Here is a 48,656-nt window from a genome sequence, read left to right as displayed (position 1 = left end):
CTTTTTAAGTGATTCTGCTTTTGCTAAAACCTCGACCATTTCAGTAAAAACTTGCCGAGGTACGCCAACCAAGCGTTTGAATTCAGAATCTGAAAAATGGTTTAATTTCTGATATCTCATGACATTTATATGGGGATAGTTTTTACTTTCGCAAGAGGTCTAATATACAAATGGCTCAATCGGATCGACTCTTGCAAAATCTCTGGAGTGACTTTGCCACATTTATAAAAACTATGTTTTAACAAGGCAAAAACAATTTCTATTAAATAAGTGATTTCCACCTTGTTTTGAAAAATCACAGGTTGACTCTTATTTTCAAAAATATAATGTAGATCCTCAGATATTTGCTCGATCACCATTTCTTGTAAGTTAAAGCCATCAACATGCATAGGACCACCTAAAATCAGAATACTGGCAGCTTTATTCAAATTATAAAATTCAGACACTCTGGTGATTAAATCAATCGTAATCTGTTTTGTCGTCCACGTTTTATAGTCTTCATTTTTAAATAACACATAGGCTTGTAAGGCTTCTAAATATCGTTTCACCATAATACTGAACAAATGATTTACTGTTGGAAAATACTGATAAATATTAATTTTTGGTAATTTTGCAGCCATAGCAATTTCGGGAATGGTACATTTATGAAGTCCATCTTTTTCTAATATTTGAACAGTAGTTTGAATCACATGTTCCAACCTATCTTTGCTTCTTTTTTGTACAGGCAACTTGATTTCATCGAACAGCATTTAAAACTTTCCTTTAGCTTTCTGATTAAAAATAAATCAATTATAGTCATAAAACCAACTATAATTGGTTTTAATAAAAATAAATATTCAAGGAACAGAATATGAATCGTGTATGTATTATCGGTGCAGGGCCATCAGGCATCACCGCAGCAAAAAACTGTCAACAAAATGGGATCTCATACGATGTTTTCGAAAAAAATGACAAAGTTGGTGGAAACTGGGTGTTTAATTCAGCGACGGGCCACTCTTCGGTCTATGAAAACGCGCACATCATCAGCTCGCGTACCATGTCTGAATATGAAGATTATCCAATGCCTAGCGACTATCCAGACTACCCTCGTCATGATCATTTACAAGCGTATTTTGAAAACTACTCCAAGCACTTTGGCGTCTATGATCAGATCAAATTTCATCATACTGTAGATTACGTCAAAAAAAACAGTGATGGAAAATGGAATGTAGAATTCACCGATAATCAGGGCGAAAACCACATGCAAACCTATGATTATCTGATGGTTTCCAATGGGCATCATTGGATGCCTAAGTATCCAAGTTATAAGGGTGAATTTACGGGTAAATGGATGCATTCCCATGATTTTAAGGGTGTGAATGATGAATGGCGTGGCAAGAAAATTTTGGTTATTGGCGCTGGAAACTCAGGCTGCGATGTTGCGGTTGAATCAGCGCGTGTTTCTAAAGACATTTATATCTCGATGCGAAGCCCGCAATGGTTTGTCCCCAAATTCATGCTCGGCTACCCGGCTGACATATTGGTCAAAGCACTTGAAAAATTATCCCCGAAAACCAGACAAAGACTACTCACTAAAATGGTGAAAGCATTTACAGGAAATTATGCTGACTTTGGTTTGCCTGTAAATGACAAACCGATGTTGACACAACATCCAACGGCAAACTCAGATTTTATTGACTATATTCGTCATGGAAAAATTAAACCCAAACCCGCGATTCAAAAGCTGGAGGGTAAAACTGTGCATTTTTTTGATGGTAGTTCAGCAGAATTTGACATTATTTGTTGCTGTACCGGATTTTGGACGGTATTCCCATTCTTCGACAAAGATTTCATCGATTTCCAACATGCTGAAAAACTCCCTCTTTATCGCAAAATGATGCATGCAGAACATGACAATCTTTATTTCATTGGCTTATTTCAACCGCTGGGCTGTATATGGCCAGCTTCGGATCATCAAGCCAATCTCGCTTGCCAAGAAATTTTAGGAAAATATAAACGCCCTAAAAACATGCAGCAAGCAATTGAAAATGAAATTAACAATCCACATTATAATTTTGAAGGTGGACAGCGTCATGCTGCTGAAGTGGACTATAACGATTTCAGAGCCGAGCTTGTTTCAGACTTAAAAACTGCTGGTGTATATATCCCTGAACGTAAAGCAGCTGTATCCATTAAGCAACTGTTAAAGTCTTTAGTCACAGCTTAATGACTCTTCTAGAATTGAATTAATATTTGTTAATGTTGAGCATCGGTGAATGAGCATAAACCTTTACTCAAACTTATATTTAGTGTATTCATTTAAAACACTGAACTCATCATGAGTACATTTTCAAACTAAATTTTTAATTTTAAAAAATCTCGATTTATTACAAAAAATGAAGTCAGCATGACCTCGAAATATAAAACATCAAGGAGAAATAAATGCACGGCAGAATGATGTTCCAGCCCCTTTTAGTGAGCAGTCTATTAGAACATGCTGCAACTTATCATCCCGACACTGCGGTCATTTCTAAAAATACAGATGGTTCAATGTTTGAAACCAACTGGCGAAATATTTCTGATAATGCAAAACGTGGCGCCAAAGCTTTATCTGCCTTGAAATTATCTCACGGCGATTGCGTTGCAACATTGGCATGGAATAACCATCGTCATATTGAATCGTGGTATGCTATTTCAGGGAGTGGTTTGATTTGTCACACCATCAACCCTCGGCTCTTTCCTGAACAGCTCATTTTCATTATTAATGATGCCAAAGACAAAGCGATCATTTTTGATAAGACTTTTTTACCCTTAATCACAGGCATTAAAGCGCATATTCCGTTGGTACAATCTTTTATCTGTTTAGATGCCTATGATGAAGCGGTTAAAACAGCGTTGCCTGAAGTTATTTTCTATGATGATCTTATCAGCGAACATAGCTCTGAGTATGATTGGCCTGAATTTGATGAAACCACAGCGAGCTCACTTTGCTATACATCAGGTACGACAGGCAACCCTAAAGGCGCACTCTACACTCATCGCTCAACGATTCTACATACACTGGCTGCAAGCTTGCCTGATTCACTAAATTTATCAGCACAAGACGTGATTTTACCTGTGGTTCCTATGTTCCATGTACATGCATGGGGAACACCTTATGCTGCTGCAATGATTGGTTGCACCATGATTTTACCTGGACCAGGTTTAGATGGTGATAGCTTGGTTAAACTCATAGATGATTACCAAGTCTCCGTGGCACTGGGTGTACCAACTATTTGGCAAGCGCTGTTAGCTTCTGCGAAGAAACTGAATAGTCCGCTCACGACATTAAAACGTAATGTGATAGGTGGTTCTGCTTGCCCGCCGACAATGCTCAAAACATTTAAAGATGTTTATGGCTGTGAAACCATTCATGCTTGGGGCATGACCGAAATGAGTCCACTTGGCACAGCCAACCAATTAAAAGCAAAACACAAAAATTTAAGCGAAGATGAGCGCTCTAAACTCCGACTGTCTCAAGGTCGACCACCTTATGGTGTAAGTATTCGTTTGGTTGATGAAGAAAATGGAACCAATACCCTACCGCATGATGGGGAAACCATAGGAAATCTGCAAGTGAAAGGTCACTGGGTGATTGAACGTTACTTTGGTCAATCAGAATCAAGTTTAACTTCAGATGGTTGGTTTGATACGGGTGATATTGCCAGTATGGATGAAGATGGCTATCTGCACATCAGTGATCGTGCAAAAGATTTAATCAAATCTGGGGGCGAATGGATTTCATCGGTTGAACTTGAAAACATTGCAATGGGTCACCCTGATATTGCCATGGCTGCCGCGATTGCAGCGGATCATCCTAAGTGGGATGAGCGCCCAGTGCTGATTGCTGTCAAAGCCCCTGATAGTCGGATTACTGAAGATCAATTGATTGAATACTACAGCGATAAAATCGCCAAATGGCAAACGCCTGATAAGGTGATTTTTGTGGATGCGATTCCACTCAGTGGTACTGGAAAAATGTTAAAGCGTAAACTACGTGAAGACTTTGGTTCTGTGCTTATGGAAGATAAATTTTAATCAAGGCTAAAATCCCTAACTGTTTTGTGTTAGGGATTTCTTATTCGTCCAATGTCTATTATTTATTTTCATTGGAAGCGTATTAGGTTTTTTGCTGATATATTTTTGGTCTGTTAATTTCCAAAAAATCTTCAGGTCTTTCTAAATTGTTAAAATCAAATTTACGATATAAACCATGAGCATCAGAGGTTGCTAAAAGAATTCTTCTTAAATGTTCAGCTCCACTTTGATCTAATAATGCTTTTACAATGATTTTAGAAATACTCAAAAATTATAAAAAAACCGACTCATATGAGTCGGTTTTATTTATTTCTTTATTTTACTCAGCTGAAATATCTTCAAATAGAACCGAAGATAAATAGCGCTCTCCCGCATCAGGTAAAATCACCACAATTGTTTTACCTGCATTTTCAGGACGTTCTGCTAATTTTTTAGCAGCAGCAAGAGCAGCTCCGCTTGAAATCCCGACAAATATACCTTCTTGTGTTGCTGACAACCGTGCAACATCAATCGCTTCTTGGTTTTCAATTGCAATGACTTCATCCACCAAGTCTAAATCAAGATTGCCTGGAATAAAGTTTGCACCAATGCCTTGAATCTTGTGGGGTCCAGGTGTCAAAGTTTCACCACGTTTGGTTTGACCAATAATCGGTGAGTCTGCTGGTTCTACAGCTACAGAATGGATCGGCTGATTTTTTACTTTTTCGAAATAACGCGAAATCCCTGAAATTGTACCCCCCGTACCAACTCCCGCAACCAAGATATCGACTTGACCGCCTGTTGCAGCAAAGATCTCTGGACCCGTTGTTTCTTCATGGATTTTAGGGTTAGCAGGGTTCTCAAATTGCTGTGGCAAGTAATAAAGTTCAGGGTTTTCTGTCGCCAAACGCACTGCTTCTTCAACAGCACCTTTCATGCCTTTCGCGGGTTCAGTTAACACTAGATTTGCACCTAAGGCTTTAAGCACTTTACGGCGTTCAATACTCATACTTGCAGGCATGGTTAAGGTAATGTCATAGCCTTTCGCCGCAGCAACAAAAGCCAACGCAATGCCTGTATTACCACTTGTTGGTTCTACAATGTGCATACCTTTTTTAAGTTTTCCACTTCTTTCAGCATCAGCGATCAACGCTGCGCCGATACGGTCTTTTACAGAAAATGCAGGATTACGACTTTCAATTTTAGCAAGAACGGTTGCACCGCCCGTAATGAGACGATTAATACGAACCAAAGGTGTATTACCAATCGCTTCTGCATTATTTGAATACACTGCGATACCTAGATTTTCTGTACTTGGAAATTGCGGATCTGTAGACATGATCTTCCCTTTTATATTCATAAACATATGGATTGATCATAATCTTTTTTCATTTTAGATATATAAACATTTGTAAAAAAACAATATAAAATTATGCGAATTGCATATATAAAATAAAGAAATAGAGATACTTATCTAAAAATGTTCCGATGTTTATATGCTAAGTTTATTGCATTCCTAATCGTCTGGCACTCCCAACCGACTTGAGGTCTTAAGCTTCTTTTTGATAAGCAATAACACCATAGAAATTTGAAATCTGTGTAAAACATTCTGTCGTATGGAAACCACAGTTCCTCAAAAGTTGTTGCATGTCTTGGATACTGATCAATTCAAAATCATCCTCCAAACGCTCAACCATGATTTGGCTTTGTTTTTCACTGAGTCCCAAACTTTCAGTGAGATATTTTAAGTGTTGAATGTGTCCCTGATCTTTAAATTTCATCAGATCAAAACTCATTAAAAAGCCATTTGGTTTTAAGGACTGTTGAATCTCTTTAAAGTACTGCTTCTTTTGAGATGGATTTAAGAAATGCGAGACTAAAATGGCTAAAGCGACATCAAATTGCTGCGCATGATTTTCTAAAACACTTGAATCGCCAATTCTAAATTCAATTTTTTCTAACTCATTTGACTGTAAACGTGTTTTGGCTTTGTTGATCATTTCTTCAGATGGATCGAAGGCGACAAAACTCGCTTCTGGAAAGGTCTCCAATAAATATTCAAGTTCATAGCCTGTACCGCATCCTGCGATCAAAATTTTAGCACTTATAGAAAGCTGAGTTTTTAATATTGACCTAATTTGCAGATGAACCAATTCATAACCCGGAATCAAGCATCGGATATGATCGTCATAGGCTTCCACCACTTTCGGATGATTAAAGTTTTTGGCCATCTATCCCTCTTAAACAACCTGAATTTAAACTATTGATGACATAAATTTTGATGGATATATGCCATTGAGAGAAAAATAAAAGAATCTTTTAAATGAACACAGTACAGACACATACCAAATGCATTGAAATTTGATATGTGTCTCCATGCTTCTATGCTCAATAGATTTATGTCATTTCGTCTTGAAGATTTAACTCTTCTCGCATGAACTCTTGTAGCTTAAATTTTTGCGCTTTACCAGAAGCTGTCATTGGAAACTCGGTAAAGAATCTCACATAGCGCGGCACTTTATTATGCGAAATATGCTCTTTGCAGTAATTGCGAATGCATTCATCGGTGACAGTATGACCTTCTTGTAAAATGATACAGGCGCATAACTCTTCGCCGTAGCGACGATCAGGTAAACCAATCACCTGTACATCCATCACATCTGGGTGCTTATACAAGAAATCTTCAATTTCTTTGGGGAACAAGTTTTCACCCCCTCGAATGACCACATCTTTAATTCGACCTTTGATCTTTATAAAGCCATGTTCATCCATTTCAGCGATATCACCCGTGTGCATCCATTTAGCCACATCGACCACTTCACGCGTTTTTTCCTCTTCTTCCCAGTAACCGAGCATCACTGAATATCCACGGACACACAGTTCGCCCAGTTTTCCACGCGGAACAACTTTACCTTGTTCATCGACAATTTTAATTTCAATATGTGGATGCACGCGACCCACAGTACTGACACGTTGTTCTAACGAATCCGATGTCGAACTCTGTGCACTCACAGGAGAGGTTTCGGTCATACCATAGCAAATCGTAATATCTCGCATGTGCATACGATCTATGACTCTTTGCATAATTTCACGAGGACACGGACTCCCCGCCATGATCCCAGTTCTAAGACTGCTTAGATCAAATTGATCAAACTGCTCATGTTCAAGCATTCCAATGAACATGGTCGGTACGCCGTAAGCAGCGGTACATTTTTCTTGTTCAATGGCTTTTAAACTCTCCAGTGGATTGAACACTGCAGCGGGATAAACCATAGTCGAACCATGCGTAATACAGGCCAAATTCCCCATGACCATACCGAAACAATGGAATAGTGGTACAGAAATACAGACGCGATCTTGCGGTGTTAAATGAATCGCCTCACCCACAAAGTATCCATTGTTTAGAATATTGTTGTGCGTCAACATCGTACCTTTCGGATTACCTGTTGTGCCTGAGGTGAATTGAATATTGATGGTTTCATCAAATTGCAAATCAGCAGCAATGGCTTCAAGTTGCGCTAATTGTTCGTTTGTTGGTTCAGGCATGAGATCTGAAAAACGATGAAAACCGACTTGTTCTTGATCATCAATTTTAATCACTGATTTTAAATGCGGTAAATTTTCAGCATTTAAAACTTTATCATTGGCATTATTAATTTCAGGCGCAATTTTGGTCAGAATTTCTTGATAATCTGTGGTCTTAAAATTGGATGCAATAATCAGTGCCTTACAGGAGACTTTATTCAGCACAAACTCAAGTTCACTGCTTTTATAGGATGGATTTAGATTGACTAAAATGATCCCTGCTTTGAATGCAGCAAATTGAGAAATCGTCCATTCCACACAGTTAGGCGACCAAATCCCTAAGCGATCCCCTTTATTTAAACCCAGTTTTATCAAGCTACATGCAAATGCATTGACCTTGTCTTGCAACTGTTTATAACTGAGTCGTACATTTTGATGCACGCTGATTACCGCATCCTGATCGGCATATTGTAGACATGCTTGATCAAATTTATCGCCTATGGTCATCCCCAGTAAGGGTTGCTGACTGGTGCCATAGGCATAACTGAGTCGTACCTGAGTCATTGAATCTTACTCCTTGATTCATTTTTAATTCTTTCGTTCTATGTTCAATCAATTGATCTATATATACTTCACTTGTTTACAATTATTTTTAAAGCACTTCCTTTTGTGCAAAACAACTAAGCTAGACTTCCCCCTTCATTTGAACTGCGTTTACACAAAAATCAACGATTTGCTTCACAAAATAACCTTTGTAATGTTCATCGAAAATAACATTGCGAGATGGATTTAAAGGTTCAATCACAACAAAGGTCATTGCACCAACGACACATAATGCTGCTGTATTTAAATCTTCAAACACAAAGTCACCATTCGCTTTCCCTTCAGCAAGAATCTCTTTGATTGATTCCTTGATCATTTGCTTACTACGAAAACGTTCATGTTCTAACACTGCATCAATCGGTTCAAACATCAGTGAATACGATAACTGAGGACTATTCAAAGCACGCTTCACGAAGGTTTGAACCGCTTTTTGCAACTTCTCTGTACTACCGAGTTGACTTTTTGCAATGGTGTTTAAAATATCAATCTCACGCATAATTGCATTCGACAATACTTCAATCAAAATCTGATTTTTATTTTCAAAATAGCGATAAACCAAACCACTTGAAACCCCTGATTTCTCAGCAATAGCCTGAACTTGCGCTTCTTTGAAACCACCAATTGCAATCAGATCACGCGCAGACTGCAATATGGATTGCCTGTTCTGCATCATTCTTTCTTGCATTAAAGATGATCTTTTATAGCTCATAATCGTGTACCTAATCAACTAAAATGAATTATAAATCATTTTGTGAATTTTAATTCACTTTTTTATAAAATATAGGTATTGTATGTTTAAAGCAAAGTGAAATTGCTTTTAATGAAATAAGAAATAAAATTTTTAGGATGAAAATATGAATTTACATAGCATCGACTTTGGACTGGATGAAACTTTAATTGCACTGCGTGATTCAGTCGCTGCCTTTTGTGCTAAAGAAATTGCACCAATTGCCGCTCAAGTAGATAAAGACAATCTATTCCCTGCTCATTTATGGAAAAAGTTGGGTGATATGGGACTCATGGGGCTCACCGTCAGTGAAGAATACGGCGGCATCAATATGGGCTATCTTGCGCACATCATTGTGATGCAAGAAATCTCGCGTGCTTCGGCTTCTATTGGCCTATCGTATGGCGCACATTCAAATTTATGTATTAACCAAATCAACCGTAATGGTTCAGAAGCACAAAAACAGAAATACTTACCTAAACTGATTTCTGGTGAATACGTCGGTGCACTCGCCATGTCTGAACCGAATGCAGGCTCTGATGTCGTCAGCATGAAACTTAAAGCAGAAGATCAAGGTGATCATTTTATTTTAAATGGTTCGAAAATGTGGATCACCAATGGTGGTGATGCTGATGTACTGGTCGTTTATGCCAAAACAGATCTAAATGCGGGTGCAAAAGGCATGACTGCATTCTTGATTGAGAAAGATATGGAAGGTTTTAGCCATGGTAGCCACTTAGACAAACTGGGTATGCGGGGTTCGAACACTTATCCTTTGTTCTTTGACAATGTCAAAGTGCCAAAAGAAAACGTGATGGGTGGTGTTGGCAATGGTACTAAAGTCCTCATGAGTGGTTTGGACTACGAACGTGCCGTACTCAGTGGTGGCCCGCTCGGTATTATGGATGCTTGCTTAGATGCAGTGATTCCTTACATTCACGAACGTAAACAGTTTGGTCAATGCTTAGGTGAGTTTCAACTCATGCAAGGCAAAATTGCAGATATGTATTCAACTTGGCTTGCAAGTAAAGCGCTGGTTTACGCTGTTGGTGCAGCTTGTGACAAAGCCGATCATGACCGTGGTTTACGTAAAGATGCAGCCAGTGCCATCCTCTACTCTGCTGAAAAAGCCACTTGGATGGCAGGTGAAGCGATTCAAACCTTGGGTGGGAATGGTTATATCAATGACTATGACACCGGTCGTTTATGGCGTGATGCAAAACTCTACGAGATTGGTGCAGGTACGTCTGAGATTCGCCGTATGTTGATCGGTCGTGAATTGTTTAATGAAACCAAATAATGATGAATGAAGTATTAGTAGAAGATAGCGTGAAATAAAAATATACAGGGACGTGATTCATGAACGAAATTCAAAGCAAAATCAATGTTCGATCAGAAGATTTCAAAATCAACCAAGCTGCAATGCTTGCGTTAGTAGATGATTTAAAACAAAAGGCACAAACCATTGCTTTAGGCGGCGGTGAAAAGGCCCGTCAAAAGCACTTAGATCGAGGCAAGTTGTTGCCACGTGAACGTATTGACCAACTCATCGATGCAGGGACTGCATTTTTGGAGATTGGTCAATTGGCGGCTTATCAGGTTTATGCGGACGATGTGCCTGCTGCTGGCGTTGTTGCAGGTATCGGTCAAGTGCAGGGTGTGACCTGTATGATTGTTGCCAACGATGCCACTGTGAAAGGTGGAACTTATTATCCACTTACAGTGAAAAAGCATTTACGGGCGCAAGAAATCGCTGAACAAAATCATTTACCGTGTATTTATCTGGTTGATTCAGGTGGTGCGTTCTTGCCCATGCAAGATGAAGTTTTCCCTGACCGTGATCATTTTGGACGCATTTTCTATAACCAAGCACGTATGTCAAGCCAAGGCATTGCACAAATTGCGGTGGTCATGGGGTCTTGTACCGCAGGTGGTGCCTATGTTCCTGCGATGTCAGATGAAACCATTATTGTGCGTAACCAAGGGACGATTTTCTTAGGTGGTCCACCACTGGTGAAAGCTGCAACGGGTGAAGTGGTCAGTTCTGAAGATTTGGGTGGCGGTGATGTCCATACCCGCCTGTCTGGGGTTGCAGATCATTTGGCTGAAAATGATGAACATGCGATTGCAATCGCTCGTAATATTGTAAAGAACCTCAACATCAAAGCGAATCCGCCACTACAAGCCATTGAAGAACCGCTTTATGACCCTAAAGAGTTGTATGGCGTGATTCCAAGTGATGCACGTAAACCTTTTGATATTCGTGAAGTCATTGCCCGGATTGTGGATGGCTCGCGTTTAGATGAATTTAAAGCCCGTTTCGGCACCACCTTAATTACCGGTTTTGCCACGCTCTACGGCATGCCTGTTGGGATTATTGCCAATAACGGTATTCTATTTTCGGAATCTGCACAAAAAGGCGCGCACTTTATTGAACTGTGTACCCAACGCAATATTCCGCTGATTTTTATCCAAAATATCACCGGTTTCATGGTCGGTCGTCAGTATGAAAATGAAGGTATCGCCAAAAATGGTGCCAAGCTGGTGATGGCGGTTGCGACTGCCAATGTCCCTAAATTGACCTTGGTGGTCGGTGGTTCATTTGGTGCAGGTAACTATGGCATGTGTGGCCGTGCCTACTCTCCTCGATTCCTGTGGACTTGGCCGAATTCCAGAATTTCTGTGATGGGTGGTGAGCAAGCGGCAAGCGTATTGTCGACGTTAAAACGTGATCAAATTGAAGCGCGTGGTGAAGCATGGTCTGCGGAACAAGAAGATCAATTTAAACAGCCGTTTCGAGATCAATTTGAAAAACAAGGTCATCCGTATTATGCCTCTTCTCGCCTGTGGGATGACGGTGTGATTGATCCAGCCGAGTCTCGTCATGTTTTGGGCTTAAGTTTAGCGGCTGCAATGAATGCGCCAATTCAACCCACCAAGTTTGGCGTGTTCCGCATGTAAACACCCAACATGAACATCAAGAATTGGAGAAAAAGATGCGCTATCAATATTTAGAACTCGAACAAAAAGATCAAGTGGTTACCGTCTGGCTCAATCGTGCTGAACTACACAATGCTTTTAATACGCAGGTGATTGAAGAGCTTAATAATTGTTTTACCACACTCAATGCACGAGATGATGTTCGTGTGGTGATTTTGGCGGGACGTGGTAAAAGTTTCTCTGCGGGTGCAGACCTGAATTGGATGAAACAAGCAGGTCAAGCCTCTAAAGCAGACAATGAAGCCGATGCCTTAAAACTGGCCAAAATGTTGCAAAGTTTAGCCACTTTAAAGCAACCCACGATTGCCCGTGTGCACGGCATCGCTTTTGGTGGTGGCATGGGATTGGCTTCAGCCTGCGATATTTGTGTGGCAAGTGTTGATGCTCAATTTGCAACTTCAGAAGTTCGTTTGGGTTTAGCCCCATCAACCATTAGCCCTTATGTGATTCGTGCGATTGGTGCACGTCAAGCTTCACGTTATTTCCTCACTGCTGAACGGATTAATGCCGAACAAGCTCAAAACATTGGCTTGGTGCATGAGATCAGCTCAAATGAAGATTTAGATCTAAAAGTGAATGAAATTGTCCAAGCTTTATTACTCGGTGGTCCTGAAGCACAAGCATCCTCCAAACAACTCATTCAATTGGTTGATCAACAAGAATTAACTGAAGCATTATTGCTAGAAACAGCACAACACATTGCACATGTCCGTCAAGGTGCTGAAGCAAAGAATGGATTGACTGCATTTTTAAATAAGCAAAGTCCAGATTGGATCAAGACTGCGGTATATGCGGTATAACAGCATCAAAAAAGAATAAGGATATTGATTATGTTTAATAAAATTTTAATTGCGAACCGAGGTGAAATTGCTTGTCGTGTCATTCGCAGTGCAAAAAAACTCGGCATTGCAACCGTTGCCGTGTATTCAGATGCAGATGCCCATTCACAACATGTCAAACTGGCTGATGAAGCGATTTATATCGGTGAATCTCCTGCTGCACAAAGTTATTTACAAGCAGATCGTATTATTCAAGCGGCACTCGATACTGGCGCGGAAGCGATTCACCCAGGTTATGGCTTTTTATCTGAAAATGACAAATTCGCTGAAGCTTGCGAAAAAAATAACATTACTTTTATCGGGCCTCCAGTCGCAGCGATTTTAGCGATGGGTCTAAAAGCCACCTCTAAAACACTCATGGAAAAAGCGGGTGTCCCGTTAACACCGGGTTATCACGGCAACAACCAAGATGCTGACTTTTTAAAACAGCAAGCTGATAGCATTGGCTACCCTGTGTTGATTAAAGCCTCTGCCGGTGGCGGTGGTAAAGGAATGCGTTTAGTAGACTGTAGTGAAGATTTCTTAAGTGCATTGGCGTCCTGTAAATCTGAGGCAAAATCAAGCTTTGGTAATGATGATGTGCTGATTGAACGTTATGTGGTGAATCCACGTCATATTGAAGTGCAAGTCTTTGGTGATCAACATGGCAATTATGTACATTTATTTGAGCGTGATTGTTCAGTTCAGCGCCGTCATCAAAAGGTTTTAGAAGAAGCACCTGCGCCAAAAATGCAGGAAGCAAAACTTGAAGCCATGCGTGAAGCTGCGATCAATGCTGCACGTGCTGTCGATTATGTCGGTGCAGGAACAGTTGAATTCATCGTTGAGCAAGATGGTACAGCTTACTTCATGGAAATGAATACGCGTCTTCAAGTTGAACATCCTGTGACTGAAATGATCACAGGACAAGACTTGGTGGAATGGCAACTTCGTGTCGCTTTTGGTGAGCCATTACCGAAGCAACAACATGAGCTCCAAATTCATGGTCATGCGCTTGAAGCACGTGTCTATGCAGAAGAACCCGAAAAAGGTTTTATGCCTGCGATAGGACAAATCAACTATCTACACTACCCAACTCAAAATGATTTTGTACGTGTTGATAGCGGTATTGTTGAGGGTGACGAAATCACCACGTTCTATGACCCGATGATCGCAAAATTGATCGTTTGGGGTGAAAACCGTGAAGCGGCTTTGGTACAAATGCACAATGCGCTCAGTCAATTCCATGTCGAAGGTTTAGGCAACAACATTGCCTTCTTAGATCGTTTGGTTGGCAGTGAATCATTTACTCATGCCAATTTGGATACCAATCTGATTCAGCGTGAAGAAGATTATTTATTTAAGACAGTACAACACACCTCAAATGAACTCATTGCATCAGCGGCATTGACTGAATTATTACTCCGTTCTAGCCAAAACAAAGTAGCCAATAATCCAGTATGGCAAGCAGATCCGCTTTGGCGTAGCAATGTAAAAAGTAGCTACCCAATCAAGTTTAAATTGGCAGATCAACAGCTCATTGTTCGATTAACTTCAAATCATGGAACTTTGGGTCAGCCTCGTTTTACTGCTGAGATAAATGGTGAACAGATTGAGTTGAGTGGTGAAATACTCAATAAAAATTTAGTTGTGGTTGAGTTGCAAGGCAAGAAGCATAAATTGGCATTTAGTCAGTCTCAAGATGCTTTAACCATTTTCCAAAATGGTAAAACTTATGCATTTCATTACATTAAAAATAATTTCAGCGCTGAAGATTCAGCAGGTTCTGAAGGTAATCTGAAAGCGCCAATGCCAGGAGCGATTACCCAAGTCTTTGTGACCGCCAATCAAAGCGTAAAAAAAGATGACGTTTTACTTACTCTTGAAGCCATGAAAATGGAATATGCCATTCGTGCGCCGTTTGATGGTGTGGTGGTTGCTTCCTACTTCCAAAAAGGTGATCAAGTCAAAGCGGGTGATGAATTGGTCGAATTCCAAGCGCTTGAGGAGGTTGCATGAACTTAGATCCTCATACTTCCAATGTTGTCAAAATCGTTGAAGTTGGTCCACGAGATGGACTGCAAAATGAAAAGACGCCATTGACGTTGGATGACCGTAAAAATCTGATTTTAGATTTAATGAAAACAGGACTCAAAAATATTGAAGTCGGCTCTTGTGTCTCTGCTAAATGGGTTCCTCAAATGGCAGACAGCGATGTGCTGTATCGCCAACTCCCACACGATCCTGAAATTCAATTCAGCCTGCTTACGCCAAATTTAAAAGGTTTTGAATCTGCACTTGCTGTGGGTTGTACTGAAGTTGCAGTCTTTACGGCAGCGTCAGAAAGCTTTACCCGAAAGAATATCAACTGCAGCATTGATGAAAGTTTTGACAAATTTGCGGATGTTTTGACTTTAGCCAAAGCCAATAACATCAAAGTGCGTGGCTATGTCTCTTGCATCGTAGATTGCCCTTATGAAGGTGCAATCGAGCCTGAAAAAGTCGCTTATGTGGCGAAACGATTATTGGATATGGGTTGTTATGAAGTGTCTTTGGGTGAAACCATTGGTACAGCTATGCCTGATCGAGTTGAAAAAGTTTGGAATGCATGTCTTGAACAGATAAACGCACAATTTTTAGCGGGTCATTTCCATAATACCTACGGCATGGCCATTGCCAATATTTACCAATCTTTGACCCAAGGCATTCGAACCTTTGATTCATCCATTGCAGGTCTGGGCGGTTGCCCCTATGCCAAAGGTGCTTCAGGCAATGTCTCCACTGAGGATTTATTCTATCTACTTTCAAAAATGGGCTTTGAAACTGGCATTGATGTAGATGCACTGATGCAGGCTTCTCAAAATGTAAGCCACGTATTAAAGCGTCAAAATCCGTCTAACTATGCCAATGCCTATTGGCAAACACGATGCGCTTAAAATTTTAAAAATCTAAATCAACACCGAATGCTGAAAAGGTATTTGGCTAAAACTCAAAATGTACTCAATGATTGAGAATGAGGTGTTTAATGACCAATAAAGTATATGAATCTGCTGAGGCAGCACTCAAAGGCATTGTTCATGACGGACACACTTTAGCCGTTGGAGGCTTTGGTTTGTGCGGGATTCCTGAAGCCTTAATCTCAGCCTTAAAAGACACGGGTGCAAAGGATCTTACCTGTATTTCTAATAATGCTGGGGTTGATGGTTTCGGACTAGGTCTTTTGCTTGAAACCAAACAAATAAAAAAAATGATCGCCTCTTATGTCGGTGAAAATAAAGAATTTGAACGCCAGTTTTTAAATGGTGAGCTTGAAGTCGAACTGACCCCACAAGGCACATTGGCAGAGAAACTTCGTGCAGGTGGTGCGGGCATCCCTGCTTTCTTTACTCAAACAGGTGTCGGAACACTTGTTGCTGAAGGTAAAGAAGTCCGTGAATTTAACGGCAAAGAATATATTTTAGAAGAATCTCTGACTGCCGACGTCGCGTTAGTCAAAGCCTACAAAGCCGATAAAGCAGGAAATTTAATTTTCCGTAAAACCGCTCAAAACTTCAATCCAGTCTGCGCGATGGCAGGCAAAATCAGTATTGCTGAAGTGGAAGAAATTGTTGAAATCGGTGAATTAGATCCAGATGCCATTCATTTACCTGGCATCTACATCAATCGCATTGTGTTGAATGCTCAACCTGAAAAAAGTATCGAACAAATGACTTTAAAGGCGGAGGCTTAAACCATGGCTTGGACACGCAATGAAATGGCGCAGCGCGCAGCTTTAGAGCTTGAAGATGGGTTTTATGTCAATCTAGGGATTGGTCTGCCTACTCTTGTCGCGAACTATATTCCTGAACATATCAATGTTTGGCTTCAATCTGAAAATGGCTTATTGGGCATTGGTGAATTTCCAACGGCTGACACAGTGGATGCAGATTTAATTAATGCAGGCAAGCAAACGGTGACCGCACGAAAAGGAGCTTCATTTTTCTCAAGTGCAGACTCATTTGCCATGATCCGTGGGGGTCATGTCAATATTGCAATTTTAGGGGCAATGGAAGTATCGAAAACAGGTGATCTTGCCAACTGGATGATTCCGGGTAAAAAAGTCAAAGGTATGGGCGGTGCAATGGACTTGGTGGCAGGTGTGCAAAAAGTCGTGGTATTGATGGAACACTGTGCGAAAGATGGCACGCCTAAAATTGTAGACAAATGTGCTCTACCACTGACAGGTAAAGGCGTGGTTCATCGCGTCATTACCGATTTAGGCGTACTTGATATTACAGCTCAAGGTGTCAAATTGGTTGAACTCGCTAAAGATGTCACTTTTGATGAAATTCAAAAAGTGACTGGTGTGCATTTAATCCAAGCTTAATGTGTTGACAGATCAATATGACATAGCTCGTCGTATTTTTAGCCTGAAATTTTGATTTGAATTCTTTCCATACAACATTTCGGGCTCACTTTAATCAAAAAATTAATTTACGAAAGCCATTTTAAAAATCTATTTAAAAAAATGAAGTAAGGAAAAAGTTCATTAAGGAAAAGCCAACACTAAAATAAGGACGGAATTATGGATAATTCTCAAAATATACTGCAACGATTTGCACTGAGTGTCAGTAACTGGGCTGAAAAATGGTTTCCAGACTCTTATATCTTTGCGCTACTTGGCGTAGTCATCGTTGCAGTTGCCGCCATTGGGATTGGTGCTCCTGTTCAAGATGTTGCGAACTCCTTTGGCAACGGTTTCTGGAGCTTAATCCCATTCACCATGCAAATGTGTATGTTGATTATCGTGGGTTATGTGGTCTCTGTTTCAAAACCTGTCGAAATGCTTATTCAAAAGATGGCGCAAATTCCGAACTCTGGACGAAATGCTATTGTCTTGGTTGCGACGGTCAGTTTACTGATTTCGCTGATTAACTGGGCGATGAGTACGGTATTGACTGCACTGCTTGTGATTGCGTTGGCTAAACGCAAAGAACTGAATATGGATTATCGTGCTGCCGCAGCGGCTGCGATTATTGGGATGGGGGCGACTTGGGCGCTTGGTATTAGCTCGTCAGCAGCACAACTTCAAGCCAATAAAGCAAGCCTTCCTGAGCCAATCTATAATCTCTCGGGTGTGATTCCATTTACGGAAACCATTTTCCTCCCTCAATCCATGATCATGACCGCTGTTTTGATTATTGCCTCTATTGCGATCTGTTACTGGTCTGCGCCTAAAGGCAATAGCATCAAAACCATGGATCAATTTGATATTGAATTGGATGAAGATAAACCCATTGCTGATCAGACTGAAACCAAGAAAAGACCTGGAGAATGGTTAGAAAATTCCCCCATTTTAAGCATATTGATTGTAGTCTTGGGTTTGCTCTGGATGTTCAATGAATTTGGCAAAAGTAATCCCATTATTGTGATTTCCAGTTTGAACACTTACAACTTCATTTTCCTCATGTTGGGTATTGCGCTGCATGGTACCCCACGCAATTTCTTAAATGCTGTATCGAAAGCCGTTCCTGCAGTTTCAGGTGTTTTGATTCAATTTCCACTGTACGGCAGTATTGCATTTATCATGACCAATGCCATGAACAGTGCTGATCTTTCACTTTCACATTATATTGCTGAGTTCTTTGTATCAATCGCTTCAAAAGAAACGTTTGCGATTGTGATGGGCATTTATTCTGCCATTTTAGGTTTCTTTATTCCATCAGGTGGTGGTAAATGGATTATTGAAGCGCCTTATGTCATGCAAGCAGCCCATGATTTAAAAGTCCATCTGGGTTGGTCTGTACAGATTTATAATGCAGCAGAAGCTCTTCCCAATTTAATTAACCCATTCTTCATGTTACCCATGTTGGGGATACTTAAACTCAAAGCAAAAGATGTAATTGGATTTACAGTAACCCAATTGGTTTTCCATATTCCATTGGTATTGTTCTTATTGTGGATCCTTGGACGTACATTAACGTATACGCCTCCCGTGTTTTAAAGCTTTGTTCTAAAACTTAAATGATTCAATTAAATAAATAACCCAATAACTATAAAGTTGGAAATACAAAAAACCGCCAAATTTGGCGGTTTTTTTATTTTTTTAAGGATACTAAATTGTGTTTAATTAACACACTCTAGACTCTAAACGGAACATTTCGTGAACGCCAGTATAAAAACTACGGCCATCTAAGTTCAAATCAATTTCGATACCAGATTGAAGTAATACTTTTTTACCCACTTCAACCCACTCAAACCCTTCACGGGTACTTTGCATTTTTTTTGATGGAACCAACGATACTAAAATTTCACTACCATTTACAGATTTTGCAATTACATTTTCAAATTTATTCAACATTTACACCAATAATATACGACAATACAAATTCCAAAATTAGAATTTATAACAAACAATGAATTAAAGATTTAAGATCAATATTTAGAGAGGATATTTAAATTTATCTTTTTGTTTAACGATTTAGCTTAACAACACTGCAACTATAATTTTCATTAGAATGACCATCCACTTGGAAGCCACTTTCACATCAATTTACGCTTTAGACAAACTATACTGATCAATTACTTTACTTAAATACATCCAATCATTTTACAGAATTGCTGTTTTAATGATTGGTAGCGGGAGCTGGATTTGAACCAACGACCTTCGGGTTATGAGCCCGACGAGCTACCAGACTGCTCCATCCCGCATCAATAAGTACATTTATACAGAAAAACGATTAGTTCGTCAACCATTATATTGACCTAATTCTATTTATAGGCCTAAATCTTCCCTATATTAAGTGCTTATCAGACTACTAAACATCTTAAGAAATTTAAATAGATTATTTTTTAATCGCTATTATGTATTAAAAGCTTTAACTGACATCATTGTAATCAAGTCTGTTTCAGCTCAATACTACTTAGAAATTAGAATGACTTCACTTCCTCTGTTGAATCGTCAATAATAATCACATCACTCATCTTGTAGGGTATTGGATTTGCGAACAACTTATTCACTCGGTTTAGCATTAATGCTAAGTGCCAGTTCCCTGACATTCGCAAATTCTGAATTCCTTGCTGCAGACCAAGCCTTTAAATTTTCAGCCGAATCGACTGCGACAGATCAAGTTCAACTTAAATGGAACATTCAACCGCATTACTATTTGTATCATGATCAATTCAAAATTAGCGCGTCAGGGCAAAGCGTGGAGTTTCAACTTCCTAAAGGTGAAAAAAAAGATGATCCAACCTTTGGAATTACTGAAGTTCATTACAATCAAGTTTCGACTCAAATAAAGGTCAAGCCCAATACTCAATATAAAATTACGTGGCAAGGTTGCTCACAAGATGGATTGTGCTACCCCTTACAATCTCAAAGCATCAATACAGACCAAGATGGTTTGATTCCACAACTCAGCATAAACAAAGATGCATTTAGTCAAAACAGTTTTAACCAGAACAATAAAGCTGACAGTTTAATTGAACAAGCAAACTCCAACCTACAAGTTGATGCGATTAAAAATACTCGCATTAGCAATCCAAACGATATTTTAAAACAAAGTAATGTCACTCAAGATATTCAGCAAGCAGATCAAAATCCTCAATCTGAAAATGAATTAAGCAGCACAACGTCATTACAATGGAATGATGATCAATCTTTTTTTAGTTTACTTTCAGCAGATTCAATCTGGCTCAATCTCTTTATCTTTTTTGGCTTAGGGATATTGCTGGCTTTCTTGCCTTGCTCTTTACCCCTTATTCCCATTATTTCCTCTCTGATTATTCAAAGACAATCTGGGTTCCGAGCAGCGACTATTGCATCTAGTTTCATCATCAGTATGGCAGCTGTTTATGGACTGATGGGTATCTTTGTAGCTGAAATAGGCTATAGTTTTCAACGCTGGTTTCAAAGTCCTGGGGTCATTTCTTTTTTTGCGGGCTTATTTGTTTTATTTGCATTGAGCTTATTTGGATTATTTCAGTTAAGTTTACCTCAATCATGGGTAAATCGTCTAAATCACTTTCAAGATCAACAAAAAACAGGAACGTTGATTGGTACGATGGCAATGGGAGCACTTTCAGCACTGATTGTTGGTCCATGTATGAGTGCGCCACTGGCAGGCGCACTCCTTTTTGTTTCGCAAAGTAATGATGCATCGATGGGTGGTGTATATCTATTTATCCTTGGTTTAGGAATTGGTTTCCCTCTCTTTATTGCTTGCGTTTTTGGTTCTAAACTCTTGCCTAAACCGGGTGAATGGATGAATCATTTAAAAATTCTCTTTGGATTTTTAATGCTGGGACTTGCGGCTTACTTTATACGCCCGATGCTTAACGCCAACATCTACTACTATGCTGTAGCACTGATTTCACTGTTCGCCTTTATCTATATCATTCATATCATTTTAAAAACTCACAAACTTGCACCACGGTTATTTATTGCCCTTATAGGTCTGCTCGCTTTATATTTTTCTTATACCAATATCATGCAAGGTTTAGAGCTCGCTAAAATCGAACGTGTAGAATCAACTTTACATCCTTGGAAGAAAGTGACCACACAACTCGAATTGGATCATGCGCTTGCAGATGCTCAAAGTTTAAATAAAATTGCCGTTGTGGATGTCTATGCAGATTGGTGTGTTGCTTGCCAACCGATTGAAAACGAGGTCTTCCCTCGTGTTGACGTACAAAAGGCTTTAAAAGGCTACTATTTGATTAAACTAGATTTATCAGTGCAAAACAAATCACAAGATCTCATTTTAAAACAACACGAAATCTTAGGTCCTCCCACACTTTTATTTTTTGATCTACAAGGTCAAGAAATTCGAAACTCACGTTTAACGGGTACATTCAAAGCAGAGAAATTGATAGAAAATTTACGAATGTCATCTATCTTAAGTTCTAATTAAATTCAAATTAGTCTGACACGAAATTATGGCACTTAACGTGCCATTTTGATTTAACCCTTCAATTTGATCAAAAAAATCGAATTAATCTGTGTAAATTCTAATAAGACGTTCTCTACAAACCAATCTATAACCCAAGTTGGGTATTGCATTAAGTTCAAGATTGAGTTTGTGCTGTTTAGCAGATTGTATTTCCGCCATAAATAATGCTCTTTGACCTTCATTAGAATGAGCAAATATGAAACAGCGATCACTGTATTCAACAGCATGCATCAACAAATCTAAACTTCGATAATACTGCTCACGAATTTTCAGCTCAGGAACCATATGAGCGCCTGTTTGAACACGATAATGTATACGACCAATATTGATCTCTGGATCGACTGTTGCAACATTATATAAATATGTTTGAAATCCTTTTTGCTGGGCTTATTTTAAAAAATCAACTTGGATTTCATGAGACATCACCGTTTTAAAGCTAAAACTAATCTTCATCGCTAGAAATTCAAATCGAACTAAATCGATAATGCTTGCTGCGAGATATGAATCAATATCAGATGCTTCAAATTGCATGATTTTCTGTTGAACAATTGGGGTTTCCGACAATAATGCTGAACTGATATTCTCAGACCGAATGTACTGATTCAAAAGCTTGATGAAATGCATGAATTCCCAGTTGAGGAATGAGTACTTCCTCAGCAACTGTTGTATGCATCGTTGTAAATACTGACATAATCTACCCCAAAACTCATGGTTCGTTTTAAACACATGATGAGCTCTTATGGAGACTTATTTCATATTATCATATCAGCGATATTGGTCTAATAATGCAGCAATGACTTATAAAACAATGACAGTATCTATATAAGTCATACATTTAGTTAAATACGCTTTGAACCAAGATAAAAAAAGCCACTTAGAAAAGTGGCTTTTTACATTTGTCTAAATATTTCTCAATACATCTTTTTTTAAAATGCATTCATCAAAGAAACACCTAAACCGACATAAGTTGCACGGTGGTTATAGTCAATCAGACTTTCACCATAACCGTCAAAAAGTTGAAAGTGTCCGCGTAATTTACCACTGATAGGAAAAGCCCAATCGAATTGCGCTGCACCGCGTGCCTCATCACCACCTTTCAGTGAGTGACGTAACATTAAAGTGAAATCATGGTCGTTCCAACGATAGAAAGTTGTTAAATCACCACGTCCGATATAGTTTTTAATATCAGGATTATTGTCATCTTTAAAATCTTCTTCAATTCGATACCAAGGACGAATCATCATGGCGAAGTTGTCTTTTTCAAAACCAACATTCAACATCACCCGATTCCAACTTCTTGAAAGCGGGTCAGAACGACCATTGGATTGGTGATTCAAAGTCAGACCGAGTAATCGACCATTTAAACCTAGCAAGTTGTAGTTGGTATGAAAAATCAAACTGGCTTCTGGCTCATAGTTAGTTTCACGAAATGGACGTGATTCTTCAGAGTTGTATACCTGCCAACGCGATGACTGCGTATAGCCAAGCCAAATGTCACCATTATTACCAATTAAGTTCTCTACTGCTTTGGTTTTGAGTGAAATCTGGAATTTAGCTTCCATCGATTTTAAATTTTGGTCATCCTCAACTGTATTTTGAGAGTTTGGACTTTTAGGAAATTCATTTTTATCTGTCGTCCAAAAAGCCGGGAGTAAATAAACAGGCTGATGCGCACGAATATTCCATGTACCCAGCTTACTATCGGCTGAAAGTTCCCAGCGTTTATCAAACAGAGATGATTTTGGATCAACGTGATCCCCTTCAACGCTGAATAAATTTTCAACTTTATCTTCAATTTTAGCTTTTAAAGTTTCAGGCTCTGGTTTGTCTTCAAGTTCGGTAGCTGCACGTTGTTCAGAAACCAGTACAGGGCTTTGTTGAGGTGCTTTAAAAAGTGCATCATAACAAGCTAAACGGTCGGCATTTGACTCGAGTGCCGTACATGCCTGTGAGCTAGCAGGATTAATTTGTGCAGATGAATCTTGCGCATGAGCGAAAGAAATGCCTCCAAACCCAAGCATCATAGAGATGCTCAGATTCAAAGGACTAAGTTCAAGTGTTTTAAACAACATAGAAAACTCCCCAAAAGGTTTTTATATTATGATTGAAATAAACCATTAAACGTCCATGTATAGTTTATTGATTTAGTGAATTAATTGACTTGTTTTATTTCAAACCCTAATTGCTCAAGCGTTTCTTTCTTGGTAATTGGAGCAACAACCGCTTTAACAGGTTTTTGTTCAACCAAGTAAGTTTGAGCAACACGTTTAAGATCATCCAGCGTCACGTTGAGCAGACGTTCACGCAACATTTTTCTAAAAGCAGGTGTACGTCCATGCAATAATGCATAACACGCCGTAATCGCTTCACCCGCAGGAGAACCAGGTTTGTCCATTCCTGAAACTAAACCGAGAATGGCTTCTTCAAGTTGATGCGGTTGTTGTTCAGTGTTTAATAACCAATCGATACTTGCTTCGAAATCTTTAAATGTTTCAGCAAGACGTGGATCGCGGTAGCTATAAAAACGGAACGCACATGCATTACCGTCATATGATGCGCCACCACCATACGCTCCACCTTTTTCACGAATTGCGCTATGTAAGAAGCCATTACGTAAATAGCCAGCCAAAGCCATCAATGGTGCAGCATCAGGATGTGACACATCCACCGCTTGATATGCAGATGCGCAGAATTGTACATTGGCTTGAATCAGCCAAGCTTCATCATTTTGGCTACGTTCAAAGTTTGGTTTTGCTAATTCAATCGGCGTACGGTCAATGGCCAATTTATCCCAAACATTTTGAATTTCCTCAATCAGACGATCTGAATGATGTTCTTCGCAGACCAATAAGAATTGTTTAGGTGCTAAAAGCAAAGCTTGATGAATGGCTTTTAATTGATTGATCAAATCATTGTAAGCATTTTCATCTTTTTCAATTTGAGCAACTAAATCAGTTAACCAATTCAGTGCGCCTAGACCTGTAATATTGTAGTCACGTTCAGCCAAAGCACTCATATTTCGAGATGCAATTTGCATCGCATAGCTATGACCTGAACCAGAAAGACGTGAAGCCCAACGTGTTTTACGTTGTTGTAACAATTCAATAATTCGATCTTTTTCGTCAAAACGTAATTGTTCAAATGCCAATTTTAACAATTGAATGGTATCCAGTTTATCTGTCAAAGATTTCGTTGTCAGCGTTAACCAACCGCTAATTTTACCTTTATCGTCCACTTTACTACGTAAAGATGCACCCATACCTAAACCACCACTCACAGCGGTTTGTAATTGTTGTAATTCTAAGTAACCGTATTCGCCTGCACCCACTTCACCCATCAAAATAGACAGTAAGTTGAAATATGGTGAATAGAGCACATCTTCAGGAATTTTAATCAGTACTTGTTGGTAGTAAATACCATTGGTTCCTGCATGATATAAATTCAATGGTGTATCGAGGTTATTGCTGATAATTTCACGTAACTGACCTTGTACAATCGCTAATTCCGCAGGAATATCTTCTAAACCCACTTTAGGTAACAGGTCTAAATTGTCAGGTGTAGCTTGACGTTCATTTAAGGCATCTGTTTGACGAATGATTTCAGCTTTATCTTCTTCAGTCAGTTGAGCGCCAATCGCAGCTAAACGCGCTTTTTCAGCTTCCGCTTCTTTTGCAGATTTAGTTGCATCTGGAATCAGGGTCATTTGCACGCGATGCGGATTATCAATCAAATGGGTTTTGATTAAGTTTGAGATCCACATTGGATCTTTGAGCTCTTCTTTGACTTGTTCAATGGTCGCATCAACATCCCAAACTTCAATCGGGTCATTATGGTGAATTGCACTACCTAGACCATTTAAGATCAGGCTTAAACCATAAGGTGTACCATCACCACCGATCTCACGTTGATGTAATTCTATTTGATGAAGAATCGCATCGATCATTGCAGGATCAACAGGTTTTGAAGCAACCTCTTCAAGAATGTTCATCACACCGTTTTTAAAGGTTTCAGCATGTTCAGCGTTTGAACCTTGAATTCCACAGTAGAACGTCATTTCAAAGTTAGAATCATCTAAGCCCATGATTGGACCAGTAGATTGTGCATACCCACAGGTTTCTAAATAATGACGAAGTGGCGATGCGGAATCTTCGAGCAAAATCCCTTCAGCCAAACGTAAACCTAGGCGAAGTTTTGTATCACTAGACTCTGGTAATAACCATGACAAGATATGATACGTCTTGTCTTTTAAATCTTCAGCATCTACTGCATACGTTTCAGTGACAGCAATCGGTGCTTCTAAACGCTGCTCATGAATCGAATGAATGGTTTGACCTTTTTCAAACTTAGACAGCGCTAAAGTTTCGAATTGCTCTTGGAGTTCATAAGCAGACTGATTACCAAAAGTCATGAAAATCGCATTACTTGGATGGTAATGTGACTTATAGAAATCAACTAATTCCTGATACGTTAGATCTGGGATATCTTTTGGGTCACCACCTGAGTTGTAGTGATAGGTGGTTTTTGGGAACAAATGATGTGCTAATTGATGGTACAACTGATCTGAAGGTGAACTCATCGCACCTTTCATTTCATTGAAAACAACCCCTTTATAAACAGGCTCACCATTTTCAAGCTCAATACGAATCCCTTCTTGAGCAAAATCAAGTGGATTCAAATTGGCAGCAAAAGCCGCATCTAAATAAACAGACAGTAAATTTTGAAAATCTTTTTTATTCTGAGTTGCAAATGGATACGCCGTCCAATCTGCAGCAGTAAATGCATTCATGAATGTATTTAATGAACGACGGATCATCAAGAAAAATGGATCACGCACAGGGAATTTTTCAGAACCACAGAGTGCTGTGTGTTCTAAAATATGCGCCTCACCTTTTGAATCCATCGGTTGTGTACGGAAGGCAACCAAAAATACGTTTTCATCATGTTCTGATGCTAAGTGAAAATGAACAGCATTGGTAACTTTATGGCGATATTCGGTAACCAAAATATCAAGTGCGGCTACATGGTGTTGACGTACCAACTGAAACGCAGGGTGAATTGTTTGAGAAATGGTTTCAGTGACATCTACTGTCATGTGAGCTCCTAAATGTAAGTTTTGTGACATAAAAGTATTATACCGACTCTGAGGTACAATTCATCTGTTTATCGTGTGCTTATACAAATTTAATCATACTATTTTAGTTGGTTAATTCTAAGGTGATTGTTTTTGATATTTTTAAACAAGAATTTATTTGCTTAGGCTATTTTGATCAGTAAGATTAAGATCGTGGAGACATGCTCCCCTCAGCTTTTCAACAAGTGAGTAATAAAGCCAATAGCAAACTGAATAATATGGTTGTCCCACCGATATAGCCGAGCCTAAGTGACCGATCCAACAAATCAGCGAAAGTCTTCTTATCTATAGTTGTGTCGACAATAATCTTGAACCAATACAGGCAAGGTTTATAAGACTTGCTGGAAATTTGAAAATAAAGCAAAATGAAAAAAATCAGCGAAGTGAATGTATTCAACCAGTTTTCTTGGTCATAGACATGGATAAAGCATCACCCACTGTTCCACTTAAAGTGGTTGCACATATTTTTGTGATCCAAAAGATCAAAGTGAATTATGAGACTTTGACAACGCTAAATGGCAGATCTACTGATGGGTGAATGATTGCTCCAATATTTTCATTGAACAGACTCCAAATGGTCTGTTCTTAAATTATTCAATCAAACTTAAATCATGATTAAAGCTCAAAGGTATTGAGCTTTAATATTCGTGCCAGAAACTAAATCAAATATTTAAAATAATTATAATTTGAATGATTCTGTACATAGACATAATTCATTTTTTGATAAAAATTCGATGCCGACTTGGTGTCTGTTTGAAGACAAAGTGCTGAGAAGTTTTGAATTGCTTTTTTCTCTAAATATTGCAGAAGCATCTTTCCGACGCCATGTTGTCTATATTTAGGGAGGACATAGAAACGACGTACACGACCTATTTTACTTTGGTTTTCATCTTCACTACGCTGTTGATTTAAACCACCACAGGCAATCAGTTTTTCGCCATCGTATGCCACTAAAAAAAATTCACCTGTCTGATCGAAGCGATTAACACCATTGTCAAACTCTTCAATTAAACGATGTACAAAACTAAACCCTTCTTTGTCTGATTGTTTTGCCAATTCAGAAATTGCTTTTGGTAATGTCTCTACTTCTTTAATTTCAATCTTCATAAATCTTATCGCAAAATCCTTTCCGTTATTTATATACCAATATGCGTCATAAAACTTGAATTTTATTCACTAAACTATAGTTAATCTGAGTATTGGTGTAAACTTTCTCTTTTTAATTTTATGTGATTGATAACATGGCTACTGTTGATCTTTTTGCAATTGGTAACGCACTCATTGACCAAGAATTTAAAGTATCAGACGACTTTTTAATTCAACAAAATTTGCAAAAAGGCACCATGCAACTCACAGATGGCGAAAAACAAGCTCAACTCTTTGAAAATCTGCAAAAAACTCAAGTCTACAAAGGTCAAGCTGCTGGTGGTTCTGCTGCCAATACTACTGTTGCCTTTAGTGCTCTAGGCGGAAAAGCATTCTACGGTTGCCGTGTGGGTAATGACGACTTAGGTCAAATTTATTTAACAGGCTTAAACGACGCAGGCATCCAAACTTCTGATAAATCAATCAGTGAAGGTGTAACTGGTACATGTATGGTACTGGTCAGTGATGACTCAGAACGCACTATGCATACTTACTTGGGAATTACAGCTGAATTATCGGATCAACAAATTGATTTTGAACCTTTAAAAACAGCAAAATGGTTATATATCGAAGGCTATCTATCTACCAGTAATACTGCACGAGCTGCGGTTAAACAAGCTCGTCAAATTGCAAGAGAGAATGGTGTAAAAATTGCACTCACGTTGTCAGATCCAGCCATGGTGCAATATGCACGTGTAGGCTTAGATGATTTGATTGCTGATGGCGTCGATCTATTGTTCTGTAATGAGCAAGAAGCTTTGATGTACACGCAGACTGAAACAATCGATGCGGCACTCGCTCAATTAAAAACATTAAGTCAGTCCGTTGTCATTACACTAGGCTCAAACGGTGCATTGGTTTCATCTTCGAATCAAAGCATTCAAGTGGCTGGACGTCAAGTGACTGCTGTCGATACCAATGGTGCGGGTGATGCATTTTCAGGTGCTTTCTTATATGCATTAAATGCAGGTAAAGATTTACAAGTAGCGACTGAATTGGCTATCTTAATTTCGAGTCAAGTGGTCTCTCAATTTGGCCCACGCCTTGATGTTAACGATTACGCAAAATTATTAAATGAGTTCCAAACGGAAATCGCATAATGAATAAAATCTGCATGATGGAAGAAATTCCAGAACGAGAAGCTCGGTCTTTTGAAACTGAAGATGGCGATACCATTTTTATCACGCAGCGTGATGGATCTTTTTACGCTTATCAGAACGTCTGTCCTCACCTTCAAGTTGAGCTTGAGTTTTTGGAAAATCAATTCCTTGACCAAGATCAAGAATTAATTCAATGCTCGACACATGGTGCATTATTTGACGTGGAGACAGGCTTGTGTATTTCTGGCCCATGCCAAGGCGATAGTCTTGAAAAGGTGAATATTAAAGTTCACTCTGATGGTGGAATTTACTTAGAAGATTAACTCGGGACTTCAGCCATGTTTGAACTGATTTTTGCATATGACTTGATGCCCTTTCATTTAAGTGTTGTTATGCTTATTCTGCTCAGCATGGCTGAAACGTTAGGCTATTATATTGGCTTAAGACCGAGTACTTTCCTTAAAAAGGTTGCGCCTCAATGGCTGTCTAACTCACCGATTGTTCAAGTCAAATTCTCTAAAGTACTGATATTCGTATTTTTACTGATCAATTTTAGTTTTGCCGGATACATGCTACAACTGACCAGCTTTGCATATCAAAATATGCTCATGCCTTGGTTTTACGCTATTATTCCTGCCTTAATCATCGCAATTTTCTTCACTGTTTTTATGATCCATTGCTTGGATCAAGTCATACGCCCCAAATTCCAACAAACCAAAACGATTCTGCTCGGTCGTTTAGCCACGGTATCTGGTGGGAATGCTCGTCCAGGGTTTTCTGCACAAGCACGTGTGCGTGATGAATTCGGACAGCTTCATTATGTGCAAGTGGAGCCGGAATTTGGTGAAATTGAAATTCAATCTCAAGTCCTCCTCATTCGATATAAAAAATCGCATTACATTGTAAAAAAGATCGCACCTTCAAATCAGTTATTCAATGTAGATCAACTCTAAGCTCTTTTTCTCATTTTTTTCAGCATCGCTTATTCATCAACTTGCTTCTGGCTGTATTGGAAAAACACATGTAATTTAAATCGTTCCGTCAGACCATTTGATTTGAATGACATGCTTGTCATATCTCACACAGCTCTTTAAAGAAAACCCGATATTAAACTTAATTAACCCGAATCGCGGATAAGGATTTTTCTTTAAAATCATAAGCTAAATTTAATTTTATGATTAGTTTTTAGTGTTATCAGACCAAAGCATAGACTTTTTTATGCTCAAAATGATGGATAAGTCTCAAGATGAATGATCTCATTTTCTTAAGCAGGATTCGGGTTAATTAAATTGCTGAAATCACAAAAAATAGCTCATGGAAAAATAGCAAATAAATTCGATGATTATCTTCAAAAGAATGCCTCTCTTATCAAATTTACTTATAATAAATATATAATAATTCATTTTTATTTAATTCTAGCAATTCCATATGTTAAGTTAAACTAATCAAAAATCACTTAAAAACATAATCCTACTAGAATAGTTGGTATTGTTTAAAATTAATCCCGAGTATTTATGTCATATTTATCACATTAATTCAAACCATTTTACTCAGGTATTATTAAACAATTTAATAGAATATTTTTTGTTTTATTTTTAGTTTAAGTATTTGTTTTAATTATAATTTTAAATTTAATGTCATTTATAATTTTTAAGCTATTTATTTTATGTTTACTTTTGTTTAATAATACAAAGGTAGCAATAAAACATGGTTTTATTTATGAGCTTAAATACCAAAAATTCAAACAAAAATCTCGTTAGAGAAATCGCACTAATTTTAATTATTAAGGTGATTATTTTAATGACGATTAAAAATATTTGGTTTGATGCCCCTACCATTCCCAAAGATTTTGATAATCAAATTGCTGAGCGTATTGCTGGCAGTCCTTCCCCAATCAAGGAGACACGTTGATGATTTCTGAAAGCGTGGTCGATCTTTCGCGGTTCCAATTTGCAATGACCGCGATGTATCACTTTATATTTGTACCACTAACTCTAGGGCTTGCTTTTCTTCTTGCCATTATGGAAACCACTTACGTGGTGACAGGCAAGGAAATCTACCGTGACATGACCAAATTTTGGGGTAAATTGTTCGGTATTAACTTCGCTTTAGGTGTGACCACGGGTTTAACCATGGAATTTCAGTTCGGGACGAACTGGGCGTACTACTCACACTATGTTGGTGATATTTTTGGAGCACCACTAGCAATCGAAGGATTGATGGCATTTTTCCTAGAATCGACTTTCATTGGTCTATTCTTCTTTGGCTGGGATCGCCTGTCTAAGTTTCAGCATTTGGCTGTGACTTGGTTAGTTGCGATTGGCTCCAATATGTCCGCTTTATGGATTTTAGTTGCCAATGGCTGGATGCAAAACCCTGTCGGTGCTGCATTCAACTATGAAACCATGCGTATGGAATTGGTTGATTTCGGTGCATTGATTTTCAACCCAGTGGCACAGGTAAAATTCGTACACACTGTTTCCGCAGGGTATGTCACTGGTGCAATCTTTGTTTTAGCAATCTCGAGTTACTACTTACTTAAAAAACAAGATTTGCCTTTTGCGCGTCGTTCATTTGCCATTGCTGCAATCTTTGGTTTGGCATCAACACTGTCTGTAATTTTACTGGGCGATGAGTCTGGTTATGAACTCGGTGATGTTCAAAAAACTAAACTTGCTGCAATCGAAGCTGAATGGGATACACATCCTGCTCCAGCAGCCTTTACTTTATTTGGTATTCCAAATGAAGAAACGCAAACCACGGACTATGCTGTCAAAATTCCGTATGTCATGGGTCTGATTGCAACACGTTCAACAACTGAGCAAGTAACAGGTATCAAAGACCTGATTACTAATCACGAACAACGTATCCGTAATGGTATGGTTTCTTATGCACAGTTAGAACAATTACGTGCTGGCGACAAATCACCTGAACTTTTGGCTGCATTTGAAGCATCTCAAAAAGATTTAGGTTATGGTTTGCTGTTGAAAAAATACACACCAAATGTTGTCGATGCGACAGATGAGCAAATCAAGTCTGCTGCTGCTGATACGATTCCACACGTGCCAAGCTTATTCTGGGCATTTCGTGCAATGGTCGGTTCTGGCTTCTTAATGTTAGTGTTATTTGCACTTGCGACTTTTGCTGTATTCAAGCGCAATGCAGAAAGCAAACCTTGGTTACTCAAGTTTGCAGTTGTTGCTTTGCCATTACCTTGGATTGCTGCGCAAACAGGTTGGTATGTTGCAGAAGTGGGTCGTCAGCCTTGGACCATTGGTGAAGTTCTACCTACATATTTATCTGCTTCTAGCATTAGCTCTGCAGATGTATGGGGTTCTATCATCGCACTCGCATCTTTCTACACGGTACTACTTATCATTGAAATGTACCTAATGATCAAATTCTCTCGCCTAGGCCCAAGTTCACTTCACACTGGTAAATACCATTTTGAAAAACTTGAAGCTGCTAAAAAAGCGAATGAGGAGTCTCAAGCATGATCGAATATGAATTATTAAAAATCATTTGGTGGGTTCTGGTCGGTGTATTGCTGATTGGTTTTGCCCTTACCGATGGCTTTGACATGGGCTCAATGGCAATCATGCCATTCGTTGGAAAAACAGACGACGAACGTCGCGCAGCAATCAATACGATTGCTCCGCATTGGGATGGCAACCAAGTGTGGTTTATTACCGCAGGTGGTGCATTATTTGCTGCATGGCCAATGGTATATGCAACAGCATTCTCTGGTATGTACTGGGCGCTGTTACTGGTACTGTTCGCCTTGTTCTTACGACCTGTTGGTTTCGACTACCGATCTAAACTTGAAAATACTCAATGGCGTACGTCTTGGGATTGGGGTCTAGCGATCGGTGGTGCAGTACCTGCGTTGGTATTTGGTGTGGCATTCGGCAACATGTTCTTAGGTGTACCGTTTACATTAGATGAGACAGTACGCTCAACCTACACAGGTAGCTTCTTTGCCTTACTTAATCCATTTGCTTTAGTATGTGGATTAGTGAGCTTATCCATGCTTTGCGCTCATGGTGGTGCTTGGATAATGCTTCGTACGGATGGTGACTTACGTGCACGTTCTGCACAAGCCACCAAAATCATGGGTATTGTGTTCTTGATCTGCTTCTTAGGTGCAGGTGCATGGTTATACTTGGGTAACATTCAAGGTTATACATTAGTGCAACCATTTGATACCAATGGTGTAGCAAACCCACTTGCGAAAGAAGTTTTGACCAATGCTAACCCAGGTTGGATGAATAATTATTCTGATTATCCAATCACCATGATTGCGCCAATTATGGCAACGCTTGGTGGTTTAATCATCGTGCTTGGTGCTTCTAAATCGAAAGCTGGCATTACTTTTACGGGTTCATCATTAGCGGTGACTGGTGCAATCTTAACCGCAGGTTTTGCCTTGTTCCCATTCTTAATGCCATCGAGCTTAAATCCAACAGTAAGCTTGACCATGTGGGATGCCGTTTCAAGTAAAAACACCTTAACTGTAATGACCGTTGCAGCGTGTATTTTCGTTCCCTTAATCTTGTGTTACACCACTTGGTGCTACTACAAAATGTGGGGTGTTATTACCAATAAACACGTACAAGAAAATACACATAGCTTGTATTAAGCCATTAGGAGAAATTTTATGTGGTATTTCGCTTGGATTCTCGGTGTTCTTATGGCATGTTTTGCTGGTGTGATCGCTGCCATCTATATGGAACAACATCAAGATTTAGATGAGGAATAAGAGATGTCAGAAGTAGCTGTGTCAGAAGACTTTAAAAAGCCGAATAAAATTGCGATGATAATTTCATTCCTATTGGCATTGCCACTTACTGCTGTCTTACTTTTACACCCAGCCATGATGCTCGATGCTGAAGGCAACTACAGTCATCGCGCCATGATGTATATTATGATTGGTATATCAGGTGGATTTATTCATGGTGTAGGCTTTATTCCACGGTTTTGGTTATGGAAATGGTTGTTTAGCCCATTTGTAGCATGGCCGTTGATGATTCTTGGTTATTACACTTGGTTTATGAAATAGCTAAGTTTGTCTAATATTGATTAAACTCAAGCCCTCTTCAAAGAGGGCTTTTTATATCTGATATTTGGATTTTAAAAGCGAGCAAAATTAATTAGATTGTAAAAATAGAAACCAATTTACTTAGGCTATTTTGCTCAATTGTACAAGTTTTAGCTCTATCAACGGCGTCCCTACATTCAAATTTATCGGATATTCTTCAACTATCCCCGTTTTCACATAGCCATGACGGATATAAAAATCGATTAACTCTGAACGAGCATCCAGGACCCACATCACCATTTGTCTTAAATCCGGTTTTATCTTCATGGCATAAGTTTCAGCCGCATTTAAAACCTGTGCTCCAAAACCTAAATTTTGCCATTGTGGCGCAATACAAAACGTCCCTATTTCCACATCTTGTTGATGTGATTCAATCGCAATACAACCAATAATTTCATCTTTCATTTGATAGGGAATTTCCGCGACCAAAAGTAAGGAACGGCATGGCGTTTGATTCTGCTGATGAATCAGCGCTTGTAACTGCGCATGATCAATTCGATCACCATCTACAATTTCTGATTCATTCGTCCAGCTATTTTGATGCGGATTCCGATACGCTGAATTAATCATGTGGACTAATTCAGCAATATCGTGCTGTCCTGCCAATCTTAACTTAGGCTTTAACATCTTATTTTTGATTCTGATATGTATAAACTTCAATATAGCTGAATCAAACATCCAAGAATACTTTTGAGTACCCTATTTTAAGTTCTAAGTTCTATGTTCTATGCTTTAGTTTAAATTGCTGAGTCCTGATTTTATTGCTCGGCTAACCATGCCATGAATTTCTGTCTCTCAGCTTTAGATGCTTTCTGCCACAATTGGATCATGTTTTGATCTACAGATAACGTATCAGTTTGTTGGATCGGAGATGTTTGGTCGCTTGTTGAAGGCTTAGCATTTTGATTTTGACGAGTTTGTGTAGATGAATAATTCTTAGGCGTAGATTGAACTTGGGTTGCATCTACAGAATCATTAAATAAACCACCCAGTATAGAATTCTTAGGTTGGTTTGACATGCTCGACTCTTGAACTACTTGCTGATTATTCTGATCGAATAATGCAATCTTGGGTTGTTCAGCATATTTTTTCGCATCATCATGATCTTTTGGCGCATTAATCAATTTGAGTACATAATGTTGATTGTCTTGAATTTGTGGAATGTCCAAACGGAGAATATCTGATTTCACAATATCATGACGGTTCAAATTATCTTCAAAATACGCTTGGTAGCGAACACTCAAACTTAATGCACCTGGATTCACTTTATATTGTTTTGTTTTTTTCAATAAACTCGATTTAACGGCTTGATCATTAATCCCAACAACCATGATTTCGTCTGGTACAGTAATTGTACTTGCTGCATATAAGCTTTGGCTAAATAAAGCAGCTAAAGCTAAACCACCGACGCTCACGAAGCTTGTTACTCGATTTTTTGCTGAGTTCATATCTGTTCTTTTAAACAATTCAATTTGTTAGCACTATGCTACAAATAGATGACACTTTCATGACCATTTAAAAGTTTCAAGCGGTACGAGTTTTAACAATAATTCAAACGAAAGCCCATAAAAAAGGATGCATTTGCATCCTTTTTCTTACAACGAATTAAAACACTATGATTAATTGAATGTTTTAAAACGAACAGCATCATCCATATAGGTTTTCTCACCAGCTTGAGCTTCAATTGAACCTAGAACAAGTTGAGCACGAAGTTTCCAGTTCGCAGGAATATCAAATGTTGAAGCAACTTCTTCATCTACAATCGGATTGTAATGCTGTAAGGATGCACCAATATTTTGTTCTGACAATGCAGTCCATACCGCAAACTGTGCAATTGCTGTTGAATGCTCTGACCAAACTGGGAAATTGTCTGCATATAACGCAAATTGTTCCTGAAGTCCTTTAACTACATCTTGATCTTCATAGAACAGAACTGTTGCATAACCTGCTTTGAAACTAGCAATTTTACTGCTTGTTCCTTCAAAAGCATCTGCTGGGACCATTTTACGTAAAGTTTCTAATACGATATCCCAAAATTTGTCATGTGATTGACCAAATAGTGTCACTACACGAGAAGTTTGTGAGTTAAATGAAGATGGACTTTGTTTTACAGCCTCACGAATCACTGATTCAATTTTGGAATTATCTAAAGTTACATTTTTACCAATCGCATAAATGGTACGACGTTTTTTGATTTGATCTAAAAATGACATGGGGGTGTTTCCTTATTTTTTGATAATTGGTCAATTTGATAAACACATCATATTGAGATTTAAATACAACGTCAGCCCATTCTTTATAACAATGTGTTCTAAATTTAGAACATCAATCAAAAACCGAAGCTTACGCTTCGGTTCTTAATGACTATTAATCTAATCATTTAAATAATCTAATCATTTAAAATAGACTTTTCAAATAAGAGTCATGAATTCAATACTAAAAGATCTCTTTCTTACGAAATCTTTTTAAAGCGTATGAAAAACCTTAAACATAGTGTCATCTTCTTCTTGTTCTTTCTCTTTAGGGCTCTCATGAGTCGATCCAAATATTAACTGAGCTTTAAATTCCCAAGACTCTGGTAGGTTCAGCATCTTAGACGTTTGATCATTAATGGCTGGATTATAGTGATGTAAGGATGCGCCCAATCCCACACTTGAGAGTGCCGTCCACACTGCGAATTGTGCCATACCCGATGTTTGCTCTGACCACAACACAAAATCATGTGCTTGAAGTGGTTTTTTCTTTTGCAATGTACTGATCACATCTTGATCTTCAAAAAACAATACTGTGCCAAATGCATCTGTACAGCTTTCAATTTTGAGAATGGCACTTTCAGCAATGTGTACAGGTAAAATCTGTTTTTGAACATCTTTCACCATATGCCAAAATTTGAAATGGGCATCATCCGTTAAAATAACCACGCGAGCACTTTGAGAGTTTAAAGCTGAAGGACAGCAACGGACTGCTTCTTTAATGAGGTTATTTAAGTAAGTCCGGCTAAAAATCACTTTTTTGCCTAAACGATTAAAAGTACGGCGTTGTTTCATGAAGTGAATTAAGTCTTTATCATGCATCGCACTCTCATTTTTTTTGTGACGTGATTCCCCCATGATATCTGTCGTGAGCACTTTACCTATACGTGTCAATATTGCCATTTCACTTCCCCAAAACATAAAAATAAGACACTCATAATTGATCTCATTTTAATCTGAATCCCTTTATTTATCAGGTTTTAAGACTTTGATTTGATTGTTATTAAAACGATTAAAGCACTGAAAATAAAAAAACCTTACATTTCGTAAGGTTTTTATGACTTTTGACTCAAAACTTATTTCACAGCAGAATTTATATTTTGGCAAAATTGTCGAAGTAAAGGTTATTTATCCGTCTCAAATAATGCTGCGACAAACGATTTTGCAGAGAATGGACGTAGGTCATCGATCTTTTCACCGACACCAATAAATCGAATTGGCACATGTGTACGACTTGCAATATTGAATAGGACACCGCCTTTAGCTGTACCATCTAATTTAGTGATGGTTAAGCCTGTCAGACCCACTGCTTCATCAAACATTTCAACTTGGTTAATCGCATTTTGACCTGTACCTGCATCAACGACTAGCATCACTTCATGCGGTGCAGTTGCATCAATCTTTTGCATTACACGTTTAACTTTGGTCAGTTCCTGCATCAAATGACCTTTGTTATGCAAGCGACCTGCGGTATCGGCAATCAGCACATCAATTCCTTTGGCGCGTGCACTTTCAAATGCATCAAAAATCACTGAAGCACTGTCCGCGCCATGACCTTGAGCCACAACAGCGATGTTATTTCGCTCACCCCAAATTTGAAGTTGTTCAGTCGCCGCTGCACGGAAAGTATCCCCCGCTGCAAGCATGACTTTCTTCCCTTCACCTTGTAAGCGTTTCGCAAGTTTACCAATCGTTGTCGTTTTACCTACACCATTCACCCCCACCACTAAAATCACGTATGGACTTTTTGCAGGGTCAATATGTAATGGCTTAACACGCGGTGCAAGCAAAGCAACCAATTCTTCCTGTAACGCTTTATAGAGTGAATGTGAATAGATCAAATCACCACGTGCAGTACGTTCAGTTAAATTGGTAATAATCGTTCTCGTTGCTTCTACACCAATATCTGCAACCAAAAGCTGTTCTTCAACTTCTTCCAAAAGCTCATCGTCAATCTCTTTACCACCAATGAGGATATTCACCATTCCATCAGCTAAGTTTTTACGAGATTTACTTAAACCTTCTTTCATTCGACTGAAGAAACTGCCTTTTTTAGGCTCTTCTTCTTGAATGTTTTCAGTCTCATTCGACTGTATAATTGAAGTGCTCTGTGCAGAAGTCTGTGTAGCAGGAGCTACTTTATTATTTTCAATAATAGGCACATTAACGGCGGGCAAACTCGGTAAAGTGACGTCATCATCACCGATATCCGCATCAATCAAGAATTTATTTTGCTGTTCTTGCATGCCGATTCCTTGAAAAGCATAGCGATTAAAAGAAATAAGTTTAGCATAAATTACATATATTTCTTGCTGTAATGACACTTTTAAACGAGCAAACCAAAATGCAACAAGACTAACTTGCATTCGTGCTTCGCTTTCTTAAAAATAGTCTAAAATTAAGACGTTTCGGAGAATATGTGGGTATTTTAACACCTCAAAAAACTTTTTTTTGTTCAGAATACCCTGCTCGCTGTTTAACTTTTATATTCCAAGTCTGCATACTCTCTAGTGTGTTCTTCATCTCAACCAACGCTACAGCACAAGACCAATCAAACGTTTCTCGAAGTACTGTTGAAGCCACACTACCCAATGGATTACGTGTCATCATTCGAGAGGATCATCGTGCACCCATCGTACTCAGTCAAATTTGGTATGGGGTTGGTAGTGCTGATGAATCTGGCAATGTGCTTGGGATTTCACATGTGCTTGAACACATGATGTTTAAAGGCACAAAAAAAGTTCCCGATGATGAATTCACTAGGTTGAGTCGAAATTTCGGTGGCAGTATAAATGCCTTCACCTCGACCAATTACACCAATTATTATCAACTCTATCCAAAGCAATATTTTCCACTGGCATTAGAACTCGAAGCAGATCGTATGCAGAATTTGCACTTGCGACAACAAGACTTTGAACCTGAAATTAAAGTGGTGATGGAAGAAAGACGTCAAAGAACGGATGATAATCCACGTAATCTAGCTTTTGAGAGATTTAAATGGATTGCTTATCCCACCAGTCATTACCGTCAGCCTGTGATTGGTTTGATGAAAAATTTAAATAATATCCAACTCCAAGATCTCAAAGATTGGTATCAACGTTGGTACACACCCAATAATGCAACCTTAGTAATTATCGGTGATGTCAATCCTGAGACGACTTTAAAACAGGTTGAAAAATACTTTGGCGCTATTCCTAAAAGAGTTTTACCACAACGAAATGATGTTCTGGAATTTGATCGTCTAGGCTATCGGCAACTAGAAATGAATATGCCCGTACAGATTCCAAATTTATATATGGCATGGAATGTTAAATCTTTAAATACCGCTAAAAACCCTCAAGATGCTTATGCGCTTACAATTATCCAATCCTTACTCGATGGTGGAATTTCATCCAGACTGCAAGACCGTTTAGTCCGAGACCGCAAAGTTTTGAGTTCTATTAATGTCAGCTATGATCCTTATAATCGTGGCGATAGCTTATTTCTTATTTCTTCAATCCCTGCTGAAGGAGTCAGTTTAGAGACAGCACAAAAAAACGTTCAGGCAGAAATGGATCTGTTTAAAAATGAACTGGTCAATGTAGATGAACTTGAGGGGATCAAATCCAACTTCGTGTCTAATCTGGTTTACAGTCAAGATGACATCGTAGGTCAAGCAAAAATGATAGGTCAATTGGCTGTGAATGGCATTGATTTCCGTTTACTGGATCAACTTCCAAAACACTACCAAACTGTAACTCCAGAAGATTTAAAACGGATTGCCAATATTTATTTTGTTCGTGAAAATTTAAGTGTTTTGCATCTTATGCCTGAATCCACCCCATAAATAGATGCTTAGAATACCTGGTATCAATGTACTTTATGGAAGTGTATCTTTGAAATTTTCAATACAAGTAAAAGCTCAACCACTAATGAAAATATAAGGATGAATACGATGGATCATCAAAAGCACACGTTTAGTGAGGATGTTGAATGAATCTTCAACATCTTATTTTTAACTTAAAACTGAGTCTATGTGCTTTGTTATTCTCTGTATCTAATCAAGTGAGTCATGCGGATATTGAACAGATCAGTGAGGAATCATTACCGCCTGATTTTAGCCCGATCACGTCGATTAAAAATCTACAGAGTTTAAAGAACTTAAAAAGCGTGCAACAAGCTCAAACACCATTTGTACAAGAACTCAATAATACCCTTAAAGTCAGAACACTATTTGTCGAAACGCATGATTTGCCTATCGTTGACATTCAACTCACGTTTAATGCAGGTTCAGCACAAGATCAAGCTATAGGTCAAGGTCTATATGGTACAGCCAATATGGCAGCCAAATTATTACTTGAAGGCACAGATCAATATACGGCTAAACAAATCAATAATACTTTTGAGAGTTTAGGAGCAAAGGTCAATGTCAGCGCTCATCGCGATATGTTTATTGTGAGATTAAGAGTGTTATCTGAACCTGAGAAGCTGAATAAAGCGCTTAATTTACTTCTACATGTCATTCAAACATCAAATTTTAATCATTCAGGACTTAATTTAGTCATTAGCAATACCAAACAAGGTCAAAAACAAGTGCAAGAAAACCCGAGTCGATTAATGAATATTCGTTTTTATCGTGCGCTCTATGGTAAACATCCTTATGCCGAACCAAGTGTGGGAACACATGCAAGCATTCGCAAGATCACACCTGAACTATTACAACAATTTCGTAATCAGCTCCTTGTCGCCCAAAACTCTAATATTGCAATCACTGGTGATCTCAGCGCTTCAAAAGCGACTGAGATTTCAAACCTGATCGCTAAAGCACTTCCTCAAGGCAAAACTGTTCAATCTATTGCTGAACCCATCGAGCACGATGATTTCAATATTTCTTTTATTCCACACCAATCCAGCCAAGCGTATATCAGCATGGGGCATTTAGGCGTGTCTAGAAATCACCCAGATCGAGTAGCGCTTGAGGTTGCTAATCGCATCTTTGGTGGCAATAGTTTCAATTCGATTTTATCTAAAGAATTAAGGGTTAAACGTGGTTTAACGTATAGTGCTTCAAGTATGCTCACGACGACACAGGTCGCTGGTGTCTTTAGTTTAAGCTATTCAACACAGCAAGATAAGCTCATGGAAAGTATCCAAGTTGCACATCAAAGTCTTGTCAATTTTGTTACTCAACCCATCACTCAACAGCAGCTTAATGAAACCAAAGAAGGCATGTTGTATGCTTACCCGATGTCATTTAGCAGCAATGCCAATATTAATGCCCAAATTGCGGCGATTGCTTTTTATGATTTACCTACCGATTATCTGAATATTTATCAGAAGAAAATAAATAGCTTAACCTTAAAACAACTTCAGTCCGCAGTTAAAAAACATCTGCATCCTGATAACTTAACGATAGTGGTTGTTGCAAATACGCTAAATCAAGATGATTTAAACTTGGTTCTTCAACAAAATTTGAAGAACCGTATTAACGAATAAAATTAACGACTACCCCATATTATAAAAAAAGCAGTCTTCATTTAAAGAATTGTTTAGCTACCATTCCAGTCATTCTAGAATGACTATCTAATTCTGCTATCTAGTTTAGATTATCTTGAGTTTCAGCAGGATAGGTTTGGATACGAGAGGACTCATAATGTTGCGCATGCATTAAACGATAAAAATCAACTACGCAAATCCTGTCCTGCATCAGCATCAAATGTGCCATATTTTGAGTTTGAGGAAATGACTGTTGCAGAGCAAGTTTTTGTATTTCAAAGTATTGCTTAGAACTCACAGGATGACGCGCAGCAACAAAAGAAATACTGATCACAACGACAATAATACTGAATATCACAGCATTGAATACATATTCAGCCTGAACTTTAGACTTTAAACCTTGAAAATAATCTTTGATATGGAGCATGTACTACCTCTAATTCAAAGTAGTTTAATCATGCTCGCAGGAAAAAAAAAGCTTTAAGCGTAAATGAATCTGGAGTTACTTAAAATATGGAATACGGCAGCCTAAAACTTGAAGTGCGACACCAGTTCCCAATTTAATTGGGTAAAGGAGTGTCAACTTGTCATATGTACATCTTAGTTTTGAAGAACGAACAGCATTAATGCTTGAAATGAATAAGTCAAAATTTTCACCCCTGACATTTGCCAAGCAAATTAACAGGCATCACAGTACGGTTTATCGTGAATTAAAACGCAATACGACGTGTGAACCTTATCGGGCTACGAGCGCATCGCAGATTTCATTATCTCGTCGTAGAAGAGGACATCGTAAGGTTAATCTCGAATCTGTACTTTGGAAATTTATTGTTGAAGCTATACGATGTTTGTGGTCTCCTGAACAAATATCAAAGCGCATAAAGCAGTTTCCTGATTTGGATAGTACAATGCTTGTCAGTCATACCACCATTTATTCAACCATTCGAGCCTTACCTAAAGGTGAACTAAAGAAAGATTTACTGTCTTGTCTTAGACATGAAAATAAAAAGCGTAGAGCAAAGGGTGAAGCTAAAAAAGATTCAATATTACAAGAGATTAAGACAATTCATGAACGTCCTTCTGAGGTTGAGGAAAGAAAAATACCAGGACATTGGGAAGCAGATTTAATCAAGGGTAAAGATAATAAAAGTGCAATAGCCACACTGATTGAGCGTAATACACGACTATGCATATTGGCAACACTACCTGATGCAAAAGCAGAATCAGTACGTTTGGCTTTAACGGAAGCATTAAAATATTTACCCCCTGAACTCAGAAAAACACTGACTTATGACCGTGGGCGGGAAATGAGCGAACATAGAATACTTGAGCAGGATTTAGGGCTCGAAGTTTATTTTTGTGATCCACACTCACCTTGGCAAAAAGGTACATGCGAAAATATGAACGGGCTAATTAGGCAGTACTTACCAAAGGGTATTGATTTAAATCAGGCAGATCAGCAATATTTAAATCAAGTGGCAATGTCATTGAACACCCGACCAAGAAAAGCTTTAGATTGGTTAACACCATTAGAGAAATTTACTCAGCTTGTTGATTATCATCAAGCTTTCAGAACTGTCGCACCTCATGTTTAAATCCGCCTACTATTTCTAATGACTCATAGAATTGGCTATTCAATATTCGTAAATATTGAGAAAAATGTAACGTTAATCATTTGAATGCGATGATGCCAAATACGCAAAATAAATTTCTTAAAAGTGTCGAATCTAAAAAGGCATAATATGAAAATTAAGAATGAGATAAGTTTTTTATCTCATTCTTTAAGTCTGATTTACCTGTTAATTCACCATAGAACGAATCACTGCAAAGTACAAAATTAACGCTATAATGCCTAAAGCCAAGAAAATTGTGAATACACCCAATCCACCTTCTGAATGCGGTGGATGTAGCTCATCATCATCAGCAATTCTTTTCAACTCTCCATCATAATATTGATAGAATTCTGCTTTCTGCTCAGGTGCAAGCTGTCGAGTAAAATCAAAGATCCGTTTACGTTGAGAAAGACAATATTTTCCCAAGTGAATTTCTTGATGAAAAATAGCATCATCTAATTGTTTACGGTGAAATTGAGCCAGAGCAACCACTTGGGATTGTACTGGCGGAACATCCAAATTAAATCCATCTATTGTGTTTGTCATTTTATATACTCCTTTTACCTGTCCCTTCATCATAAACCTTAATATTCAAGATTAAAATTCGTACATACAACTAAATATGTATACAAATATTAATTTCAACTAGTTGACAAGTGAACTGAATTGTAATATTAGTTTAACAATATTTATATATATTGATTTTAGACCAATAGGTCAAAAGCGTTAATGTATAGTTGAAGTGAACGTTGTTTAGATGTTTAGATAGATGTGAAAAGTAGCAAAGAAAGTCGTCATTATTGTTGGTAAAATCAAAGTGTTTTGGCGTAGATTGAAAACTGTAAGCAAAGAAATAAGTCGATAAAGTTGTAAAAAATGAACGTTATAAATGTATATCAGCGTTCAAAGCAAAGTAGTAAGACAATCATAATTAGAAAATAGGAGTTTAATATGATTAAACAATTCTCTCAGCAAGATCTAGAGAATCTATATGCGAATGCTGTAAATACGATTCAATTTGAAATGAATTTTTCAAATGCGATTGATGAACTTGAGCATGCAGCTCGTGCAGGTCATGGTAAAGCAGCAATGTTTCTTGCGGAACTCTATATCCAAGGATTTCGTGTAGAACGTGATTCTTTAAAAGCACAGTACTGGCAACAAATGGCTACCATGCAAGCATGATAAAACGTCACCTAGGTGGCGTTTTTTTATACCTGTTACTCAAAATAATAGATAAAACCATTTGGGTCTTTCCCAATCATAATTACTTACGATTAGAAATATGAATGCAACTAAACTTTAAGAAATAAGCATTAAAATAATAAAGATGAAGTTAATTGATCTGACCCAAGAACATGAAGAAATATATAAAGCTTAATCCAGTAGCTAAAGATTATATTTTAAAGATTTCAATACTAAAAACCATGATGTACTGTGGCGTGTTATGGGGACTATACAATCCCAAACTCCAAGGTTGGGCGATCAAACAAGATCACAAAGAATACATTTTCCCATTCTGGCTCAGTTCCCTACATGCCTATCAGTATGCAAAAAAGCATTGGCCTCACTATATTCCTAAAAAAATTACACCTGCTGATTTTGAAGATTCACTCTTACCCACCTTAACTCGATTTAAAGTATCTCCCACCCTATTTAGTCAAAAGTCTAAACGTTTTAAACTGACCACTGAACATATGCGCTTATTCTTTTTTGACCATTCCGTTCAGATAAATCCAATTTAATTCATGTTAATTTGGATGTATATTCAAGGATGTATTTGAGCAAAGGCTAATCATATACATACAATATAGAATGTTATGATTAAATTTATCAAATCTATCTAGTGATTGCATTTCAGCGACAATCAGTTAATTTAAAAATATAGAAAGTATAAAGACAAGTGAGGGAATCATGACAACAGTAGCCCAAGTTCTTCAAGCAAAAGCCAACATAGAAACTTCGACCATTTCTCCTACAGCGACGGTACTCGAAGCGATTACACTTATGGGAAATAAAGGGATTGGCGCAGTGATCGTGACGAATGCGAACAAGGTGGTCGGTATTTTATCTGAACGCGACTACACGCGTAAAATTGCATTAATGCAACGCACCTCAGATCATACGACTGTTGCTGAAATTATGACTTCTCAGGTGCTTTGTGTAACTCGCAGCCATACAGTGGATGAGTGCTTAGAATTAATGACCGATAAGCACATTCGTCACTTACCCGTTGTTGAAAATGACATCCTAGTGGGAATTATTTCTATTGGTGATTTGGTTAAAGCAACCATGGAAGATCAACGAAAACTGATTGAGCAGTTGCAACAGTATATTTCTGGATAACAGCTAGTTTAAAAAACCCTCAAAATGAGGGTTTTTAAATAAACAAATTTTGATCGATATTTAGTAGTTATAAGCACTACCAAATAAACATATAATTTATTGTTTTTAAAGTATTTTTACAAAATAAAAAATTTTGTGATACACACAGTGATACAAATAAATATTCATTACAATAGCTTTTATTCCGAGGGTCGGGATCAATGTATACATATATCCAATTGTTTTAACTAAACTTATAAAAAATTAAAAGGTACTCACCAAGGTAATCATTTTTACAAGTAAAAACTCTGCTATTACAATGACTGTAAACATCCGCTGAACCCCATTGCTATGTTTTAACGGGGTTCAGGTTTCCAGCGGTGTGGCAGTAATTCTTCTATTTGAGTCACTTTATGTGTCGGCAACCTTTTCAGCACATCACTTAAATAGGCATACGGATCCAGCCCATTCAGTTTTGCTGACTGGATTAAAGTCATGATATTTGCCGCTCGCTGACCACTGCGCAGCGAACCTGCAAATAACCAGTTCTTACGCCCCAAAGCCCAAGGCCGCATTTGATTCTCTGCCCAATTATTGCAAATAGGTAGATTGCCATCATCCAGATAACGGCTTAAGGCTTCCCAACGTTTTAGGCTGTAATTGATGGCTTTAGCAGTTGCAGAGCTTAAGGGTACTGCAAGTTGATGTTGTGTCAGCCATTCATACAGTTGCTGCATAACAGCTTGACTATACTGTTGCCGGTACTTATAGCGTTGTTCTGCTGTACCGTCGGTATTTTTTCTTATTTCAGCCTCTATCGCATAGAGCTTCTGAATCAAGAACAAAGCCTGTTCTGCAATCGGACTTTTTCCAGTCACATGCAACTCATGGAATTTACGACGTGCATGCGCCATGCAGCCCACCTCAATGACCTGACCTGATCTAAAGCGTGCTTTGTAGCCACTGTAATCATCACAGACCAGATGACCCTGCCAGCCTTTCAGGAACTCTTCAGCATGCTGACCTGAACGGCTATCCTGAAAGTCATAAATCACGGCTTGAATTGGATTATATTGAGTTGTTGCATAAGCCCAGACATAACCTTTCTTCGGTTTTTTATCTTTATCATCCATCCGCATGATGGTGACAGGTGTTTCATCTGCATGAATCACCGCTTGCTGTAGGATCACCTTCCTTAATGCATCGGTTAGGCCTTCTAACTCTACACCACAGCGACCTATCCAGTCAGATAAGGTTGATCTGGACAGATCAACACCTGCGCGTAGAAAGATTTGACGTTGACGGTACAGTGGTAAATGATCGGCATATTTAGACACCAGTACATGGCTAAGCAGTTCAGGTGCAGCGATTCCTTTCTCAATCACATAGGCCGGCATTGCTTGTTGGGTCAGTGTGTCACATTGATCACACACCCATTTGCCACGCACATGCTGTTCCTTATAGAACTGTGCCGGTCTGAAATTCAGTTTTTCACTGATATCTTCGCCAATACGACGCAAGGTGCAGCCACAAGCACATTGGGTTGATGCAGGTTCATGCTCAATACGGAGGGTTGGCAGGTGATCTGGCAGTGGTCGACGTTTAGGTTTGTTGACTGGGGCTTTCTGCGCAGCTGCATTGGTTTTATCTGCATTCAGCCGTTCCAGTTCCAGATCAACCGCAGCAATATCTTCTTCGACCGCTTCGTCCCATAGATGGATTTGTTTTGCGCTTAGATGTTCGTTTTTACTGCCGAATTTATGCTGTTTAAATAGCGCAAGCTCATGCTCGTATTTTTGATTAAGAATGGAAAGATGTTGATTCGTGACTTCAAGATGTTGAACTTTGGCATCTAATTGTTGTTTATCTTCTGCGAGTTGTTGATGCTGCAGCGCCAACTGCCGGGTAAATTCCAGCAGTTGTTCATGGGTCAGTTGGCTTAAATCAGGCAGCGTATTCATGACCGCAGTATGGCTGAGATCATGAATATGTGTAAATAAAACGTTTGGAGAATAGCAGAATGGATGAGCTTGGTTTAGAGCATATTCACCACCTGCTGTAAGCCGATTCTCTGCCAGGGCAGACCCTGAATTAACGCCTGTAACTGTTCCGGGCTGATCGCCACGGTTTCACCCTGGTGAACCTGAGCCCAGTGAAATTTGCCCTGTTCCAACCGCCGGGCACACAGCCAGATGCCCAGTCCATCATGCACCAGTACTTTCATGCGATGGCCACGTTTATTACAGAACAGGTAGGCGCAGTGTGGTTTGATATAGCCAAATGCTCTCAGCACCTGAGCCATGGCAGTATCCATACCTGCACGCATATCCATCGGCTGGGTAGCAAGCCAGATTTCATCGATACGGATCATTTGATCAAGCCCTGAATTAAAGGCAGTAATTCCTTTGCCGATTCCACCGGCCAGTCGATCTCGATCATCTGATCCCGTGCGGAACCTTGTTCCTTATGCAATGGAATCCTGATATGAGCGACAGCATTCTTCTCTGGCACAGGTGGCGGAGGTGCTTCTTGTCTGACTGGAGTCGGGTGAAGAATGATGGGAAGAAAGTCGGTCTGTGGACTGGATGGGCTTTTTAATGCAGGGGGCATTGATCTGGACTGGCGAATCCATTTATGCAGCAGATTGGCATTGATCTGATGTTGCATTGCAACCTTAGCTACTGACGTATCTGGCTGCTGGCAAAGCTCGACCAGGTACTGTTTAAACTCAGCTGCGAAGATTCTGCGGGTTCTTTCTGTCGTTTGTTCAGTGTCTATAAAAGTGTCTAAGGCCATAAACATAATGTCCATTTAATAAATAATGGACACTATCGGGATATTGAGCAAATAAGAAAAGTGGGGTTCAGCGGACGCTTAC

Annotated in this window: 47 protein-coding genes, 1 tRNA gene and 1 pseudogene; 25 read left to right on the top strand and 24 right to left on the bottom strand. The window is 38.7% G+C overall.

Features of this window, described 5'->3' with window-relative positions; all coding sequences use genetic code 11:
• Positions 1–120, bottom strand: a pseudogene (locus tag AC5YD2_RS13095) (IS5/IS1182 family transposase); the annotation flags it as partial.
• A gap of 5 nt (positions 121–125) precedes the next feature.
• The gene (locus tag AC5YD2_RS13090) at positions 126–749 is read right to left on the bottom strand and encodes a TetR/AcrR family transcriptional regulator (RefSeq protein WP_496126761.1); all 624 of its coding nucleotides are present in this window, start codon (positions 747–749) and stop codon (positions 126–128) included.
• A gap of 101 nt (positions 750–850) precedes the next feature.
• Between AC5YD2_RS13090 and AC5YD2_RS13085 the strand changes: the two genes are divergently transcribed.
• Together AC5YD2_RS13085 and AC5YD2_RS13080 are read left to right on the top strand one after the other, a co-directional pair.
• Entirely contained in the window at positions 851–2,206 is a 1,356-nt protein-coding gene (locus AC5YD2_RS13085) for a flavin-containing monooxygenase (protein WP_496126760.1), read from the top strand.
• A gap of 215 nt (positions 2,207–2,421) precedes the next feature.
• Positions 2,422–4,056 carry a long-chain-fatty-acid--CoA ligase gene (locus AC5YD2_RS13080; protein ID WP_496126759.1) on the top strand — a complete coding sequence of 545 codons (1,635 nt, stop codon included), beginning with the start codon at positions 2,422–2,424 and terminating at the stop codon, positions 4,054–4,056.
• An 82-nt stretch (positions 4,057–4,138) separates the two neighbouring features.
• On the opposite strand, the gene AC5YD2_RS13075 is transcribed toward AC5YD2_RS13080, so the two are convergent.
• The 5 genes from AC5YD2_RS13075 to AC5YD2_RS13055 all read right to left on the bottom strand — a co-directional run bounded on the left by AC5YD2_RS13075 (position 4,139) and on the right by AC5YD2_RS13055 (position 8,872).
• Positions 4,139–4,324, bottom strand: a complete 186-nt coding sequence (locus AC5YD2_RS13075) for a hypothetical protein (RefSeq protein WP_496126758.1) — start codon at positions 4,322–4,324, stop codon at positions 4,139–4,141.
• A 51-nt stretch (positions 4,325–4,375) separates the two neighbouring features.
• A complete protein-coding gene (cysK, locus tag AC5YD2_RS13070) occupies positions 4,376–5,374 on the bottom strand; it encodes a cysteine synthase A (RefSeq protein ID WP_496126757.1) in 999 nt (332 codons plus the stop codon).
• 211 nt (positions 5,375–5,585) lie between these two features.
• Entirely contained in the window at positions 5,586–6,266 is a 681-nt protein-coding gene (locus tag AC5YD2_RS13065; protein WP_496126755.1) for a class I SAM-dependent methyltransferase, read from the bottom strand.
• 166 nt (positions 6,267–6,432) lie between these two features.
• Positions 6,433–8,124: an AMP-binding protein gene (locus AC5YD2_RS13060; protein WP_496126754.1), complete on the bottom strand. Its 1,692-nt coding sequence runs from the start codon at positions 8,122–8,124 to the stop codon at positions 6,433–6,435.
• Positions 8,125–8,245: 121 nt separating this feature from the next.
• Positions 8,246–8,872 carry a TetR/AcrR family transcriptional regulator gene (locus AC5YD2_RS13055; protein WP_496126753.1) on the bottom strand — a complete coding sequence of 209 codons (627 nt, stop codon included), beginning with the start codon at positions 8,870–8,872 and terminating at the stop codon, positions 8,246–8,248.
• 145 nt (positions 8,873–9,017) lie between these two features.
• Here AC5YD2_RS13055 and AC5YD2_RS13050 point away from each other — a divergent pair, with 145 nt between their 5' ends.
• From AC5YD2_RS13050 to AC5YD2_RS13015, 8 genes are all read left to right on the top strand, one after another.
• On the top strand, positions 9,018–10,190 hold the full coding sequence (locus AC5YD2_RS13050; RefSeq protein WP_496126752.1) for an isovaleryl-CoA dehydrogenase: 1,173 nt from the start codon (positions 9,018–9,020) through the stop codon (positions 10,188–10,190).
• A gap of 59 nt (positions 10,191–10,249) precedes the next feature.
• Positions 10,250–11,851 carry a carboxyl transferase domain-containing protein gene (locus tag AC5YD2_RS13045; RefSeq protein WP_496126751.1) on the top strand — a complete coding sequence of 534 codons (1,602 nt, stop codon included), beginning with the start codon at positions 10,250–10,252 and terminating at the stop codon, positions 11,849–11,851.
• Positions 11,852–11,886: 35 nt separating this feature from the next.
• On the top strand, positions 11,887–12,690 hold the full coding sequence (locus tag AC5YD2_RS13040) for an enoyl-CoA hydratase/isomerase family protein (protein WP_496126750.1): 804 nt from the start codon (positions 11,887–11,889) through the stop codon (positions 12,688–12,690).
• A gap of 30 nt (positions 12,691–12,720) precedes the next feature.
• Positions 12,721–14,727: an acetyl/propionyl/methylcrotonyl-CoA carboxylase subunit alpha gene (locus AC5YD2_RS13035; RefSeq protein ID WP_496126749.1), complete on the top strand. Its 2,007-nt coding sequence runs from the start codon at positions 12,721–12,723 to the stop codon at positions 14,725–14,727.
• Positions 14,724–15,644, top strand: coding sequence for a hydroxymethylglutaryl-CoA lyase (locus AC5YD2_RS13030; RefSeq protein ID WP_496126748.1), 921 nt, complete (start codon positions 14,724–14,726; stop codon positions 15,642–15,644). Before AC5YD2_RS13035 ends, AC5YD2_RS13030 begins: the two co-directional genes overlap by 4 nt.
• A gap of 89 nt (positions 15,645–15,733) precedes the next feature.
• Positions 15,734–16,438 (top strand): CoA transferase subunit A, encoded by a 705-nt coding sequence (locus AC5YD2_RS13025; protein ID WP_496126747.1) that lies wholly within the window; start codon positions 15,734–15,736, stop codon positions 16,436–16,438.
• Between the two features lie 3 nt (positions 16,439–16,441).
• Positions 16,442–17,074, top strand: coding sequence for a CoA transferase subunit B (locus tag AC5YD2_RS13020; protein ID WP_496126746.1), 633 nt, complete (start codon positions 16,442–16,444; stop codon positions 17,072–17,074).
• 198 nt (positions 17,075–17,272) lie between these two features.
• Positions 17,273–18,691, top strand: coding sequence for a short-chain fatty acid transporter (locus AC5YD2_RS13015; RefSeq protein WP_496126745.1), 1,419 nt, complete (start codon positions 17,273–17,275; stop codon positions 18,689–18,691).
• A gap of 126 nt (positions 18,692–18,817) precedes the next feature.
• Here the strand turns inward: AC5YD2_RS13015 and AC5YD2_RS13010 are convergent, their stop codons facing one another.
• Positions 18,818–19,045 carry a hypothetical protein gene (locus AC5YD2_RS13010; RefSeq protein ID WP_496126744.1) on the bottom strand — a complete coding sequence of 76 codons (228 nt, stop codon included), beginning with the start codon at positions 19,043–19,045 and terminating at the stop codon, positions 18,818–18,820.
• 276 nt (positions 19,046–19,321) lie between these two features.
• Positions 19,322–19,398: transfer RNA gene (locus AC5YD2_RS13005), tRNA-Met, on the bottom strand.
• A 323-nt stretch (positions 19,399–19,721) separates the two neighbouring features.
• On the opposite strand from AC5YD2_RS13005, the gene dsbD reads away from it, so the two are divergent.
• Positions 19,722–21,599, top strand: coding sequence for a protein-disulfide reductase DsbD (dsbD, locus tag AC5YD2_RS13000; protein ID WP_496126765.1), 1,878 nt, complete (start codon positions 19,722–19,724; stop codon positions 21,597–21,599).
• Between the two features lie 81 nt (positions 21,600–21,680).
• On the opposite strand, the gene AC5YD2_RS12995 is transcribed toward dsbD, so the two are convergent.
• The 5 genes from AC5YD2_RS12995 to AC5YD2_RS12975 form a co-directional block, all read right to left on the bottom strand.
• Positions 21,681–21,923, bottom strand: coding sequence for a hypothetical protein (locus tag AC5YD2_RS12995; protein WP_496126743.1), 243 nt, complete (start codon positions 21,921–21,923; stop codon positions 21,681–21,683).
• A 102-nt stretch (positions 21,924–22,025) separates the two neighbouring features.
• On the bottom strand, positions 22,026–22,262 hold the full coding sequence (locus tag AC5YD2_RS12990) for a hypothetical protein (RefSeq protein ID WP_496126742.1): 237 nt from the start codon (positions 22,260–22,262) through the stop codon (positions 22,026–22,028).
• Positions 22,263–22,564: 302 nt separating this feature from the next.
• Positions 22,565–23,710 carry a phospholipase A gene (locus AC5YD2_RS12985; protein WP_496126741.1) on the bottom strand — a complete coding sequence of 382 codons (1,146 nt, stop codon included), beginning with the start codon at positions 23,708–23,710 and terminating at the stop codon, positions 22,565–22,567.
• 80 nt (positions 23,711–23,790) lie between these two features.
• Positions 23,791–26,730, bottom strand: coding sequence for an insulinase family protein (locus AC5YD2_RS12980; RefSeq protein ID WP_496126740.1), 2,940 nt, complete (start codon positions 26,728–26,730; stop codon positions 23,791–23,793).
• 696 nt (positions 26,731–27,426) lie between these two features.
• Positions 27,427–27,876: a GNAT family N-acetyltransferase gene (locus AC5YD2_RS12975; RefSeq protein ID WP_496126739.1), complete on the bottom strand. Its 450-nt coding sequence runs from the start codon at positions 27,874–27,876 to the stop codon at positions 27,427–27,429.
• 134 nt (positions 27,877–28,010) lie between these two features.
• Here AC5YD2_RS12975 and AC5YD2_RS12970 point away from each other — a divergent pair, with 134 nt between their 5' ends.
• From AC5YD2_RS12970 to AC5YD2_RS12935, 8 genes are all read left to right on the top strand, one after another.
• A complete protein-coding gene (locus AC5YD2_RS12970; protein WP_496126738.1) occupies positions 28,011–29,015 on the top strand; it encodes an adenosine kinase in 1,005 nt (334 codons plus the stop codon).
• Positions 29,016–29,029: 14 nt separating this feature from the next.
• Entirely contained in the window at positions 29,030–29,338 is a 309-nt protein-coding gene (locus AC5YD2_RS12965; RefSeq protein ID WP_496126764.1) for a Rieske (2Fe-2S) protein, read from the top strand.
• A gap of 15 nt (positions 29,339–29,353) precedes the next feature.
• Positions 29,354–29,968: an OB-fold-containig protein gene (locus AC5YD2_RS12960; RefSeq protein ID WP_496126737.1), complete on the top strand. Its 615-nt coding sequence runs from the start codon at positions 29,354–29,356 to the stop codon at positions 29,966–29,968.
• Positions 29,969–30,734: 766 nt separating this feature from the next.
• Entirely contained in the window at positions 30,735–30,926 is a 192-nt protein-coding gene (gene cydP, locus AC5YD2_RS12955) for a cytochrome oxidase putative small subunit CydP (protein ID WP_496126736.1), read from the top strand.
• A complete protein-coding gene (locus AC5YD2_RS12950) occupies positions 30,926–32,512 on the top strand; it encodes a cytochrome ubiquinol oxidase subunit I (RefSeq protein WP_496126735.1) in 1,587 nt (528 codons plus the stop codon). Before cydP ends, AC5YD2_RS12950 begins: the two co-directional genes overlap by 1 nt.
• Positions 32,509–33,654 carry a cytochrome d ubiquinol oxidase subunit II gene (gene cydB / locus AC5YD2_RS12945; protein WP_496126734.1) on the top strand — a complete coding sequence of 382 codons (1,146 nt, stop codon included), beginning with the start codon at positions 32,509–32,511 and terminating at the stop codon, positions 33,652–33,654. The genes AC5YD2_RS12950 and cydB overlap by 4 nt, the downstream gene beginning before the upstream one ends.
• A gap of 18 nt (positions 33,655–33,672) precedes the next feature.
• The gene (gene cydX / locus AC5YD2_RS12940) at positions 33,673–33,774 is read left to right on the top strand and encodes a cytochrome bd-I oxidase subunit CydX (protein WP_496126733.1); all 102 of its coding nucleotides are present in this window, start codon (positions 33,673–33,675) and stop codon (positions 33,772–33,774) included.
• A gap of 3 nt (positions 33,775–33,777) precedes the next feature.
• Positions 33,778–34,074: a cyd operon YbgE family protein gene (locus AC5YD2_RS12935; protein ID WP_496126732.1), complete on the top strand. Its 297-nt coding sequence runs from the start codon at positions 33,778–33,780 to the stop codon at positions 34,072–34,074.
• 120 nt (positions 34,075–34,194) lie between these two features.
• Here AC5YD2_RS12935 and AC5YD2_RS12930 read toward each other — a convergent pair whose 3' ends face one another.
• From AC5YD2_RS12930 to ftsY, 5 genes are all read right to left on the bottom strand, one after another.
• Positions 34,195–34,740, bottom strand: a complete 546-nt coding sequence (locus AC5YD2_RS12930) for a GNAT family N-acetyltransferase (protein ID WP_496126731.1) — start codon at positions 34,738–34,740, stop codon at positions 34,195–34,197.
• A gap of 131 nt (positions 34,741–34,871) precedes the next feature.
• Positions 34,872–35,561, bottom strand: a complete 690-nt coding sequence (locus AC5YD2_RS12925) for a DUF2057 family protein (RefSeq protein WP_496126730.1) — start codon at positions 35,559–35,561, stop codon at positions 34,872–34,874.
• A gap of 171 nt (positions 35,562–35,732) precedes the next feature.
• Complete coding sequence (locus AC5YD2_RS12920) at positions 35,733–36,326, bottom strand: nitroreductase family protein (protein ID WP_496126729.1); 594 nt, start codon at positions 36,324–36,326, stop codon at positions 35,733–35,735.
• A gap of 252 nt (positions 36,327–36,578) precedes the next feature.
• Complete coding sequence (locus AC5YD2_RS12915; RefSeq protein WP_496126728.1) at positions 36,579–37,268, bottom strand: nitroreductase family protein; 690 nt, start codon at positions 37,266–37,268, stop codon at positions 36,579–36,581.
• 221 nt (positions 37,269–37,489) lie between these two features.
• On the bottom strand, positions 37,490–38,611 hold the full coding sequence (gene ftsY / locus AC5YD2_RS12910) for a signal recognition particle-docking protein FtsY (protein ID WP_496126763.1): 1,122 nt from the start codon (positions 38,609–38,611) through the stop codon (positions 37,490–37,492).
• A gap of 266 nt (positions 38,612–38,877) precedes the next feature.
• Here ftsY and AC5YD2_RS12905 point away from each other — a divergent pair, with 266 nt between their 5' ends.
• Together AC5YD2_RS12905 and AC5YD2_RS12900 are read left to right on the top strand one after the other, a co-directional pair.
• Positions 38,878–40,191: a M16 family metallopeptidase gene (locus AC5YD2_RS12905; protein WP_496126762.1), complete on the top strand. Its 1,314-nt coding sequence runs from the start codon at positions 38,878–38,880 to the stop codon at positions 40,189–40,191.
• A 146-nt stretch (positions 40,192–40,337) separates the two neighbouring features.
• Complete coding sequence (locus AC5YD2_RS12900) at positions 40,338–41,840, top strand: M16 family metallopeptidase (RefSeq protein WP_496126727.1); 1,503 nt, start codon at positions 40,338–40,340, stop codon at positions 41,838–41,840.
• Positions 41,841–41,940: 100 nt separating this feature from the next.
• Here the strand turns inward: AC5YD2_RS12900 and AC5YD2_RS12895 are convergent, their stop codons facing one another.
• Positions 41,941–42,267 (bottom strand): hypothetical protein, encoded by a 327-nt coding sequence (locus tag AC5YD2_RS12895; protein WP_496126726.1) that lies wholly within the window; start codon positions 42,265–42,267, stop codon positions 41,941–41,943.
• Positions 42,268–42,424: 157 nt separating this feature from the next.
• Between AC5YD2_RS12895 and AC5YD2_RS12890 the strand changes: the two genes are divergently transcribed.
• Positions 42,425–43,435, top strand: coding sequence for an IS30 family transposase (locus AC5YD2_RS12890; RefSeq protein ID WP_496126725.1), 1,011 nt, complete (start codon positions 42,425–42,427; stop codon positions 43,433–43,435).
• Positions 43,436–43,639: 204 nt separating this feature from the next.
• Here AC5YD2_RS12890 and AC5YD2_RS12885 read toward each other — a convergent pair whose 3' ends face one another.
• Entirely contained in the window at positions 43,640–43,999 is a 360-nt protein-coding gene (locus AC5YD2_RS12885) for a hypothetical protein (protein WP_496126724.1), read from the bottom strand.
• Positions 44,000–44,404: 405 nt separating this feature from the next.
• On the opposite strand from AC5YD2_RS12885, the gene AC5YD2_RS12880 reads away from it, so the two are divergent.
• The 3 genes from AC5YD2_RS12880 (at position 44,405) to AC5YD2_RS12870 (ending at position 45,799) form a co-directional block, all read left to right on the top strand.
• Positions 44,405–44,638, top strand: a complete 234-nt coding sequence (locus tag AC5YD2_RS12880) for a hypothetical protein (protein ID WP_496126723.1) — start codon at positions 44,405–44,407, stop codon at positions 44,636–44,638.
• A 173-nt stretch (positions 44,639–44,811) separates the two neighbouring features.
• Positions 44,812–45,198 (top strand): DUF2750 domain-containing protein, encoded by a 387-nt coding sequence (locus AC5YD2_RS12875; protein WP_496126722.1) that lies wholly within the window; start codon positions 44,812–44,814, stop codon positions 45,196–45,198.
• Positions 45,199–45,367: 169 nt separating this feature from the next.
• The gene (locus tag AC5YD2_RS12870) at positions 45,368–45,799 is read left to right on the top strand and encodes a CBS domain-containing protein (protein WP_496126721.1); all 432 of its coding nucleotides are present in this window, start codon (positions 45,368–45,370) and stop codon (positions 45,797–45,799) included.
• Between the two features lie 335 nt (positions 45,800–46,134).
• On the opposite strand, the gene tnpC is transcribed toward AC5YD2_RS12870, so the two are convergent.
• The 3 genes from tnpC to AC5YD2_RS12855 form a co-directional block, all read right to left on the bottom strand.
• A complete protein-coding gene (tnpC, locus tag AC5YD2_RS12865; RefSeq protein WP_496125722.1) occupies positions 46,135–47,739 on the bottom strand; it encodes an IS66 family transposase in 1,605 nt (534 codons plus the stop codon).
• A gap of 74 nt (positions 47,740–47,813) precedes the next feature.
• Positions 47,814–48,149: an IS66 family insertion sequence element accessory protein TnpB gene (tnpB, locus tag AC5YD2_RS12860; RefSeq protein ID WP_496125721.1), complete on the bottom strand. Its 336-nt coding sequence runs from the start codon at positions 48,147–48,149 to the stop codon at positions 47,814–47,816.
• Positions 48,146–48,574, bottom strand: a complete 429-nt coding sequence (locus AC5YD2_RS12855; protein WP_496125720.1) for a transposase — start codon at positions 48,572–48,574, stop codon at positions 48,146–48,148. The genes tnpB and AC5YD2_RS12855 overlap by 4 nt, the downstream gene beginning before the upstream one ends.
• Positions 48,575–48,656 lie beyond the last annotated feature (82 nt).

Source organism: Acinetobacter sp. CY73 (genome assembly GCF_059515865.1).
This window is presented reverse-complemented; position numbering and strand designations above follow the sequence as displayed.

What these genes read in the sequence shown, in the direction of transcription:
- AC5YD2_RS12970 (WP_496126738.1), top strand. Translation starts at nt 28,011, where the DNA reads ATGGCTACTGTTGATCTTTTTGCAATTGGTAACGCACTCATTGACCAA.
- AC5YD2_RS13020 (WP_496126746.1), top strand. Translation starts at nt 16,442, where the DNA reads ATGGCTTGGACACGCAATGAAATGGCGCAGCGCGCAGCTTTAGAGCTT.
- AC5YD2_RS12930 (WP_496126731.1), bottom strand. Translation starts at nt 34,740, where the DNA reads ATGTTAAAGCCTAAGTTAAGATTGGCAGGACAGCACGATATTGCTGAA.
- AC5YD2_RS13040 (WP_496126750.1), top strand. Translation starts at nt 11,887, where the DNA reads ATGCGCTATCAATATTTAGAACTCGAACAAAAAGATCAAGTGGTTACC.
- AC5YD2_RS12875 (WP_496126722.1), top strand. Translation starts at nt 44,812, where the DNA reads ATGAAGAAATATATAAAGCTTAATCCAGTAGCTAAAGATTATATTTTA.
- cydX (WP_496126733.1), top strand. Translation starts at nt 33,673, where the DNA reads ATGTGGTATTTCGCTTGGATTCTCGGTGTTCTTATGGCATGTTTTGCT.
- AC5YD2_RS13030 (WP_496126748.1), top strand. Translation starts at nt 14,724, where the DNA reads ATGAACTTAGATCCTCATACTTCCAATGTTGTCAAAATCGTTGAAGTT.
- AC5YD2_RS12900 (WP_496126727.1), top strand. Translation starts at nt 40,338, where the DNA reads ATGAATCTTCAACATCTTATTTTTAACTTAAAACTGAGTCTATGTGCT.
- AC5YD2_RS12960 (WP_496126737.1), top strand. Translation starts at nt 29,354, where the DNA reads ATGTTTGAACTGATTTTTGCATATGACTTGATGCCCTTTCATTTAAGT.
- cydB (WP_496126734.1), top strand. Translation starts at nt 32,509, where the DNA reads ATGATCGAATATGAATTATTAAAAATCATTTGGTGGGTTCTGGTCGGT.
- AC5YD2_RS12870 (WP_496126721.1), top strand. Translation starts at nt 45,368, where the DNA reads ATGACAACAGTAGCCCAAGTTCTTCAAGCAAAAGCCAACATAGAAACT.
- AC5YD2_RS12895 (WP_496126726.1), bottom strand. Translation starts at nt 42,267, where the DNA reads ATGCTCCATATCAAAGATTATTTTCAAGGTTTAAAGTCTAAAGTTCAG.
- AC5YD2_RS12975 (WP_496126739.1), bottom strand. Translation starts at nt 27,876, where the DNA reads ATGAAGATTGAAATTAAAGAAGTAGAGACATTACCAAAAGCAATTTCT.
- AC5YD2_RS13065 (WP_496126755.1), bottom strand. Translation starts at nt 6,266, where the DNA reads ATGGCCAAAAACTTTAATCATCCGAAAGTGGTGGAAGCCTATGACGAT.
- AC5YD2_RS13055 (WP_496126753.1), bottom strand. Translation starts at nt 8,872, where the DNA reads ATGAGCTATAAAAGATCATCTTTAATGCAAGAAAGAATGATGCAGAAC.
- AC5YD2_RS12980 (WP_496126740.1), bottom strand. Translation starts at nt 26,730, where the DNA reads ATGACAGTAGATGTCACTGAAACCATTTCTCAAACAATTCACCCTGCG.
- AC5YD2_RS13090 (WP_496126761.1), bottom strand. Translation starts at nt 749, where the DNA reads ATGCTGTTCGATGAAATCAAGTTGCCTGTACAAAAAAGAAGCAAAGAT.
- AC5YD2_RS12885 (WP_496126724.1), bottom strand. Translation starts at nt 43,999, where the DNA reads ATGACAAACACAATAGATGGATTTAATTTGGATGTTCCGCCAGTACAA.
- AC5YD2_RS12950 (WP_496126735.1), top strand. Translation starts at nt 30,926, where the DNA reads ATGATTTCTGAAAGCGTGGTCGATCTTTCGCGGTTCCAATTTGCAATG.
- AC5YD2_RS12935 (WP_496126732.1), top strand. Translation starts at nt 33,778, where the DNA reads ATGTCAGAAGTAGCTGTGTCAGAAGACTTTAAAAAGCCGAATAAAATT.
- AC5YD2_RS13050 (WP_496126752.1), top strand. Translation starts at nt 9,018, where the DNA reads ATGAATTTACATAGCATCGACTTTGGACTGGATGAAACTTTAATTGCA.
- dsbD (WP_496126765.1), top strand. Translation starts at nt 19,722, where the DNA reads ATGCTAAGTGCCAGTTCCCTGACATTCGCAAATTCTGAATTCCTTGCT.
- AC5YD2_RS12985 (WP_496126741.1), bottom strand. Translation starts at nt 23,710, where the DNA reads ATGTTGTTTAAAACACTTGAACTTAGTCCTTTGAATCTGAGCATCTCT.
- AC5YD2_RS13025 (WP_496126747.1), top strand. Translation starts at nt 15,734, where the DNA reads ATGACCAATAAAGTATATGAATCTGCTGAGGCAGCACTCAAAGGCATT.
- AC5YD2_RS13045 (WP_496126751.1), top strand. Translation starts at nt 10,250, where the DNA reads ATGAACGAAATTCAAAGCAAAATCAATGTTCGATCAGAAGATTTCAAA.
- AC5YD2_RS12915 (WP_496126728.1), bottom strand. Translation starts at nt 37,268, where the DNA reads ATGGCAATATTGACACGTATAGGTAAAGTGCTCACGACAGATATCATG.
- AC5YD2_RS12920 (WP_496126729.1), bottom strand. Translation starts at nt 36,326, where the DNA reads ATGTCATTTTTAGATCAAATCAAAAAACGTCGTACCATTTATGCGATT.
- cysK (WP_496126757.1), bottom strand. Translation starts at nt 5,374, where the DNA reads ATGTCTACAGATCCGCAATTTCCAAGTACAGAAAATCTAGGTATCGCA.
- AC5YD2_RS12995 (WP_496126743.1), bottom strand. Translation starts at nt 21,923, where the DNA reads ATGGTTCCTGAGCTGAAAATTCGTGAGCAGTATTATCGAAGTTTAGAT.
- AC5YD2_RS13060 (WP_496126754.1), bottom strand. Translation starts at nt 8,124, where the DNA reads ATGACTCAGGTACGACTCAGTTATGCCTATGGCACCAGTCAGCAACCC.
- AC5YD2_RS12880 (WP_496126723.1), top strand. Translation starts at nt 44,405, where the DNA reads ATGATTAAACAATTCTCTCAGCAAGATCTAGAGAATCTATATGCGAAT.
- AC5YD2_RS13035 (WP_496126749.1), top strand. Translation starts at nt 12,721, where the DNA reads ATGTTTAATAAAATTTTAATTGCGAACCGAGGTGAAATTGCTTGTCGT.
- cydP (WP_496126736.1), top strand. Translation starts at nt 30,735, where the DNA reads ATGAGCTTAAATACCAAAAATTCAAACAAAAATCTCGTTAGAGAAATC.
- AC5YD2_RS12965 (WP_496126764.1), top strand. Translation starts at nt 29,030, where the DNA reads ATGATGGAAGAAATTCCAGAACGAGAAGCTCGGTCTTTTGAAACTGAA.
- AC5YD2_RS13015 (WP_496126745.1), top strand. Translation starts at nt 17,273, where the DNA reads ATGGATAATTCTCAAAATATACTGCAACGATTTGCACTGAGTGTCAGT.
- AC5YD2_RS13080 (WP_496126759.1), top strand. Translation starts at nt 2,422, where the DNA reads ATGCACGGCAGAATGATGTTCCAGCCCCTTTTAGTGAGCAGTCTATTA.
- tnpC (WP_496125722.1), bottom strand. Translation starts at nt 47,739, where the DNA reads ATGAATACGCTGCCTGATTTAAGCCAACTGACCCATGAACAACTGCTG.
- tnpB (WP_496125721.1), bottom strand. Translation starts at nt 48,149, where the DNA reads ATGATCCGTATCGATGAAATCTGGCTTGCTACCCAGCCGATGGATATG.
- AC5YD2_RS12925 (WP_496126730.1), bottom strand. Translation starts at nt 35,561, where the DNA reads ATGAACTCAGCAAAAAATCGAGTAACAAGCTTCGTGAGCGTCGGTGGT.
- AC5YD2_RS12855 (WP_496125720.1), bottom strand. Translation starts at nt 48,574, where the DNA reads ATGGCCTTAGACACTTTTATAGACACTGAACAAACGACAGAAAGAACC.
- AC5YD2_RS13085 (WP_496126760.1), top strand. Translation starts at nt 851, where the DNA reads ATGAATCGTGTATGTATTATCGGTGCAGGGCCATCAGGCATCACCGCA.
- AC5YD2_RS12990 (WP_496126742.1), bottom strand. Translation starts at nt 22,262, where the DNA reads ATGCATTTCATCAAGCTTTTGAATCAGTACATTCGGTCTGAGAATATC.
- ftsY (WP_496126763.1), bottom strand. Translation starts at nt 38,611, where the DNA reads ATGCAAGAACAGCAAAATAAATTCTTGATTGATGCGGATATCGGTGAT.